At 52.0% G+C, this 57,671-nt stretch carries 54 protein-coding genes and 1 other RNA gene (2 of these 55 cut by a window edge); 16 read left to right on the top strand and 39 right to left on the bottom strand.

Annotation, left to right across the window (positions count from 1 at the left end):
- The 11 genes from nuoG to ACNA05_RS00300 form a co-directional block, all read right to left on the bottom strand.
- Positions 1-817, bottom strand: partial view of an NADH-quinone oxidoreductase subunit NuoG gene (nuoG, locus tag ACNA05_RS00250; RefSeq protein ID WP_415809361.1) — the 5' portion only. The gene continues 1,286 nt to the left of window position 1, outside the view; the window shows 817 of its 2,103 coding nt (coding positions 1-817); it begins with the start codon at positions 815-817; its stop codon lies off the left edge, out of view.
- A 3-nt stretch (positions 818-820) separates the two neighbouring features.
- A complete protein-coding gene (nuoF, locus tag ACNA05_RS00255) occupies positions 821-2,128 on the bottom strand; it encodes an NADH-quinone oxidoreductase subunit NuoF (protein ID WP_415809362.1) in 1,308 nt (435 codons plus the stop codon).
- Between the two features lie 2 nt (positions 2,129-2,130).
- Positions 2,131-3,360: an NADH-quinone oxidoreductase subunit NuoE gene (gene nuoE / locus ACNA05_RS00260; RefSeq protein ID WP_415809363.1), complete on the bottom strand. Its 1,230-nt coding sequence runs from the start codon at positions 3,358-3,360 to the stop codon at positions 2,131-2,133.
- Complete coding sequence (locus ACNA05_RS00265) at positions 3,357-4,553, bottom strand: NADH-quinone oxidoreductase subunit D (protein WP_415809364.1); 1,197 nt, start codon at positions 4,551-4,553, stop codon at positions 3,357-3,359. The genes nuoE and ACNA05_RS00265 overlap by 4 nt, the downstream gene beginning before the upstream one ends.
- The gene (locus ACNA05_RS00270; protein WP_415809365.1) at positions 4,550-5,149 is read right to left on the bottom strand and encodes an NADH-quinone oxidoreductase subunit C; all 600 of its coding nucleotides are present in this window, start codon (positions 5,147-5,149) and stop codon (positions 4,550-4,552) included. Before ACNA05_RS00270 ends, ACNA05_RS00265 begins: the two co-directional genes overlap by 4 nt.
- Before the next feature lie 2 nt (positions 5,150-5,151).
- Complete coding sequence (locus tag ACNA05_RS00275; RefSeq protein WP_415809366.1) at positions 5,152-5,724, bottom strand: NuoB/complex I 20 kDa subunit family protein; 573 nt, start codon at positions 5,722-5,724, stop codon at positions 5,152-5,154.
- Between the two features lie 9 nt (positions 5,725-5,733).
- Positions 5,734-6,099, bottom strand: a complete 366-nt coding sequence (ndhC, locus tag ACNA05_RS00280) for an NADH-quinone oxidoreductase subunit A (protein WP_415809367.1) — start codon at positions 6,097-6,099, stop codon at positions 5,734-5,736.
- A gap of 218 nt (positions 6,100-6,317) precedes the next feature.
- On the bottom strand, positions 6,318-7,016 hold the full coding sequence (locus ACNA05_RS00285) for an SDR family oxidoreductase (RefSeq protein ID WP_415809368.1): 699 nt from the start codon (positions 7,014-7,016) through the stop codon (positions 6,318-6,320).
- Positions 7,017-7,114: 98 nt separating this feature from the next.
- On the bottom strand, positions 7,115-11,629 hold the full coding sequence (gltB, locus tag ACNA05_RS00290) for a glutamate synthase large subunit (protein WP_415809370.1): 4,515 nt from the start codon (positions 11,627-11,629) through the stop codon (positions 7,115-7,117).
- On the bottom strand, positions 11,622-12,053 hold the full coding sequence (locus ACNA05_RS00295) for a GFA family protein (RefSeq protein WP_415809371.1): 432 nt from the start codon (positions 12,051-12,053) through the stop codon (positions 11,622-11,624). Before ACNA05_RS00295 ends, gltB begins: the two co-directional genes overlap by 8 nt.
- A gap of 4 nt (positions 12,054-12,057) precedes the next feature.
- Positions 12,058-13,491, bottom strand: coding sequence for an NAD(P)-dependent oxidoreductase (locus tag ACNA05_RS00300; RefSeq protein ID WP_415809372.1), 1,434 nt, complete (start codon positions 13,489-13,491; stop codon positions 12,058-12,060).
- Between the two features lie 289 nt (positions 13,492-13,780).
- Between ACNA05_RS00300 and ACNA05_RS00305 the strand changes: the two genes are divergently transcribed.
- Complete coding sequence (locus ACNA05_RS00305) at positions 13,781-14,596, top strand: undecaprenyl-diphosphate phosphatase (protein WP_415809373.1); 816 nt, start codon at positions 13,781-13,783, stop codon at positions 14,594-14,596.
- A 242-nt stretch (positions 14,597-14,838) separates the two neighbouring features.
- Entirely contained in the window at positions 14,839-15,882 is a 1,044-nt protein-coding gene (locus ACNA05_RS00310) for a serine hydrolase domain-containing protein (protein ID WP_415809374.1), read from the top strand.
- Here ACNA05_RS00310 and ACNA05_RS00315 read toward each other — a convergent pair.
- Both ACNA05_RS00315 and miaA read right to left on the bottom strand, forming a co-directional pair.
- The gene (locus tag ACNA05_RS00315) at positions 15,879-16,541 is read right to left on the bottom strand and encodes a TVP38/TMEM64 family protein (RefSeq protein WP_415809375.1); all 663 of its coding nucleotides are present in this window, start codon (positions 16,539-16,541) and stop codon (positions 15,879-15,881) included. The genes ACNA05_RS00310 and ACNA05_RS00315 overlap by 4 nt on opposite strands.
- Positions 16,538-17,476 carry a tRNA (adenosine(37)-N6)-dimethylallyltransferase MiaA gene (miaA, locus tag ACNA05_RS00320; protein WP_415809376.1) on the bottom strand — a complete coding sequence of 313 codons (939 nt, stop codon included), beginning with the start codon at positions 17,474-17,476 and terminating at the stop codon, positions 16,538-16,540. The genes ACNA05_RS00315 and miaA overlap by 4 nt, the downstream gene beginning before the upstream one ends.
- 15 nt (positions 17,477-17,491) lie before the next feature.
- Between miaA and serB the strand changes: the two genes are divergently transcribed.
- A complete protein-coding gene (serB, locus tag ACNA05_RS00325) occupies positions 17,492-18,376 on the top strand; it encodes a phosphoserine phosphatase SerB (RefSeq protein WP_415809377.1) in 885 nt (294 codons plus the stop codon).
- Between the two features lie 3 nt (positions 18,377-18,379).
- Here the strand turns inward: serB and ACNA05_RS00330 are convergent, their stop codons facing one another.
- The 5 genes from ACNA05_RS00330 to ACNA05_RS00350 form a co-directional block, all read right to left on the bottom strand.
- On the bottom strand, positions 18,380-19,789 hold the full coding sequence (locus ACNA05_RS00330; protein ID WP_415809378.1) for a Do family serine endopeptidase: 1,410 nt from the start codon (positions 19,787-19,789) through the stop codon (positions 18,380-18,382).
- A gap of 78 nt (positions 19,790-19,867) precedes the next feature.
- Complete coding sequence (locus ACNA05_RS00335; RefSeq protein ID WP_415809379.1) at positions 19,868-20,074, bottom strand: DUF2065 domain-containing protein; 207 nt, start codon at positions 20,072-20,074, stop codon at positions 19,868-19,870.
- A gap of 21 nt (positions 20,075-20,095) precedes the next feature.
- Positions 20,096-20,998: a protease modulator HflC gene (gene hflC / locus ACNA05_RS00340; protein ID WP_415809380.1), complete on the bottom strand. Its 903-nt coding sequence runs from the start codon at positions 20,996-20,998 to the stop codon at positions 20,096-20,098.
- Positions 20,998-22,140: an FtsH protease activity modulator HflK gene (gene hflK / locus ACNA05_RS00345; RefSeq protein ID WP_415809381.1), complete on the bottom strand. Its 1,143-nt coding sequence runs from the start codon at positions 22,138-22,140 to the stop codon at positions 20,998-21,000. The genes hflC and hflK overlap by 1 nt, the downstream gene beginning before the upstream one ends.
- A 58-nt stretch (positions 22,141-22,198) precedes the next feature.
- Positions 22,199-22,738, bottom strand: coding sequence for a dihydrofolate reductase (locus ACNA05_RS00350; RefSeq protein ID WP_415809382.1), 540 nt, complete (start codon positions 22,736-22,738; stop codon positions 22,199-22,201).
- A gap of 60 nt (positions 22,739-22,798) precedes the next feature.
- Between ACNA05_RS00350 and ACNA05_RS00355 the strand changes: the two genes are divergently transcribed.
- Positions 22,799-23,410, top strand: a complete 612-nt coding sequence (locus ACNA05_RS00355; protein WP_415809383.1) for a VUT family protein — start codon at positions 22,799-22,801, stop codon at positions 23,408-23,410.
- Positions 23,411-23,412: 2 nt separating this feature from the next.
- Here ACNA05_RS00355 and ACNA05_RS00360 read toward each other — a convergent pair whose 3' ends face one another.
- The 3 genes from ACNA05_RS00360 to ACNA05_RS00370 all read right to left on the bottom strand — a co-directional run bounded on the left by ACNA05_RS00360 (position 23,413) and on the right by ACNA05_RS00370 (position 26,149).
- Positions 23,413-24,792, bottom strand: a complete 1,380-nt coding sequence (locus ACNA05_RS00360) for an amidohydrolase (RefSeq protein WP_415809384.1) — start codon at positions 24,790-24,792, stop codon at positions 23,413-23,415.
- 121 nt (positions 24,793-24,913) lie between these two features.
- Positions 24,914-25,321, bottom strand: coding sequence for a hypothetical protein (locus ACNA05_RS00365; protein ID WP_415809385.1), 408 nt, complete (start codon positions 25,319-25,321; stop codon positions 24,914-24,916).
- 18 nt (positions 25,322-25,339) lie between these two features.
- Entirely contained in the window at positions 25,340-26,149 is an 810-nt protein-coding gene (locus tag ACNA05_RS00370) for a thymidylate synthase (protein WP_415809386.1), read from the bottom strand.
- 156 nt (positions 26,150-26,305) lie between these two features.
- Here ACNA05_RS00370 and ACNA05_RS00375 point away from each other — a divergent pair, with 156 nt between their 5' ends.
- Positions 26,306-26,629 (top strand): TM2 domain-containing protein, encoded by a 324-nt coding sequence (locus tag ACNA05_RS00375; protein WP_415809387.1) that lies wholly within the window; start codon positions 26,306-26,308, stop codon positions 26,627-26,629.
- Between the two features lie 38 nt (positions 26,630-26,667).
- Here the strand turns inward: ACNA05_RS00375 and ACNA05_RS00380 are convergent, their stop codons facing one another.
- From ACNA05_RS00380 to ACNA05_RS00390, 3 genes are read right to left on the bottom strand one after another with little or no spacing between them, the layout of a single operon-like run.
- Positions 26,668-27,792 (bottom strand): M14 family metallopeptidase, encoded by a 1,125-nt coding sequence (locus ACNA05_RS00380; RefSeq protein WP_415809388.1) that lies wholly within the window; start codon positions 27,790-27,792, stop codon positions 26,668-26,670.
- Between the two features lie 5 nt (positions 27,793-27,797).
- A complete protein-coding gene (locus tag ACNA05_RS00385; RefSeq protein ID WP_415809389.1) occupies positions 27,798-28,940 on the bottom strand; it encodes a hypothetical protein in 1,143 nt (380 codons plus the stop codon).
- A complete protein-coding gene (locus ACNA05_RS00390) occupies positions 28,940-29,989 on the bottom strand; it encodes a M20/M25/M40 family metallo-hydrolase (RefSeq protein WP_415809390.1) in 1,050 nt (349 codons plus the stop codon). Before ACNA05_RS00390 ends, ACNA05_RS00385 begins: the two co-directional genes overlap by 1 nt.
- A 224-nt stretch (positions 29,990-30,213) precedes the next feature.
- Between ACNA05_RS00390 and ACNA05_RS00395 the strand changes: the two genes are divergently transcribed.
- Both ACNA05_RS00395 and ssrA read left to right on the top strand, forming a co-directional pair.
- On the top strand, positions 30,214-30,531 hold the full coding sequence (locus ACNA05_RS00395; protein WP_415809391.1) for a DUF2853 family protein: 318 nt from the start codon (positions 30,214-30,216) through the stop codon (positions 30,529-30,531).
- Positions 30,532-30,593: 62 nt separating this feature from the next.
- Positions 30,594-30,953, top strand: a transfer-messenger RNA (tmRNA) gene (gene ssrA / locus ACNA05_RS00400).
- A gap of 18 nt (positions 30,954-30,971) precedes the next feature.
- On the opposite strand, the gene ACNA05_RS00405 is transcribed toward ssrA, so the two are convergent.
- The gene (locus ACNA05_RS00405; protein ID WP_415809392.1) at positions 30,972-32,363 is read right to left on the bottom strand and encodes a cytochrome P450; all 1,392 of its coding nucleotides are present in this window, start codon (positions 32,361-32,363) and stop codon (positions 30,972-30,974) included.
- A 110-nt stretch (positions 32,364-32,473) separates the two neighbouring features.
- Between ACNA05_RS00405 and ACNA05_RS00410 the strand changes: the two genes are divergently transcribed.
- From ACNA05_RS00410 to ACNA05_RS00445, 8 genes are all read left to right on the top strand, one after another.
- Positions 32,474-33,058, top strand: a complete 585-nt coding sequence (locus ACNA05_RS00410) for an SspB family protein (protein WP_415809393.1) — start codon at positions 32,474-32,476, stop codon at positions 33,056-33,058.
- 115 nt (positions 33,059-33,173) lie between these two features.
- The gene (fumC, locus tag ACNA05_RS00415) at positions 33,174-34,565 is read left to right on the top strand and encodes a class II fumarate hydratase (protein ID WP_415809394.1); all 1,392 of its coding nucleotides are present in this window, start codon (positions 33,174-33,176) and stop codon (positions 34,563-34,565) included.
- A gap of 1 nt (position 34,566) precedes the next feature.
- Positions 34,567-34,773 (top strand): DUF4169 family protein, encoded by a 207-nt coding sequence (locus ACNA05_RS00420; RefSeq protein ID WP_415809395.1) that lies wholly within the window; start codon positions 34,567-34,569, stop codon positions 34,771-34,773.
- A complete protein-coding gene (locus ACNA05_RS00425; protein WP_415809396.1) occupies positions 34,763-34,987 on the top strand; it encodes a ribbon-helix-helix domain-containing protein in 225 nt (74 codons plus the stop codon). Before ACNA05_RS00420 ends, ACNA05_RS00425 begins: the two co-directional genes overlap by 11 nt.
- 9 nt (positions 34,988-34,996) lie before the next feature.
- Complete coding sequence (locus tag ACNA05_RS00430) at positions 34,997-35,401, top strand: acyl-CoA thioesterase (RefSeq protein WP_415809397.1); 405 nt, start codon at positions 34,997-34,999, stop codon at positions 35,399-35,401.
- Positions 35,402-35,484: 83 nt separating this feature from the next.
- Positions 35,485-37,836, top strand: a complete 2,352-nt coding sequence (locus ACNA05_RS00435) for an ATP-dependent helicase (RefSeq protein WP_415809398.1) — start codon at positions 35,485-35,487, stop codon at positions 37,834-37,836.
- 1 nt (position 37,837) lies between these two features.
- Positions 37,838-39,214, top strand: coding sequence for a hypothetical protein (locus ACNA05_RS00440; RefSeq protein WP_415809399.1), 1,377 nt, complete (start codon positions 37,838-37,840; stop codon positions 39,212-39,214).
- Position 39,215: 1 nt separating this feature from the next.
- Positions 39,216-40,064: a 50S ribosomal protein L11 methyltransferase gene (locus tag ACNA05_RS00445; RefSeq protein WP_415809400.1), complete on the top strand. Its 849-nt coding sequence runs from the start codon at positions 39,216-39,218 to the stop codon at positions 40,062-40,064.
- Between the two features lie 68 nt (positions 40,065-40,132).
- Here the strand turns inward: ACNA05_RS00445 and ACNA05_RS00450 are convergent, their stop codons facing one another.
- Both ACNA05_RS00450 and ACNA05_RS00455 read right to left on the bottom strand, forming a co-directional pair.
- Positions 40,133-40,300 (bottom strand): hypothetical protein, encoded by a 168-nt coding sequence (locus ACNA05_RS00450; RefSeq protein WP_415809401.1) that lies wholly within the window; start codon positions 40,298-40,300, stop codon positions 40,133-40,135.
- A gap of 155 nt (positions 40,301-40,455) precedes the next feature.
- A complete protein-coding gene (locus ACNA05_RS00455; RefSeq protein WP_415809402.1) occupies positions 40,456-40,650 on the bottom strand; it encodes a hypothetical protein in 195 nt (64 codons plus the stop codon).
- 132 nt (positions 40,651-40,782) lie between these two features.
- Here ACNA05_RS00455 and ACNA05_RS00460 point away from each other — a divergent pair, with 132 nt between their 5' ends.
- The gene (locus tag ACNA05_RS00460; RefSeq protein ID WP_415809403.1) at positions 40,783-42,606 is read left to right on the top strand and encodes an aminopeptidase P family protein; all 1,824 of its coding nucleotides are present in this window, start codon (positions 40,783-40,785) and stop codon (positions 42,604-42,606) included.
- Here the strand turns inward: ACNA05_RS00460 and ACNA05_RS00465 are convergent.
- From ACNA05_RS00465 to murG, 12 genes are all read right to left on the bottom strand, one after another.
- Positions 42,603-43,832, bottom strand: a complete 1,230-nt coding sequence (locus ACNA05_RS00465) for an MFS transporter (RefSeq protein ID WP_415809404.1) — start codon at positions 43,830-43,832, stop codon at positions 42,603-42,605. The two genes, ACNA05_RS00460 and ACNA05_RS00465, sit on opposite strands and share 4 nt — an antisense overlap.
- A gap of 62 nt (positions 43,833-43,894) precedes the next feature.
- The gene (gene ligA, locus ACNA05_RS00470) at positions 43,895-45,967 is read right to left on the bottom strand and encodes an NAD-dependent DNA ligase LigA (RefSeq protein ID WP_415809405.1); all 2,073 of its coding nucleotides are present in this window, start codon (positions 45,965-45,967) and stop codon (positions 43,895-43,897) included.
- Positions 45,964-47,640 (bottom strand): DNA repair protein RecN, encoded by a 1,677-nt coding sequence (gene recN, locus ACNA05_RS00475; protein ID WP_415809406.1) that lies wholly within the window; start codon positions 47,638-47,640, stop codon positions 45,964-45,966. The genes ligA and recN overlap by 4 nt, the downstream gene beginning before the upstream one ends.
- 19 nt (positions 47,641-47,659) lie before the next feature.
- Complete coding sequence (locus ACNA05_RS00480) at positions 47,660-48,520, bottom strand: outer membrane protein assembly factor BamD (protein ID WP_415809407.1); 861 nt, start codon at positions 48,518-48,520, stop codon at positions 47,660-47,662.
- Positions 48,521-48,617: 97 nt separating this feature from the next.
- Positions 48,618-49,550: a UDP-3-O-acyl-N-acetylglucosamine deacetylase gene (gene lpxC / locus ACNA05_RS00485; RefSeq protein ID WP_415810095.1), complete on the bottom strand. Its 933-nt coding sequence runs from the start codon at positions 49,548-49,550 to the stop codon at positions 48,618-48,620.
- 165 nt (positions 49,551-49,715) lie between these two features.
- Positions 49,716-51,164, bottom strand: a complete 1,449-nt coding sequence (ftsZ, locus tag ACNA05_RS00490) for a cell division protein FtsZ (RefSeq protein WP_415809408.1) — start codon at positions 51,162-51,164, stop codon at positions 49,716-49,718.
- Positions 51,165-51,369: 205 nt separating this feature from the next.
- Entirely contained in the window at positions 51,370-52,641 is a 1,272-nt protein-coding gene (gene ftsA, locus ACNA05_RS00495; protein ID WP_415809409.1) for a cell division protein FtsA, read from the bottom strand.
- Between the two features lie 9 nt (positions 52,642-52,650).
- Complete coding sequence (locus ACNA05_RS00500; RefSeq protein ID WP_415809410.1) at positions 52,651-53,532, bottom strand: cell division protein FtsQ/DivIB; 882 nt, start codon at positions 53,530-53,532, stop codon at positions 52,651-52,653.
- Entirely contained in the window at positions 53,520-54,473 is a 954-nt protein-coding gene (locus ACNA05_RS00505; RefSeq protein ID WP_415809411.1) for a D-alanine--D-alanine ligase, read from the bottom strand. Before ACNA05_RS00505 ends, ACNA05_RS00500 begins: the two co-directional genes overlap by 13 nt.
- Positions 54,440-55,351, bottom strand: a complete 912-nt coding sequence (murB, locus tag ACNA05_RS00510; RefSeq protein WP_415809412.1) for a UDP-N-acetylmuramate dehydrogenase — start codon at positions 55,349-55,351, stop codon at positions 54,440-54,442. The genes ACNA05_RS00505 and murB overlap by 34 nt, the downstream gene beginning before the upstream one ends.
- Entirely contained in the window at positions 55,351-56,778 is a 1,428-nt protein-coding gene (gene murC / locus ACNA05_RS00515) for a UDP-N-acetylmuramate--L-alanine ligase (RefSeq protein ID WP_415809413.1), read from the bottom strand. Before murC ends, murB begins: the two co-directional genes overlap by 1 nt.
- A 40-nt stretch (positions 56,779-56,818) precedes the next feature.
- Positions 56,819-57,671: the 3' portion of an undecaprenyldiphospho-muramoylpentapeptide beta-N-acetylglucosaminyltransferase gene (gene murG, locus ACNA05_RS00520; RefSeq protein WP_415809414.1), read on the bottom strand. 239 nt of this gene lie beyond the right edge of the window; the window shows 853 of its 1,092 coding nt (coding positions 240-1,092); its start codon lies beyond the right edge, outside the window; it ends in the stop codon at positions 56,819-56,821.

A 57,671-nucleotide genomic window follows, 5' to 3' on the forward strand; every position in this document is an offset into this window, starting at 1 on the left:
GCGTTTTGTCTGAAATCCACTCTTCGTTCACATCATCATTAACGACCGGCAAAATACGCAGAACCGCGCCGCCGCGGCTGTCCACGCGAATGTTAGAGCCAACGGCGTCCATCACATCGACGGATTCAATCTTGTCGAGCTCCCATGGACGGGCATTGAAAGCATAAGGTTTAGACGTCAGCGCCCCAACCGGACACAAATCGATAACATTACCGGAAAGCTCAGACGTCAGGGACTGTTCCAAATAAGTCGTAATTTCGGCGTCTTCGCCGCGCGAAGCCATGCCGATTTCCTGAACGCCGCCGACCTCGGTGACAAAGCGGACGCAGCGCGTACACTGAATACAGCGGGTCATGATCGTATTGACTAGGGGGCCCATAAATTTGTCATCGACCGCGCGTTTATTCTCTTCAAATCTTGAACTATCGCGGCCATAGGCCATTGCTTGGTCTTGCAGATCGCACTCGCCGCCTTGGTCACAAATCGGGCAATCAAGCGGGTGGTTGATCAGCAGGAATTCCATCACGCCTTCGCGCGCTTTTTTCACGACTTCGGAATTCGTGCGGATGTTGGCAGGCGTACCGTCGCGGTTTGGGCGGAGGTCTTTGACCTGTAAGGCACAAGAGGCTTGCGGCTTAGGGGCGCCTTCCCATTCGACGAGACACATACGGCAGTTACCGGCCACAGACAGGCGCTCATGATAGCAGAAACGCGGAATTTCCGCGCCGCCATACTCTTCGCAGGCCTGCATCAGAGTGTATTCGCCCGGCACTTCATATTCAGTGCCGTCAATATTGATTTTGCGTAGGTCAGACATTCTCTACTCCGCCGCCTCTACAAAGACAGGTTTATTGACGCGGTAATTATCGATGCGCTCTTCAATTTCGTGGCGGAAGTGACGGATGAGGCCTTGAATGGGCCAAGCCGCCGCATCGCCGAGGGCGCAAATTGTATGGCCTTCGACCTGTTTCGTCACGTCCAGCAGCATATCAATTTCGGACGTTTCCGCCTCGCCGCGCACCATACGTTCCATGACGCGCCACATCCAGCCCGTGCCTTCACGGCACGGCGTACACTGACCGCAGCTCTCATGTTTGTAGAAATAGGAAATCCGCGCGATCGCTTTCACGACGTCGGTGGATTTATCCATAACAATCATCGCCGCCGTTCCGAGACCGGATTGATTTTCGCGTAGCGCGTCAAAATCCATCAGGACTGTATCACAAATCTCTTTCGGCAGGAGCGGAACAGACGATCCGCCCGGAATAACGCATTTCAAATTGTCCCATCCACCGCGCACGCCGCCAGCATAGGTTTCAATCAGCTTTTTCATCGGAATAGAGAGGGACTCTTCGACGTTACAAGGCTTGTTGACGTGACCTGAAATCGAGAAGACTTTCGTGCCTTTATTATTGTCGCGTCCAAATTGCGTCCACCAGTCAACGCCGCGGCGCAAAATCGTTGGAACAACAGCGATAGATTCGACATTATTTACCGTGGTCGGGCAGCCATAAAGACCTGCCCCCGCCGGGAATGGCGGCTTCAAACGCGGCTGACCTTTTTTGCCCTCAAGAGATTCGAGCAAAGCCGTCTCTTCGCCGCAAATATAGGCCCCTGCGCCGTGATGCATATAGATATCGAAATCCCAACCGGAGCCGCAGGCATTCTTGCCGACAAGTCCAGCCGCATAGGCTTCGTCAATCGCCGCCTGCAGGCGTTGACGTTCCTGAATATATTCACCGCGTACATAGATGTAGCACGCATGGGCCTGCATAGCGAAGGACGCCACGAGACAGCCTTCGATCAGCAAATGCGGCTCATGACGGAGCATATCACGGTCTTTACAAGAGCCTGGTTCTGACTCATCGGCGTTGACGACAAGGTAGTGGGGACGCACGCCAACTTCTTTGGGCATGAATGACCATTTCAGGCCTGTCGGGAAACCCGCGCCGCCGCGTCCACGAAGACCGGAAGATTTCACCTGATCGATAATCCAGTCGCGCCCCTGCGATAAAATCGCTTCGGTGCCCAGCCAAGCTCCGCGGTCGCGCGCGGCATCAAGGCTCCAATCCTGGAACCCGTAGAGGTTCGTGAAAATACGGTCTTTATCTTGAAGGAGATCTGCCATGGTTATGCCTTACCCTTCTTTGCAGCCGTCTTCTTTGCCGCTTCTTTTTTATCGGCTGGCTTTTTCTTAGCAACTTTCTTCTCGGCGGCCTTAAGGTCGCGATCCAAATCTTTTGCCTGCTTAACCCATCCGTCACGCTTAATTCGCCCTGGGAATTTCTGAACCGTCTCTTCTACCTGTTTGATATCGGCCGCTTTCCAAGCGCCGATCTGGCGATAGTAATAAACGCCCTTTTCATTCAGGTCGCGCTCGAAAGCCGGGCCAATACCTTTGATTTTTTTCAAATCATCCTTAGGGCCATCCGTTGGGCCGTCCTCATATAGAAGCTGAATGTCTTTTTTCTGTTTCGCTTTCGCTTCGGTCTCGTCTTTCGTCATCCGCTCTGGAGCAGATTTAGAGGCGCGAGCAGGCTTCCCGGCGAATGGCTCTTCATCAACCAGACCTTCGGATAAGTCTTTACCGACATTGTCACCGCGCTTTTTCGGATCCCGACTGGCTTTCAACTCCGGATCGACCCAACCGCCGCGTGTGGCACGTCTTTCTTTCGGGTCCCACTCATAATAATTGAGCTTTGCTTTCTTGTCGGCATTAGGGAGCTGAACCATCTTTGTTGTGTGATATGGCGCATGACCTTTCAAAGTCAGCGCCCCGCCTTCCGGCTCAGAGGTATGCCGACCGCTTTGCGATCCCGGCTTGGGCTCTTTTCCGGCGACCAGGTCATCCAGAACGCTCTCAAGCGACTCCGCTGTGAGGTCTTCGTAATAATGATCGCTCTCGGAATTAGAAATCTGAACCATTGGCGCGTTGGCGCAGGAGCCGAGACACTCGACTTCAAGCCAAGACAGCTTGCCGTCCTTTGACAGCGTATTTTGCGCGCCGATTTTACGCTTGAGCATATCTTTTAACTCGTCAGACCCCCGCAGCCAGCAAGGCGTCGTACCGCAAAGCTGAACGTAATGCGTTCCGACGGGTCTCAGGTTAAACATGGTGTAAAAGGTCGCGACTTCGTAAACACGGATATAGGCCATGCCGAGCATATCGCCAACGAGGCGCAGAGCCTTCTCTGGCAGCCAGCCGTCGCCGTCCTTCTGAACAATCCAGAGCGCCGGAATCAGAGCCGAACGCTGCCGCCCGTCAGGATATTTCGCCACCCACTTTTCGATTTCTTTCTTCGCCTTGGCGGAGATTGAAAACTCGTCAGGTTGTCTTATGGCAAGACGTCTTGCACTCATCGGTCAATCTCTCCGAACACGATGTCGAGCGACCCGAGGATCGCGGAAACATCGGCGAGCATATGCCCTTTATTTAGATAATCCATGGCGGCCAAATGCGGGAATCCCGGCGCCCGGATTTTACAGCGGTAAGGCTTATTCGATCCGTCAGAGACGAGATAGACGCCAAACTCGCCTTTTGGCGCTTCGACGGCGGTGTAGACTTCGCCCTTTGGCACGTGAAAACCTTCGGTATAAAGTTTAAAGTGATGGATGAGCGCTTCCATGCTCTGCTTCATCACAGCGCGGCGCGGCGGCACGACTTTATTGTCTTCGGTCATGACCGGACCGTTCGGCATTTTCTCGAGACATTGCTGCATGATCTTCACGGATTCATACATCTCGTCGACGCGGCAGAGATAACGGTCATAGCAATCGCCGTTTTTGCCGAGCGGAATTTTGAAGTCGAGCTCTGAATAAACTTCATAAGGCTGCGTGCGGCGCAGATCCCATGGAATGCCCGACCCGCGCACCATAATGCCAGAGAAGCCCCAATCATAGCAGTCCTGCTTGGACACCACACCGATATCGACGTTTCGCTGTTTGAAAATTCTGTTTTCGGTGAGCAGCGTTTCAATATCGTTGAGCTTTTGCGGGAACTGTTCACACCATACAGCCAAATCATTCAGCAAGGCCTCAGGCAAATCCTGGTGCACCCCGCCCGGCCGGAAGTAATTAGCGTGCATGCGGGAGCCGCAGGCGCGTTCATAGAACACCATAAGCTTTTCACGCTCCTCAAAGCCCCAGACCGGTGGCGTCAACGCGCCGACATCCATCGCCTGCGTTGTCACATTCAAAAGATGGGACAGGATACGTCCAATTTCGGAATATATGACGCGGATAAATTGCGCGCGGCGCGGCACACCAATATTGGTCAGCTTTTCAATGGCGAGGCAAAACGCGTGCTCCTGATTCATCGGCGCGACATAGTCGAGACGGTCAAAATACGGGATCGCTTGCAGATAGGTCTTGTGCTCGATCAGTTTTTCCGTACCGCGATGCAAAAGACCGATATGCGGGTCAACGCGCTCAACAATCTCGCCCTCAAGCTCAAGGACAAGACGCAACACGCCATGGGCCGCGGGATGCTGCGGGCCGAAATTAATGGTGAAGTTACGGTCATCACCTTCGAGGATGGCTTCTTGTTTACTCATGACTTAGCCTCCTCCGCTTTCTCATCGCCCGGAAGGATATATTTCGCGCCTTCCCACGGGCTCATGAAGTCGAAGCTGCGGTATTCTTGCGGAAGGTTGACCGGCTCATAGACCACGGATTTGCGTTCTTCGTCATAGCGAACCTCGACAAAGCCGGAGAGCGGGAAGTCTTTGCGCAAGGGATACCCTTCGAAACCGTAATCGGTCAGCAGACGTCGCATGTCAGGATGTTCGTCAAAAACGATGCCGTACATATCGAAAGCTTCGCGCTCATACCAATTGGCGTTTGGGAAAACCTCGGCCACGGAATGCACGGGAATTTCTTCGTCGGTCGTCACTTTAATACGAATGCGCGTATTATGCGCCATAGACATCATGTGATAGACCACATCAAAACGGCGTTCGCGAGCCGGATAGTCTACGCCGCAAATATCAATCAAAGACGTAAATTTGCAAATCGGATCATCGCGCAAAAAGGTGATAACCTTCACGATTTCGGCGCGACGCGCATTAATGGTCAGCTCTCCAAAGGAGATTTCCGCAGAATTTACGGCATCGTCCATTTGGTCGACGATATGGTCTCTCAGATCTTCCATGACTATCTCTGAATATTGCCTTCGCGGCGGATTTTTTTCTGCAACTGCAAGATACCGTAAACGAGCGCTTCGGCTGTCGGAGGACATCCGGGCACATAAACATCGACAGGCACGATACGATCACAGCCGCGCACGACCGCGTATGAATAGTGATAATAGCCACCGCCATTGGCGCAGGAGCCCATAGAGATCACATAGCGCGGGTTCGGCATCTGGTCATAAACCTTGCGAAGCGCAGGCGCCATTTTATTAGTGAGCGTTCCCGCCACGATCATCACATCGGACTGACGAGGGGACGCGCGCGGCGCAAAGCCAAATCGCTCCACATCATAACGCGGCATAGAAGCCTGCATCATTTCAACCGCGCAACACGCCAAACCAAACGTCATCCACATCAAAGAGCCGGTACGAGCCCAAGTGACGAGGTCGTCAGAAGCCGCCGTGATAAAACCCTTATCAGCAAGCTGATTGCTTAGCCCGTCGAAAAACGGGTCATGCTTTTTGGGGTCGTAAGCGGGCGAGCCCATGTCGCGGGCCGCTTCGCCGTAATTGTTTTCAGGGGTGAGGATAGCCATAGTCGTCTCCTATTCCCAATCCAGTGCGCCGCGTTGCCATGCATAAGCAAGGCCTGCCGCCAGTTCCGCGAGGAAAATCATCACCACTGCCCAGCCCCAGAAGTCCACCTGATCGAGCGTCACGGCGTATGGGAATAGAAAGGCAACCTCAATATCAAAAATAATGAACAGGATGGCGACGAGATAAAATCGTACGTCAAATTTCATCCGCGAATCGTCAAAAGCGTTAAACCCGCACTCATAAGTCGAGATTTTTTCCGCGTCAGGATTGGACGGCGCAAAAATTTTGGCCGCGCCCAGAAAGACAAGGCTGAGGGCCGTGGCAATCGCAAAAAGGATAATAACCGGTAGGTATTCCAGCAAAAACTCGTTCATGACAGCTCTTATTACTTGTCTTTAAATTCGACCTGAAAGCGAGACCTGAAAGTGTACGGGACTCACGATTACACAATGTCCACAATCGGGCGGAACCTAGAGATGCGGCCACCAGATTGCAACAGTCCTTTAACGTGAAAACCACAGCTTTTCCACTGCGACACTTACACTAAATATGCGAATAAGTCGCAATAAAAGAAAGGCTTAGAGAGCTCTTATCAATCGTCTTTTGAGACAGGTAGAATGAGCATATCCCCGACCTCAACTGTCTTAGGCTGGGAAACAGCATAGGTCACGGCTCGGGCGATATCGTCCGGGCGGAGGGCGTCGGGCTTCTCATCGTCGAAAAAGGCCGTGTCGACCATGCCGGGCTCAATCAGGGTCACTCTACAGCCTGACCCCTTTAACTCGCCCCGCAGATTATAGGCGAGCGCGTTGGCGGCATGTTTGGAGACGGAGTACATGGACCCGTCCAGATAGCGCCGTCCGGCGACGGAGCCAGTCACCACGACATGGCCTTCAGCCTTTTTGATATAGGGCAAAGCGGCCTGAACCGTCTTGGCGAGGCCCATGATATTTATATCGACAATCGCTTGCCAGCTGTCTTGAGGCGCCTCAGAAAACCCGCCGGGCTTGCCGCCCGTCCCTGCATTGGCAAAGACGGCATCGATTTGGCCGAAGGTGTCATTGGCGATTTCAAAACATTTTTGGACTTGGGCAGAATTGGTGACATCACAATCCAGCACCAGCGACTTTCCCTCTGGCAATTCGGAGGCAATCTTTTCAAGCTCATCAACAGACCGCGCGGCGAGCGCGACATTCCAGCCTTCGTTTCCGAGCCGAAGCGCTGTCGCTTTGCCGATCCCTGAGGATGCGCCTGTGATAAAAATGGTTTGTGTTTTATTCTGGTCGCTCATAATTTTCTCCTGTGGTTACATAGTGAACCAGAGAAAACCACGAATGTTCCGATACCTGCCGGATTTTGGGGAGCCCTGAAACAGAGCCCCCAATTATATCACTCCGCCGCGTCCACGACAGGCACATCCAGTCGCGTCAGCATTTCCTTAGGAATAACTTGCCAGAAATGATTCCGCTCAAGCTCCCATTCAGAGAGAAGCTTTTCCGAGAACTCTGACCCTGTCAGCTCTGCATGGCGGCGGATAAGATCTTTGCATTCCTCTTCGTAATGCTCGGAACCGAAACGTTGCCAGACAACACTATCCGGGTTCACAGCTTTTTCGAACCGTTCCTTCGCGTCATAAACATAGGCCATTCCGCCCGTCATGCCGGCGCCGAAATTATCCCCGACTGAGCCAAGAATTACCGCAATGCCGCCCGTCATATATTCACAGCCATTTGTGCCGCAGCCTTCGACCACAGTTATCGCGCCGGAGTTTCGGACGCAGAAACGCTCCCCGGCCCGCCCAGCGGCCATCAATAGACCTTTAGTTGCGCCGTAAAGGCAAGTATTCCCGATGATCGCGCTGCTATGCCAATCAATCGGCGTGTGGCCTTGCGGAGAGACGATAATTTCTGCCCCTGAAAGCCCCTTGCCGACATAGTCATTGGCGTCGCCGTCCAAAACAAGGCGCAAACCTTTCATGCCGAAGGCGCCGAGCGATTGCCCGGCGGAGCCGCGAAGCCGAACCGTAAGCTGTCCGTCTGAAACGCCTTCTGCGCCAAAGGTCTTGTAGAGATGCGAACTTGTCCGGGTCCCAACGGCGCGATGCGTATTCTCGACGCCGTAAGTGAGATAGGTTTTTTCGCCCCGCTCAAAAAACTGGCCTGCATCCGCAACAATCTGTTTGTCCAGAGAGTCCGGCACATCGACACGTTGCAGGCGCGTATCCTTTACGCGCTCATTATCAACGCGAGCCAGAATCGGGTTTAGATCCAGATCGTCGAGGTTTTCCGCGCCGCGGCTGACCTGAACCAACAGATCCGAACGGCCAATGACATCGTCCAGCGATTCAAATCCGAGCTCAGCCAGAATTTCGCGGACGTCTTCGGCAATGAACGTCATCAGATTAATAACCTTCTCCGGCGTTCCGGTGAACTTCTCACGAAGCGCCGGATCTTGAACGCAGACGCCAACCGGGCAGGTATTGGAATGGCACTGACGCACCATGATACAGCCCATAGCCACAAGCGAGAGGGTACCGATACCGTATTCTTCCGCGCCGAGCATTGCCGCAATCACAATGTCGCGGCCTGTTTTCAGCCCGCCATCTGTCCGGAGCGTGACGGAGTTTCTGAGATTATTTAGCGTCAGAACCTGATGCGCTTCGGAGAGACCGAGCTCCCACGGCATACCCGCATATTTGAGCGATGTATTGGGCGACGCGCCTGTCCCGCCATTGTGGCCCGCGATCAGGATAGTATCGGCCTTGGCCTTGGCGACCCCGGCGGCGATTGTCCCAACGCCGGAAGACGCGACAAGTTTGACGGCCACGCGCGCAGTCGGATTTATCTGTTTCAGATCGTAAATCAGCTGCGCCAAATCCTCGATGGAATAGATATCATGATGCGGCGGCGGTGAAATCAGGGTCACCCCCGGAGTCGCGTTTCGAAACTTTGCAATCATGTCAGTGACTTTAAACCCAGGAAGCTGACCGCCCTCCCCCGGCTTAGCGCCCTGGGCCACTTTGATTTCAATTTCATAACATTGGTTGAGATATTCCGCGTTCACACCGAAACGTCCGGAGGCAATCTGCTTGACCGCAGAGTTCGGATTATCGCCATTTGGCAGCGGATTATAGCGGGCGCGGTCTTCGCCGCCCTCACCTGAGACGGATTTCGCCCCAATCCGGTTCATCGCAATATTCAGCGTGCCATGCGCCTCGGGCGACAAGGCGCCAAGCGACATACCCGGCGTACAGAAACGCCGCCTGATTTCATTGACGCTTTGGACGCGGCGAATTGGCAAAGATTTGGAGGTTGTACGGAAATCCAGCAAATCCCGAATTTGGATCGGGTCCGCCGAGTTCACGGTCTCGGCATATTGCTTGTAGAGCTTATAATCTTCGCGTCCGACAGCTTCCTGGAGCATGTGGATCATATCCGCCTTATAGGCATGGCGCTCGCCTCGTGCGCGAACACGATAAAGACCCCCAACCGGTAGGCGCACGACGGCGCTGTCGTAAGCCTTCTCATGCACTTCAAGGATTTTAGCCTCGAGACCTGCCAGACCGATACCCGAAATCCGGCTTGTCATGCCCGGGAAATTAGCGCCGACCAGAGCGCGAGACAGACCCATGGCTTCGAAATTATTGCCGCCCCGATAGGATGAGATAACGGAAATCCCCATCTTAGAGATAATTTTTAGAAGGCCGCCTTCAATGGCCGCTTTATATTGCGCCACGGCTTCATCGGCGCTCATATCCAGCAATCCGCGTTTTACACGATCCATCAAGGAATCTTGCGCCATATAAGCATTTACGCAGGTTGCGCCGGCCCCGATCAGAACAGCAAAATAATGCGTATCGAGACATTCGGCAGAGCGAACGAGAATAGAGCACGAGGATCGCAACCCGTCATTCACCAGAGCCGTTTGAACCGCGCCGGTGCAGAGGATCATAGGCGCCGCAGCGCGGGTTTCATTCGTATTTTCGTCCGTCAGAACGATGTTTTCGACTCCGCGCGCCACCGCGTCTTTGGCTTCTTCGCGAATGCGCCGGAGCGTATCACGCAGAGCGCGCCCGCCGGATTCTTCGCCTTCTGGAACCGGGAAAGTACAGTCAATCAAGGTGATTTTATCACCCACCATTTTGGCGAAACGATCATACATGCCCGTGGTCAGCACAGGACTGTCGAGAACATACATCTCATTTGTCTGAGCGCCTGTCTCCGCTAGAATATTGCGCAGATTACGAAAACGGGTTTTGAGTCCCATCACTCGCGTTTCGCGTAAGGGGTCAATCGGTGGGTTCGTAACCTGCGAGAAATTCTGACGGAAATAATGCGACAGAGGTCTATAAATATCGGACAGAACAGCGAGAGGCGTATCATCGCCCATAGAGCCGATGGATTCTTTGCCGGTCTCGGCCATAGGACTCAGAATTAGCTCCTGATCTTCCAATGTCTGTCCACAGGAAAGCTGGCGACGGGCAAGCGATTCACCCGACAAGGCGGGCTCTGGCTCCGGCCCTGAAAGCTTCTCATCCAGATTAATAACTTTTTCGAGCCATTTTTTGTAAGGCCGCTTCTTGGCGAGCTCATTCATAATTTGAGAAGACGTATAAAATTTGCCTTCTTCCAAATCGACAGCGATCATGCGGCCGGGCTTGAGCGCGCCTTTACGGACAATATCCTTTTCCTCGATAGGGCACATACCGGCTTCTGACCCTACCGCCAATATGCCTTGATTTGAGATTGCATAACGCAAAGGACGCAAACCATTCCGGTCTAATCCGGCCATGACCCAGCGCCCATCATAGGCCGCCAGAGCCGCCGGGCCGTCCCAAGGTTCCATCACCGCATTGCAATATTCGTAAAGCGCCCGCCAGGAAGGCGGCATTAAATCGCCGCGCTTTGAATAGGCTTCGGGGACTAACAGCGTTTTCGCCATAGGCGCAGACCGCCCGGCCCTCACAAGCAGCTCAAACACGGAGTCCAGAGCGGCAGAATCAGAGCTTCCCTTTTGAATAATCGGTTTTACATCTTCGGCGCGGTCGCCAAAGGCGCTATTTGCCATTTTGATTTCATGGCTTTTCATATGGTTTGTATTGGATTTTAGCGTGTTGATTTCGCCGTTATGCGCGAGCATCCGAAACGGCTGGGCCAGCCACCATTGCGGGAATGTGTTGGTAGAATAACGTTGGTGATAAATCGCGGCGCGGGAGACAAAACGTTCGTCCTGCAAATCCGTGTAAAAATTATCAATATCCTGCGCGAGGAACATGCCTTTATAAATGACGGTTTGAACCGAGAGTGAGCAGATATAAAAACTCGGAATCGCTTCGGCGATAACGCGTTTTTCAATCCGGCGGCGCACGATATATAGCTCGCGTTCCAGTGCGTTGCCTTTACGGCCTTTCGGATCGCGGAAAAGAACCTGTTCAATAGCGGGCCGCGTGGCTTTGGCTTTCTCGCCGATAATGTCGATATTGATGGGGACCTGGCGCCATCCGTATATGTAAAATCCTTCTTTGAGAAGCTCGGATTCAACAATCGTTCGCGCCGATTCCTGCGCAATAAAGTCAGTGCGCGGGAGGAATATCATCCCGACGGCAATTTTGGCCGCGCTGGCTTTATGACCGGTATTTTCGACTTGCGCACGGAAAAATTCCTGCGGGATGTCCATGCGGATGCCGGCCCCGTCTCCGGTTTTCCCGTCCGCATCGACGGCCCCTCTATGCCAGACATTCTTAAGCGCTTGAATGGATTTCTCTACGACGTCTCGGCGGGGCGAGCCGTCAATAGAGGCCACCAATCCAACGCCGCAATTGGCGCGTTCATGCGCCGGGTCATAAGCGTTTGCCGCAATCAAAGCGTCGCGTTTTGTTTCGTAATCTTTTAGCCAATCAGACATGTTTCTGGCTTTCTATAAATTCGTTTAAGACCTGCGCGCCGGTTTTGTGCGGGGCGTCGTCGGGTAAGGTATAATAGTGAGGCGCTTCGTCGGTAAAAATATGAGAGGTTAGCTTGAGCCCTTGGGTTTCAGCGAGCGTCCCCACGGAAACGCTGAAATCCTTTTCTTCGCCCTGCATGCGCCAAAACAGAGTGGCGCCGCAGGTTTTACAGAACCCCCGGTCGCCGTGCTCAGACGCTTGATACCAAGTTAGGCCGTCCGTTTTCTTAAGTTTCACGCCTTCTGCTGTATGAAGTCCGATAAACGCACTCCCCCCATTTTGCTGACGACACATTGAGCAATGGCACGCATGAAGCTCGACGGGCGCGCCGCATACTCTGAAAGTGACTTCGCCGCACAGGCATTTTCCAGCTACTTCCTTCATCGCTTTATTCCGCCGCGACTTTGGTTTCAGCGCGTTCGAGCTCTCGCAAATATTTGTGCATATGCTCCGCTGCGTCCCGGCCCTCGCGAATGGCCCAGACAACAAGGGACGCCCCTCGAACAATATCTCCGGCCGCGTACACGCCCGGCAAATTAGTCTCAAAGGACAATGGATTAACCCGGACTGTGCCCCACCTTGTGGTCGTGAGTTCTTCCGACATAACTTTCATATCTTCGGGGGAGAAACCCAAAGCTTTGATGACAAGATCCGCCTCTACATCAAATTCGGCACCTTCAATCGCTTCCGGGCTTTGGCGTCCGGAGGCGTCTTTTTGGCCGAGACGCATACGGTCGGCGCGAACGGCGCTGGCGTTACCGCCTTCATCATGAATAGATTTCGGCGCAGCTAGCCATTCAAAACTCACGCCCTCTTCTTGGGCATTGGCTGTTTCGCGTCTTGACCCGGGCATATTGGCGTGATCCCGGCGGTAAAGGCAGGTTACGGACTTCGCGCCTTGGCGCACCGCCGTCCGGACGCAATCCATGGCCGTATCACCGCCGCCAATGACGACGACATTTCTGCCTTCTGCTGTCTCGCCGACAACCTCATCCCCCAGGCCGCGCTTGTTGGAATTGATTAGGAAGGGCAGAGCCGCGCTCACCCCTTCGGCGCCGCTCCCCGGACATTCGAGGTCGCGGGCTTTATAAACGCCAGTGGCAATCAAAACGGCTTGATGTTTTTCGCGGAGCTTGTCGAAGGTAATATCGACGCCGACATCGCAATTCATGACGAACTCAATTCCGCCCTCCTCCAAACGTTTCGTGCGTCTCTGGACAATTTTCTTCTCGAGTTTGAAATTCGGAATGCCGTAAATCAAAAGCCCGCCGGCCCGGTCATGGCGATCATAAACTGTGACCTGCCATCCCTGAAGGCGAAGTTGCTCTGCCGCCGCAAGTCCGGCTGGACCTGCACCGATAATGCCGACGCTCCCGGCGCGTTCCCGGAGGGGCTTGATAGGCTCAATCCACTCTTCCTCCCACGCCGTGTCCGTCAGATACCGCTCAACAGATCCAATTGTTACTGTGCCGTGGCCGGACTGCTCAATAACGCAAGAGCCTTCGCAGAGACGGTCTTGAGGACAAATCCGCCCACAAATTTCAGGCATGTTGTTCGTCGCACTGGACACTTCCCACGCTTCCTTCACGCGGCCTTCTGCCGTGAGTTTCAGCCAGTCGGGGATATTGTTTTCAAGGGGACAATGATTCTGGCAGAACGGGACGCCGCATTGAGAGCAGCGCGAGGCTTGCTCTTCAGCTTTCGCTTCAACGTAATCACCATAGATCTCCAAAAAGTCATCACGGCGCTCATTTGCAGCCCTTTTTTCAGGCATGTCCCGCTCAGTTTGGGTGAATTTCAACATTTTATTTGGCTTAGCCATAAGGCCCTCACTTAATATTCGCGCCTCCTCTACACCTTAACGTCTAAAAGAGCAAGATGCGACAATTTGTCAATTTTTGATATTTATTAAAAATAGAATGACTCTTATCCGCTTGTTTTTATTATACTTTACGATATTTATTGCTTAGCGTGTAAATTCCTTCAAAAACTACACGAAAGAAAACTTAGGACAAAATTCTACGTTTTACAGAGCTTCAATCTACTTTTGCAGGTGCCTGACACTACTCCGCCCTAATAAAGCCGTAACCTTCAGCGCATAGAGACAGACCATGTCATGGCTGCACCTCACAATACTGGCTATCATTCAAGGACTGACGGAGTTTTTACCCATTTCAAGTTCCGCACACCTGATTTTGCCCGCCAGAATCCTAGGGTGGCAGGATCAAGGGCCGCTCATTGATGTGATGGCGCATTTCGGCTCGCTCTTTGCCGTTATTCTGTATTTCCGCAAAGATGTGGGCTCAATATTTACAGGCTTGATTGATCTGCTGAAGCGTAGGCTTAATAGCGACTCAGTTTTGGCGCTAAATCTGATCATCGCAACTCCGCCAGCCCTACTCCTCGGCGCGATCCTACGCTTCGGCGGGTGGGACGACGCTATCCGCTCGCCTCTTATTATTGCGATCACAACGATCATATTTGGGGTATTGCTGTGGCTCTCCGACATCTGGGGAAAAGAAACGCGAACCACCGAAGATTTGACTTGGAAAGGCGCGTTCGGGCTGGGACTTGCTCAGGCCGTCGCCCTTATTCCGGGAACGTCACGTTCGGGCATCACCATGACAGCCGCTCGAGCGATGGGTCTGACCCGGGTTGAATCAGCCCGCTTTTCTATGTTGATGAGCCTCCCCATTATTGGTGTAGGCGGCCTATTTGCGCTTTATAGCCTAGCAGGGGCCGATGCCAATGAGTTATCTGGGGCGAGCCTGACGGACGGTCTCTGGGTTGCCGCACTCTCTTTTATAGCGGCTTTTGCTTGCATCTCCCTTTTCATGAAATGGATCAGCCGTATTGGAATGCTCCCCTTTATGCTTTACCGCATGGCTTTAGGCGCCGCGCTATTGCTTTGGATTTTTTGCGCCTAAGCCTTTATGAATTAAAAATAATTTATCATAGGCTAAGTTACTGAAAACCATTCTGGACAGCAGAGCACAAAGCATTCTAGCAAAGCTCAATGGTATCACGATTTGCTCTCCTCGGCCTTACCGCCCTCGTTTTCTCAACGCTTAGCTCAGCGAATCCCAGCGCCACGACGAAAACAAGTCAGCAATCGAATTTGATCCCCTCTATTGAGACTGAAATATTTGACCTTAGGGCTCAGGAGATCATGTCAAAACTCGAAATCGCTGGACTTGCCATGGCTATTGTCGAAGACGGCAAAATCACTTTTGCCAAAGGCTATGGTGAAACTACGAGTGGATCGGGCGATCTTGTCTCTGCAGATACTGTTTTCCGCTGGGCTTCTGTTTCAAAGGGCGTTGCCGCCCATGTTCTTGTCGACATGGCAAGAAAGGGAAAGTTGAAACTCGACACCCCTGCCTCTGATCTAGCCCCGACTCTGAAATTGCCGCCTTCTGACACCAAAGTGGATATTACCCACCTTCTCTCTCATCAAATCGGGATTGTCAGAAATGCTTATGACGACAAAATAGAGGGCGGAATGGGCGCAAAAGAAATCCGGTTTATGCTGGAGGGTCTACCCTACCAATGCGCGCCGACGACCTGCCATACCTATCAAAATGTGGCTTATGACGCCGCCTCTGAAATCGTGCAAACTCTAACGGGACTGCCTTATAAATCCGTGGTTCAAACAGAAGTTTTTGACCGCTTTGGCATGAGCACAGCCAGCGTCAGCTATGAAGGGCTCTTACAATCCAAATCTTGGGCGAAGCCGCACGGCCGTAAAAGAGAGTTAATAGACAGCGTTAAACCGACTTATTACCGCGTTCCGGCAGCGGCCGGCGTAAATTCTTCAATCAAGGATTTGGCTCGATGGATGGTCGCTCAAATGGAAGACGAGTTCCCCGGCGCGGTCTCTGAGTCTGAAAAACGGCAAGCCGCCTTACAAACCCCGCTCATTCGGACACGTCGCGAACAGCGCTATATTAACCGCCGTTTCGGCCAAATGACGAACGCCCATTATGGAATGGGCTTCCGGGTCTATAATTACAAAGGTCATAAAGTCGTCGGCCATCGCGGCGGGGTTGAAGGGTATCGCTCCCTTATACTTCTCGATCCAGAAAAGCGTTCAGGCATCGCTGTGATGTGGAACAGCCCCCACTACCAACCGACAGGACTGCAGTTCGAATTCATGGATCAGCTATACGGCCTGCCGAAACAGGACTGGCTAAAACTAGACGAGGAAAGCTAGGTCTTTTGCTTTTGCGTCCCAAAACGCTTTTGCAGCCAGAATGTCAGTCCAATGGCAGCAACGGCCAGCAAGATAAAGACGAGCGACATCATCCGTCCATCGAGCCCAGCGAAAACGCCTTTCGCCAAAAGCGCCACGACAAGAATTTTTGGGATAATCCCTAATGCTGTTCCAATAAAGAAAGACCGGATGGTAATTGACGAAACGCCTGCGGCCATATTGACGAGAATGAAAGGCCCCGTCGGGACAAGACGCACGACAAAGCTCCATAAAAGCCCGTTGCGTTTGATACGGTCCAAAACATTCCCAAGCCGGGGCCCGGTCAAACGGCTAAGCCTTTCGCGGCCCAAAAGATCCGCAAGCCAAAAGTTCAACATCGCGGAAACCAGCGTGGCTATCCAAGAATATATAGCCCCGGCGGTAGGTCCAAACGCGACAACTGAAACTGTAATTAGCGCCCATTGCGGAAGACCGAAAAAAGAGGCGACCGTGAATATCATGATAACGACCGGGAGCCCCCAGATAGAGCCCCGGAGACTTTGTAGACGCTCTTCATATAGGGTCAGGTCAATATCGAAAACAAATCGACCCAGAACGAATGTGGCGACAATCACGAGGGAAAGAATGACCGCAAATATCAGGGAGCGGCGACGGGTCATGAAGGTTCCCATAGATGAATATCTTTTTCTATCATATTGATATTCAATTCTTCTTTACGTTTCCAATCAGCGCATTGGTTCCGAAACCACGTCATTTGTCGTTTGGCAAAACGACGCGTGTCCCGCATTGCTAACTCTATGGAGCGATCATAATCCAGCTCCCCTTTTAAATGCCGTAAAAGATGCGACAGGCCAATCGCTTTTAACATTGGAGCTGATTGTTCAGGTCCATATTCTTCAAACACGGCCTTGGCTTCATCCAATCCGCCCTCTGCAACCATAACTTCAAATCGAGAATTTATCCGCTGATAAAGGGCTTCTCTCGGCGGCATTAACACGTAGCGTAGTGCATAGGCTGCCGGGATTTCGGGACGGGTATTTGACTGCCAATGGTGCAACGGACGACCTGTCTGTTTCACCACACTCAGAAGACGCGTCAGGCGTTGCGGGTCATCGCCTTGCAAGCGGACTGTGCCAATGGGATCGAGAGCTCTCGCCTCTGCCAAAACTGACGCAATTCCCTCAGCTTCAATTCGGTTGTCGATTTTACGAATAAGGTCGGGGTCGATTTCTGGAACGGCGGCTAGGCCCTCGAAAAGAGATTTAAAATAGAGCCCGGTCCCGCCGACCAGTATCGGAATTTTCCCTCGCGCGAGAACGTCCAACACAACAGGCATTGCCGTCCTCACCCACTGCCCGCCGGAATAATGCGTTTTCCCGCTAACATAGCCATATAGGTGATGCGGCGCAGCTTTCATATCCTCGTCACTGGGCCGCGCGGACAAAATACGGATATCGGAATAAACCTGCAGAGCGTCCGCGTTGATAATTTCGCCATCAACAGCTTTTGCGAGGCTAAGCGCTGCGCCGCTCTTGCCGCTGGCAGTCGGCCCTGCAATACACAGGACGGGTTTCATCGACCGAGACGATATCATTGGAGCATGCCCATTATGGCAAACGCGATAGACCAAATTCTAACACTTGTCCTGAAGAAAAAGGACGCATCGGCCCTAGAAAGTCTTCTTTCAGACTTGGAGTTGACGGCAATAACTCCTCTATCCGAAGGGAAGGCCGCCGAAGGCGTTCCGCCTGAGACCCTGACAAAGGACTCTATTGAGGCGGCTCTTACAGATGCGGGCGTGGAAGCAGATTACTGCCTGCAATCTAAAGCGGGCCGGAAAAAGAAACTTTTGATTTGCGATATGGATTCTACTCTTATCGGCCAAGAGTGCATTGACGAGTTGGCGGATTTTGCAGGATTTAAAGAGAAAGTCAGCGCCATCACCGAACGCGCCATGCGGGGTGAAATCGGCTTTGAGGGCGCTCTTACGGACCGTGTGGCCCTGTTGAAAGATCTCCCCCTCTCCGACCTACAGACCTGCTTTGAAGATCGCATCAGGATCAATGAAGGGGCCAAAACACTTTGCGCCACAATGAAAGCCAATGGGGCGGAAACAGTTGTCGTTTCTGGCGGTTTCACCTTCTTTTCTAGCCGCGTTGCCGAAGCGGTCGGGTTTGAGAACCACCACGCTAATATCTTATTGGATGATGATCAGGCACTCACAGGTCAGGTTCAACCTCCGATCTTGGGAAGAGAAGCGAAGCTGGAGCGATTGAAAGAATATTCGCAGGATTTGGGAGGGCCAGAGGCGGCTGTAGCGATTGGCGACGGCGCCAATGACCTCGCCATGATCACGGCCTCAGGACTTGGGATAGCTTATTACGCAAAGCCTGCGGTGGCCGCTGCGGCGCATTGCGCGATCAATCACTCTGACTTGCGGACAGCACTTTATTTTCAAGGCTATAAAGACAGCGAGTTTGTTGAAGCTGGCTAGATCTTACGACGTAACCGTCAAGGCATAGAAAATATAGTTCCCGCCCCGATTAATTAGGAACGTTACCGGAGCTTCAAATTCTTTTCCGGCCTCAATGGCTTCTTCAAAAGCTTTCGGAGAATCAACAGGTTCGAACCCAACTTCTTCGATAATGTCTCCAACGAGAATTTTACCGCTGGCTTCGGCATATCGGTCTACCTTCGCAACGCGCACGCCTTCGATACGATCATCAATACGATACTTGGCCCGCGTTTCATCGCTTAGAGCTTCGACGTAAATTCCGTTTACAGAACGTTCTGCATTATTTTCTTCTTCGGCGCGGCGCTCTTCTTCCTCTTTGGTGACTTGCTCTTCAAGTCTTTCAATGGTGACGCTGACCGTGCGCGTGCGGCGCTTGCGAATATAGCTTATTTCCAGAGCTTCGCCAATTTCAGCCTCAGCAATACGGCGGCTCAGCAAGCGGGAGTTTTCCAGCCGCTCTCCGGCAACGGCGGTAATCAAGTCTCCTTTTTTTAAGCCGGCCTTTTCGGCAGGTGAATCCTTCACAATTGAGGTTACAAGCGCTCCGTAAGTGTTATCCAATCCATAGGACCGAGCGAGTGTCGGGCTAACCTCTTGAGGTCTCACGCCCAAATACCCTCGGCGTGTCTCTCCGAATTCGATGAGTTGACTAACCACGGATTCTGCGAGTTCGGACGGCACCGAAAAACTGATGCCGACACTATAGCCGGTCGGCGACAGTATGGCCGTATTTACGCCAATAACATCGCCGTTCATGTCAAAGAGAGGGCCGCCGGAATTGCCCTGGTTAATGGCAACATCGGTCTGAATGAAATCATCATAGCTGCCATGAGAGATGTCGCGATTACGAGCCGAAATGATACCGGCCGCAACAGAGCCGGAATAGCCAAACGGGTTACCAATAGCGATCACCCACTCACCTACCTCGGCGGTGTCGGAATCCCCGAAAGTGACAAATGGAAGATCATTGCCCGTGTCTATTTTAAGCACCGCAATATCTGTGGCCGGGTCGCGGCCAATCAATTCAGCCTCATAGCTATCGCCGCTTGGAAACGTCACTTCGATGACGTCGGCATCTTCAATAACATGATTATTGGTGACAACATGGCCAATAGCGTCAATCACAAAGCCTGACCCGAGAGATTTTGACACCCGACCATCGCGGTCATTTCCACGTCCGAAGAAGTCATTGAAACGCTCAAGAGGAGAGCCCTCTGGGAACGCCGGAACATTCTCGGTATCGATCTGGATTGTCTGAGCGGTTGAGATGTTCACAACGGAAGGGCTCAACCGTTTTGTCAATTCCGTGAAGCCGTCAGGCGCGGGACGAGCCAGAGCGGCGCTAGACAGCGAAAAACAAAGACAAACTGAAAGTATAAGAGCTTTAAACATAGCTGAACATTAAACGCGCGGCGCATTTTGCCAAGGGGGTCTAAGGCCGCAGTAACAGCTAATTTCCTAACAATTGCGTCAGGAAAGCAAGCTTACCCCGAAAAGGAGCAGACAGACCCCGACAAAAACAGAGATAGCACCTGTAATATGGAGGTCTCTTTCGTCGGCTTGCTCTAAGAATTCTCTGTAGGCGCGCCGAAGTCCGCCGGGAAAAATAGCCCAGACAGCCCCCTCAAGGGCCAACGCACCGCCAAAGGCGATGAGCAATATGGCCGAAATGCTCATATTTTATCTGCGGTTTGGATATTAGCGGTTACTACGCGGACCTTGCTGGTTGTCCAGGTATCCAAGGAAGTCACTATCAGGGGAAAGAACATAGGTTGATTTTCTTCCGAGTCCCTTCTTGTAGGCTTCCATTGAGCGGTAAAAGGCGAAAAACTCTGGGTCAAGATTATACGCTTCGGCATAAATACGGTTACGCTCTTTATCCCCCTCACCTCGAATAATTTCGGCCTGTTTGCGCGCATTCGCCAACAGAATTTCGACGTCTTTATCCGCTTCAGCTTTGATGGTTCGCTTGGAACGCTCACCTTCACCCCGTTTCTCTGCGGATTGCTCTTGCCGGTCGGCTGACATTCTTTCAAAAACGCGCGCTGCGTTTTCCGGCGGCAAATCTGCTCGCTTGATACGGACATCTTCAATTTTCAGTCCAAAACGACCGGCAGTGGCACGGGCGTTAGCACGGTCTTCAATCGCATTCATAAGGTCGAAACGCTGACCGGAAATAATTTCGGAGCTTTCTACACTCCCCAGAATATCCCTGGAAAGTGAATCCAGAATATTGCTCAATTGGATCTCAGCGACATTTCGGGTATTAAAGGCTTCATAAAACCGTCTGACATCAGTGATGCGGTATCGAATAAACGCGTCTACAATGAGACGTTCCTGATCAGAGGCCAAAATTGGCTCACTATCAAGATCGAGCACGAGGTTTTTCCGGTCATAAAGCCGAACCTCTTCGATAAGCGGGATTTTAAACTTGAGACCAGCGTCTTCTTCAATGCCATAAGCATTTTCGGTGCGGACGGGGTCACCAAAACGAAGAACCAGAGCCTGCTTATCTTCACGAACGGTATAGAAACTGCTCATCACGATAACGACGAGAATTACCAGCGCGACGGCTAAACCAATAAACTTACTGTTTTGCATTAATTCGCTCCTGCCGGTTTACCGAGTTTATCAAGCGGAAGGTATGGCACTACGCCATTTCCGGCCTCATTATCGAGGATAATTTTATCGGCATCGCCGTAAATATCTTCGATGGTTTCCAAATACATACGTTGACGCGTCACGCGGGGCGCTTGGCTATACTCTTGATAAATCAGGCGGAAACGCTCTGCTTCACCTTCGGAGTTCGCAATCACTGAGTCGCGATAGCCTTCTGCCTCTTGGATAAGACGGGCCGCGGTACCTTCTGCTTCCAATACCTGAGTATTACGATAGGCACGGGCTTCGTTAACGGCGGTTTCCGCTTCTTGCTGCGCGTTCACAACATCCAAAAAGTCATCTTCGACTTCTGCGGGCGGGTCGGTTTTCTGGAACTGAACATCGTTCACCAAAACGCCTGCCTCATATTCATCAAGAAGCACTTGCAATTGTTCGGTCACGACACCGCGTAATTCTTGACGGCCTGTCGTGATAATGGGGTCAAGTTCATTATTACCGATAACTTCACGGACAACACTTTCAGCTGCAGATTTTACCAAATCATCCGGTTGGTCCACTTTAAACAAATAAGACTCCAGATCCTTGATAACCCACAAGACAGTAAAGTTGATATCGACGATATTTTCATCGCCGGTCAGCATTAGCGCCTCTGCCGTCGAGTTCACACCTACGCGTGTTTCGCGCTGAGACGTAACGTTCCTAACAATTTTGGTTTCGATAGGCGGAGGCAATTTAAAATGAAGGCCTGGCCCGGCTGTGCGCGTATAGTCGCCAAATCGAAGAACAACTGCGCGTTCGTTACCTTGCACGGTAAAAATTGATGTAAACAATAAAAGGACTACAGCTGCGGCAACAAAAATCCACTTAGGAATTGTAATGTCTCCGCCGCCGCCGCCGCCGGAAAATCTGCCGCGGCCGCCCCCAGAGCCGCCGCGTTTTACGCGCGATTTAAAGCCCTGAATGACATTATCGAGGTCGGCAGACCCTTCGCCCGGTTTAGGACGATCCCGATCCGGACGACCATTGCCGCCTTGCCCGCCCCATGGATTATTCCCTTTGCCCGAGCCTTTACCGCCGGAGCCTTTGGGTTTTCCCCAAGGGCTATTGTTTTTGTCATCTGCCACAAATCTCTCCGAAAAGTCTTTTCATATACTTGGCTGTCTTGAGCCGGCTTATCAAGGGCTATACGTGCGAAACTCTGTCCCAAATCTGGGCCACGAAATCATATTCATCCTTGGATGCCTTCAATCCCGTTTTTTCCTCCGTCAGCACCCATTTTTTCGTGTCCGGCGCCTCAAAAAACGCGTCTCCTTCAGGCTCTGCCAGAACCTGCGTGATATATTGGCGGTCTATATGAGGCATGAGCGTACGGTAGAGCTGCGCCCCGCCTATCACCATAACTTCACTTGCGCCGTTTAATCCGGCGAGCTCGTAGCCCCGCGCGACGAAAGCTTTCATATCTGAGAACACTTCTGCCTTGGGCGCTTCATAGCTTACATCCCGCGTCAGGACAAGATTTGGCCGGCCCGGAAGCGGGAATGGCAGGCTTTCCCATGTCTTGCGCCCCATTAAAACCGGTTTGCCCAGAGTGATGGATTTAAAGAGTTTCAAGTCAGTCGGTAAATACCATGGCAAATCGCCATTTAGGCCGATAACGCCGTTCTGCGCCCGCGCAACAATTAGAGAAAGTCTTGGGTTTGGAATCTCAGGATGAATGGACATAGAGGGCCGATACACGATAGAGCAAAAGAGGTATAGCGAAAGCGAAGGAAATCGGGCTGCATGACTAAAGAAAAGAAAATCGCTGCAGCCTCAACGATGCAAGAGACAGCTTGCGAAGAGTCCGAGAGCCGCAAACCCACCACGAGTCTCTTTTCGGTCAAATACACCCTTCTCTATGTTCTGCTGATTCCTTTCATCAATTGGAGTTTTACCTGGGCGCCAATGGTCAATTTACCGGGTTTGGCGGCGTGGGCCTTTAATCCCGTGACCATAGTCACCGGTCTCGTCCTCGTCGTGCGCGACTTCTCTCAGAGAGAAATCGGTCATGAGGTTTTGTTTGCTATGGCTCTGGCTTTGGGGCTGACCTATGTGACCAGCGGCGGCGCTTTGGCTCTAGCGAGCGGCGCGGCGTTCCTCATTTCGGAACTGGTGGATTATGCCATGTTCACTTTCACGAAATATAAGCTCTCGACCCGTGTCTTACTCTCTTCCGCTATAGCGGCGCCAATAGACACAACGGCTTTTCTATATGGCGCGAGCTTTATACGGGTAGATCAATTAACGGCTCCCAACATCATAATGAGTGTCGGGGGCAAAATGGTCGGCGCTATTATAATCTGGTGGCTCATCCGTCAGCGGATGGAGCGCGGACAAACGACGGAGCGCGTCTGATTTTATTCTTTAAAAAGCTCCATCGCCCCGGCCGTCATGGACTGAACGCCAAGCTTCAGGGAAGGTCCGGGAATAGGCGCAAATAAAGGCGAGTGATTGGCCGGAGGAAGCGGCGTCTTGTTTTCAACGGCCGCCGCGAAAGCTTCGGGGTCAGCGCCGCCTGTCCAGAATATAAGCGTCGGGATGTCTTCATCATGACGGTGATACCGCGAAAAATCCTCTCCACCCATGCTTGGCGGACGGCTTTCGACTTTATCTTCGCCTATTGACGCCGAGACAGCTTTCATAACGCGGTCTGTCATGTCCGGATCGTTATAAGTGGACGGTGTGTAGTCGCTCTTAATGATGACCTCCGGCAAATTGTCTTCTGCCAAGCCAGCCGAGCGGCCTTGCGCAACTGCGATACGCTTTATGCCTTCGAGCAATGTTTTGCGAACGTCATCATCATAAGACCGGACTGTCAGCAAAAGCTCTGCCTCGTCGGGGATAATATTGTGTTTATAGCCTGAGCGGAAAGAGCCCACAGTGACAACACCCGCTTGCAACGGATTCACTTCGCGGGACACTAATGTCTGAAGAGAGTTGACGATTTGCGCGCCGATTACAATCGGATCCTTACCCATATGAGGGGCTGAGCCGTGAGCGCCGATGCCTTTGATTTTAATATCAACCGAGTCGACATTGGCGAGCGCGTATCCCGACGTATAGGTCACTTTTCCGGCTGGATCCCAACCAGACGTATGGGTCGCCAGAACATAATCCGGCTTTGGAAACTTCTCCATCAAGCCGTCTTCCAGCATGGCCAAGGCGCCGTAGCCGATTTCTTCGGCGGGCTGCCCAATAAGCACAAGCGTGCCGGACCAATCGTCTTTATGTTCCACCAATTGCCGCGCCGCGCCGATCAAAATAGCCATATGACTGTCATGGGCGCAGGCGTGCATGACCGGGGCTTCTTTCCCCGTAAAATCCGTCGACACGACATTTGACGTGTACGGCACGCCTGTTTTTTCCTGCAGAGGCAAAGCATCCATATCGGCGCGCAACATGACCGTTGGTCCCTCACCGTTTTTCATAACGCCGACGAGACCATAGCCTCCTACGCCCGGTAAAACTTCGCCCACTTCCTTCATGACTTTTTGCTTCACCCACGCGTCGCCTAGCCCTTCAGTGACTTCAAACCCCAAGGACGTCAGCTCTTTGGCCATACGCGCCGCTGACTTCTCTTCCTTTAGGGAAAGTTCGGGGTTTTGGTGAAAATGCTTGTACAGATCGAGAACGTAGTCATGGTCTTCAGAAACGGTTGTCGTCAGATCCTGAGCAAAAACGCCCGGCGCCGCCGCCAAAGTCAAAAGCGCTGCTGCGCTGCAAAGAAGTGATTTCATGGTAGGTGTCCTCTCATATTTTCTTTTGACGGAGAGTGAGAGAAAAAAAGGGCTTTATCAAGCATGTTTTATTTACAAGGGAATCCACGGGACCTTATAAAATGAGTAAATGAGCCAAAGTTCATCTGCGTTTCAATAATCCGTGCGGGTCGTGCACACGCGCATCAACAAAGTTACATTCTTGATTGTCACATGTGTATTCGCGGTCTCTCATTCCACCAGTTGAACCTCCAGCACCACGAGATTGTAAATCTGAAGTCAGCTTGAGGTGGCCAGAACAACATTTTGGACAGCGCTCTCCATTTTCACAATCTTCGAGCTGAATTTTTAGTTTGTTAATTTCAAACTGCTTTTCCTGGATCCCAACTTTTGCTTCTGATAGAGCCATTTTAGCATCTGCTAGGGAACTATACAGCTCAGCAAATTTAGCTTTCATTTCAGCATTGCTCAAAGTTACGTCGAGTTCCCGCAAATCTTTTGTAATTTTTAGCGCTGCAGAAATAGCGCTTAAACCTGTCATAATTTCCATAGATTATCCCAATATTTGTTAAACCGCGACTTTTCCCGCAATATGCGGATGGGCTTCATAGCCAAGTATTTTCACGTCTTCATAGCTGAAGCCGTCAATTTCTGTGATATCGGGATTTAGTTTTAATCGAGGCAATGCTTTTGGCTCGCGGGAGAGCTGTTCTTTTACCTGGTTAAAATGGTTAGAATAAATATGGGCGTCGCCAAAAGTATGGACGAAATCCCCGACGTCCAGATCGCAGACCTGCGCCATCATGTGAACGAGTAAAGCGTAGCTGGCGATATTGAACGGAACGCCTAGAAATATGTCGGCGCTGCGCTGATAGAGCTGACAGCTTAGTTTCGCTTTTTCGTTTTCTTGCGGCGCAACATAAAACTGAAAGAGACAGTGACAGGGCGGCAGAGCCATGTCGTCCACATCCGCCGGATTCCAGGCACTCACAATATGGCGGCGTGAATTGGGGTTGGTTTTTATCGCTTCAACAACATTTTTGATTTGGTCGATGACCCGACCTTCAGGACCTTCCCAGCGGCGCCATTGCTTACCATAAACCGGGCCAAGATCTCCGTTTTCATCCGCCCATTCATCCCAGATACGGACGCCGTTATCTTTGAGATATTTGATATTCGTATCGCCCGCGAGAAACCAGATGAGCTCATGCACGATAGATTTCTTGTGCAGCTTTTTGGTTGTCACCATCGGAAACCCCTCGGCCAGATCAAACCGCATCTGATATCCAAACACGCCGCGCGTTCCCGTCCCCGTCCGGTCCATACGGTCCGTTCCGTTTTCCATGACGTGCGAAAGAAGGTCGAGATATTGCTGCATCCGTTCACTATAAACACTCAGAGCGATTCGGGCAGACCCCTGCGCCGCTTGTCCACATCTTTGAAAAAACGACACGTTTAAAAAAAGACAAGCGGCTCTTGCGCTGGCGTCTTATTCACCCCATATCTTTATTGTTAAACGATAAGGGAGAGAAAGATGAATCGTTATAGGTATGACCGGGAGCTGATAGACATGGCCGCCTCTTTATCAGAGGCAGACCGTTTCAAATTTATGGATATTGTTCAGAACGAAACGCAGAATCCTGTTGTGAATTTCGGCTGGAATATTTGGCTTGGTTTTCTCGGCATTGATCGCTTTCTCGTGGGCGACATTCTTGCCGGTATATTAAAGCTTTTGACGATGGGCGGATTTGGCCTTTGGGTCATCATAGATTGCTTTCTAATTGGCAACCGCACCCGCGAAGTGAATATGATGAAAATCCGCGATATTTATGAGTTCGTTAGAGCCCACCCGGCCTAGGCCCTTCCCGCCAGTTTATGGCGGGAAGGCTTTAAGACTTAAAGCTGGTCCAGCATCTCCGCCATAGCTTCGACGGCGGCGTTGCCCAATTCGGCGCAGCGCTCCGGTGACCAACCCACGGCCTTGTCCGGGCGGTCGGCATTGTCTTTAAACGGCATCTCAAGCGTCATAGACAAGCAATCATAGCGATGCGCTGTGAAATTCGTACACATCGTCAGATTGCCCTCGCCCGGTTTAGACGTGGGGTAGCCGTGCTCTGTCTGGAAATCAGGTGACGCTTTTTTATACGCGGTCAAGAAATCTTCGAGGTTTTTGGCTTGCTTATCTGTATAGCCGGGAATGCCTTCAGCGCCGGCAATAAAGTTGTAAGGCAGGTTTTCGTCGCCATGGACGTCCAAGCAAAGGCGCGGCGGGTTTTTATCCATCGCGGCAATCGTCGCCAGAACTTCAGGACAGCTTTCTTTAGTTGCAACGCCCCATTCACGGTTCAAGTTAGCGCCTTTAGCGTTCGTCCGAAGGTTACCATGAGTGCTTCCGTCCGGATTCATGTTCGGAACGATAAAGAGTTTGGCTTTTTTCAAGAGAGTTTTTGTCGCCTCATCTTTGGCCTCTATCAAACGGGAAATGAATCCATCCATCCACCATTCTGCCATGGTTTCGCCTGGGTGCTGGCGAGCAATAACCCAAATGGTCGTTTCGCCTTCGCCCATTTCGAGACAATCAAGAGTTTGACCTTCGACAGAGTGTCCGATGACCTTCATTGAAACGCCGTGATCGCCCGTATAATGCGCGATCCGGTCGTGGTGGCGCTCGGCGCTGTAAGGCGCAAAATAGGCGTAATAAATACTGTCCTGCTCGGGGGTATGCTCAATGATCAGCTGATCATTTTCGTATTTCGTGGTTTCGACCCGGAACCAGTTTTTGCGATCATAGCTCGCGCAAGCTTTGTAATCTTCCCAGCCGCTGGCAAAGGCAGAGTCTTTGGTGTTTTCCAGAACCATTCGGCAGTTTTGGCCTTTGGCGCCTGTCAGGCGATAATAAAACCATTGATAAAAATCCGAGGCATTATCCTTGCGGATAGCCAAGCGGATATCCCCGGCCTCTTCCGCTTTGCGAACATCTATGTTTCCGCCGTCAAAAGCGCTATTTATCATCAAGGTCATAATCTTTATTCCGTAAAATCTTCCGGCGCTTGCAACGCTGTTACAACTGCTTTTGCAACTCCTTCGGGTTCAATCCCGTTCCAGAACACGCGCCAGTCATCTTTCTTTTGCATTCCATCACAATTTTTCATGTACCAATCATTAAAAGGGTTTTTAAGCCTCGATCTCCAGTGAAAGACAGAAATATCTTGCGTGAAGCAGTCCCATAGGTCGCGCGCTAGCCCCTCACCTTGCGCTTCTTTGCTGACCCAAAATTTTGACAGATAGGTCAGGCCGTCCTGTTCTGTGAATATGGCGCCGCCTTTATAATTCTTTTCAACGAAAACCTTCGAGATAGGGCCTGCAAAAAATTCAGTCTGCAAAGTCTTGCCAAAAGCCGTGTTAATGGATTGCGCCAGCCTCTGCGTATCCAGTTTTTTATAATTCGTTGCGCTGATAATTTCGGCTTGTCTCTTTATCAGCGTGCCGGACCCTTTCGTTGTGAAGAGCTCTGGCAAAAGATTGAGCGGCGACGCAATGATATAAGCGCGCTGCCCGGGCTGCGCCTCGTCCAAATCCTGAACGAAACTCAAAAACCGATGTTGTCCCGGCGTAAGGTTACGCCCGTTAACAATCAAATCTGCCACATTGCTCATGCTTAGGTTTCGAACGCGCTCCCCATCAATTCCAAGTCCGCCCGAGGGCTGAAGAAAAATGACTTTATTCGGATTGATTTCATTGACCAGGCGAACGAGGTTCATGTCTCCGCGTCTTTCCGTCATTTCGAGGATCGGGATGAGCCCCGATTGCGTTTTAGATCTTATTTCAGGAATTAGAGCGTAAGTCGCGGTGTTCAGTTTGGACGTTCGAACCGAGGTTTGTTCTAATTCTTTTGCAACGCGTTGTGATTGAAATGTGACGGTTGTTCTGTCCTCATCGAACGCTCCAACCAGCAAAATCGGCGTAAGCCCCAGATTGGCAAGTAATTTGAGATTGCCGATAAGTGTTTCAAGCAAAGGGTTTTTCAAACAGCGCGGATCAATGACAATGAGCGCAAACTTTTCAGGCTCTTGTTGAGAAAAGAGCTCCGCATAAAATTGCGCTTCGCGGTTCGCTCCAATCGCTGACAGGCTGGAGAGGACAGTTTCTCTGACGCTTGTCCGGCTCATTATGCCAATCCTTTCGACAAAGCGGCTTCATATAGTTTCGTCGCTGTTTCGAGTTGTGCGTAGCTGACCCATTCTTCGGGTTGGTGGGCTTGCTCTATATAGCCGGGGCCGAAAACGACGGCATTTATTCCCGCAGCGGACACCATGGCGGCCTCTGTCCAATAGGGCAAATCGACAAAATCATGAGAGGCGAAAAGAAATTTGAAAGCCTCTATATCTTTTGTCGCGAACGGTTCGAAAGCGACCAGAGTTTCACAGTTCGCTCCACGCTGAGCCGCGATGTCATGCAAGTCCGCCTCTCGCTTGCTGACGTCATCACCCGGCGGCGGCCGCATAGAAAATTGCAGGCTCGCGGATGTGGGGATGACGTTATACGCGCCATCAGAATTTACACCGCCAATATTGGTGCAAAGGCCCTGATAGGGCGGCGTGCCAAAATCCAGATGGTTTTCGCCGTATTTCCCTATCGCATCGGCAAGTCGGGCAGCCTTTAAGAGAGGTGCGTCTATTTCATCGGCCAGAGAGCTGTGCCCGCCCGGCCCTGAAAACTCTGCCTTCAAGGCAAGCATTCCTCTATGGCGTTTGCCGACCTGGCAGCCCGTTGGCTCACACACAATTGCGGCTTCAACGCCGTCCAAATGACCCGCTTTGATAACTTCCGGCATGATCTCACTGCCTTGCTCCTCGTCGCCTGAGAGTAAAACGGCGACATTTTGCGGTTTGACCCGGGTCAGAGCCGAGAGGATGCAAGCGGCTGCGCCTTTAATATCGCAGGCGCCCAGACCTATGACTCGATCCTCTTCTCTTCGGAGAATAAGCGGGTCGGCAAGCCAGCCCTTCCCGCTCGGCACGGTATCAATGTGAACATTCAGAACAAGTTTTGGCTCTCCCCACACAGCCAGGACATAAGCACTGTCGGGCTTTCCATGCTTCCGAGGGACTCTTTGGGTTACCAGCTTATCAGGGTTAAATTGGCCGAGCTGCTGAGCAAGCCAATCGACACATGCCGGCTCGTCCCCCGTTCCGTTCCGAGTATCAAATCCAACCAACTCCGTCAGAATGGAGAGCGTTGTTTTCAGATTCTTGTGCGCAACGTTTGGAATGACTAACTTCCTTCCCCGAAATCATCGCCCCCAAACGCTTATGTAATCCAAACTTAAGGAACGCAATGGAAGTCCTGTGAAGGACGTAATAAAAATGCCAAATTTTTCCACTTGCAGGGCCGTTAACTTTTCATTTACCATAAATATCATCACTCAAGGAGGACGACCCGATGGCCAAAGCAGCAGATTATATAGACGATGTGAAGCGATACGACGCAGGCGCAGAAGAAGCTCACGTTCAAAAAATTGTCAATTATTGCGGAATTGCGTTGCAAAACCGGGACTCCTCTTTGGTCTCCTGTTCAGATGAAACTGAAAAAAACCGAGTCCGTGACGGCTTTGCGAAAAAGAAGCTTGGCATGGAAGCTGGCCCGGCAAGCCAGGCGATTGACTCCGTTTGCGATACGATGAAAGGCGACAATCAAAAGTCTCGCGTTACATTTCTCTATCTTTTGGCGAAAAGCGCCGGAAAACTGGGCGATTTATAAAGCCTGAAAATTGTGACTATAAGGAAACCGCGTTTTCGACGCGGTTTTTTTATTTTAGAATACATATTGGAACTTTAACGCTTCGTGCCTATATTGTGTGTGTCGGCTTGCCGACTATGAGGATAAACGCGCTCATAATAGACGGACTGGACCCGGGGGCGGTACCCGGCGGCTCCACCATAAACCTTTACCCCGGTGAAGGCTTTTGATGGGGCCGAAATAGGATCGACAGACGTTCAAAAGGGTTAGCTTTCTTCCGTATGGGTACCGTTAAATGCCTATTTATTATAATTGCTAATGACAATTATTCTGAGGAATTTGCCCTAGCTGCGTAAGCAGTTCGGACATTCCGACTTTAACTCCTAGCCCTTCAGACGGTTAGGCGGGCTTCGGGAGGTAGCTGGCAACAGAAACCTCCCACTTTTATTCAGCATAGCCCTTCACGTTCTCTTGATTAACCGCGCAGGTATGCCGCCTTCTGGCCTGAGCGTAACCGTCATCAGCGGCCTCGGGTAACAATCCCCCGGCAGTTCAATTTCGTAATCCCGCACTAAGGTTGCAAGCGCCATAACGGCCTCCATCGTCGCAAAGGCCGCGCCGACGCATATTCTCGGCCCCGCGCCAAAGGGCATAAAAGCAGACCCTTTGGATTTCAAAGATGGATTGCGAAGGAAACGGTCAGGGTCAAAGGTGAGCGGATTGTCCCAAAGCCGTTCGGTTCGGTGCATCACATAGTTGCAGAGCAAAAACGTGTCCCCGGCCTCAATCTTTCGCCCGTGTATTTCCGTTTCTTCATGGCATTCACGATTGAGCATCGGCGCAGGCGGATAAAGCCGCATGGTTTCGTCGATCACCGCCTGGGTAAAGGTCAGCTTCTCTATATGGTCGAATAGGACGTCTCCTTCTCCGCAGACGGACAAGACCTCGTCTCGGATGCGCCGGGCGGTTTCTGCGTGACTGCCCACTAAAAAGAGCGCCCAAGTCAAGGTCAGCGCCGTGGTTTCATGCCCCGCGATAAAGAAGCCGATTATATTATCGCCCTGCTCTCTCGCCGATAGCCCCTCGCCCGTTTTCGGATCTTTAGCCGCAATAAGGAGGCTGATAAGATCATCTTCGACCGGGTGCTTTGTTCGCTCCGCCAAGAGCCCGTCTGCCGCCCGTTTCAATCGCCTCAGCGCGGCGGAGCCTTTAGGGGTTATTGGACGCGGCACCCATCTTGGCCACGGTATCAAATCGTCAGGGCGAAGCGTTCCGGCACTCGTGACAACATTACGTGTCGCAAATTTGAGACGGTCTTTATCGAGTCCCTTCGGATCGCCGAGCAGGGCTCTCGCCAAAACGTCAAAGGTGAGTTCCGCCATAGCGGCATTCAAATCCAGCTCCGGCTCCGCATTCACTTTCTTGCAAAAACTGTGAAGGACTTCAGTTATCAGCGGGGCCAAGTCCTCCATGTGGCGTTTGCGAAACAGCGGCGCGACGCTTTTGCGCTGTCGTTTCCATTGCTCGCCATGGACGGAAAGCAACCCTTCTTTTGTCGCGGGGCCCAAAATGCGGGCATCAATAGCTGTTTTCGTGAATTTATTCGCCTCTTTGGCTAAAACTGCCATCATGCCTTCGGGATCGGAAATGACATGGAGTTTCTTGCCAAAATTGGGCACACTCACAATTGGCTGATTATACACCATAGGGCCAAACCCTTCGATTGGATTACGCAAGAACGTCCAAGTTCTTTTAAAAAACCCTTCGCGGCCCGAGAGCGGTTTGGCATGAGGCGGGACGAAACGCCCTCGCCCGTCATATCGGGCAGAGATATCAGAATGACTGTTGGCCATGGTATAACTACGTTTCAACAGGATGTATGGGCACTGTAAAGAGATAAGAAAGTTTCAGTCGACGGCGAAACGTCAGTTGATATTTTACGGTAGAAGTCTAGGGTATGAATATGAGTCAAGACCTGATGAATTATGATCAGATGACACAGCTCGCTTTGCGGGGTGTGGTACGGGACGCTATTCGGCGCGTTATTCGCGAAGACGGCCTGCCCGGAGCGCATCATTTTTACATCACCTTTCTGACCCGTTACCCAGGTGTTGAGATCGATGAGGGTCTGGCGAGTAAATACCCCGAAGAGATCACGATAGTTCTGGAACACCAGTTCTGGGATCTGAACGCCTATTCGGACGAGTTCGAAGTCACGCTGAAATTTGGCGGCATTCCGAAATATCTGAAAGTGCCTTATCACGCCATTTCTCGCTTCCATGATCCAAGCGTAGGTTTTGCTCTGCAATTCGATCCACCCGTCGAGCTTGATCCCGCGGCAAATGCTGTTGGCAAATTACGCCCTGTCCCTGATGAAGGCGACGCGGAGGCGACCACCAAGTTGGAAGACGCGTTAAAAGAGACACCGGCCGCCAAAAACAAATCCAAAAAATCATCGGATAAAGCCGACGCTGAAAAAGATAAGAGCGACAAAGAAGGCGAAGACGAAGCTAATGTTGTCAGCTTGGATGCTTTCCGTAAGAAATAATGATTTCTTTGTTCCTGGCCTTGAGCCGGAACCTCCTTACAATTATGGAACCTATCACTGGCACACCCAGGATTAAATCCGGGAAAAGTTCCCCTATAGATTTTTGAGGCAAAAAATGACTGACATGAGAACTGAAACAGACAGTTTCGGGCCCCTTGAAGTTCCTTCAGACAAATATTACGGCGCACAAACGGCCCGTTCGCTGATCAATTTCCCAATTGGAATTGAGACGATGGCGCCGGCCATTATCCGCGCGCTCGGCGTCATCAAACGCTCCGCCGCCCTCGCCAATAAGTCTCTTGATAATTTGGACGACAAACGCGCCAAGGCCATTGTTGAGGCGGCCTCCGATGTCGCCGAAGGCAAACTCAATGACAATTTCCCGCTTTCGGTTTGGCAAACAGGGTCAGGCACTCAGTCCAATATGAATTCAAATGAGGTTATCTCTAACCGCGCGATTGAAATCATGGGCGGCGAAATTGGCTCCAAAGACCCGGTTCACCCAAATGATCACGTCAACCGCAGCCAGTCTTCCAACGACACCTTCCCCACAGCTATGCACATCGCCGCCGCTGAGGAAATTCATCATAAGCTCCTTCCCGCTCTGCAGCAGCTTCGTAATGCGCTGAACGATAAAGCCAATGAGTTTAAAGATATCATCAAAATTGGCCGAACTCACACCCAGGACGCGACGCCGATTACATTGGGACAGGAATTTTCCGGCTATGTGGCCCAAATTGATCTGGGTATAAAGCGCGTCGAAAACGGGCTTAAAGAACTTTACCCTCTTGCACAGGGGGGAACGGCTGTTGGAACTGGTCTCAATGCAAAACCTGGCTTTGCTAAGGCTTTTGCCGAAGAAGTGGCGAATTACACGAAGCTCCCTTTCATAACGGCTGAAAATAAATTCGAAGCTTTGGCCGCACACGACGCCTTCGTCTCGGCTCATGGAGCTTTGAACACTGTCGCCGCCTCATTGTTCAAGATTGCCAACGACATCCGTTTCCTCGGCTCTGGCCCTCGTTCTGGACTCGGAGAATTATCTCTACCGGAAAATGAACCGGGGTCTTCCATCATGCCGGGTAAAGTTAACCCAACGCAGTGCGAAGCTCTCACCATGGTCTGCACGCAAGTTATGGGCAACCAAACGACAATGAGCATTGCCGGCTCTCAGGGGCACTTTGAACTCAATGTCTATAAGCCAGTGATGGCCTATAATATGCTACAATCCATCCAGCTTCTCTCTGATGCATCCGTCAGTTTTGCGGATAAATGCGTCGTCGGTATTGAGGCGAATGAAGACCGTATCGAAGACCTGTTGGGTCGTTCGCTTATGCTCGTGACCGCCCTCGCCCCGACGATCGGCTATGACAATGCGACCAAAGTCGCCAAGACGGCTCATAAGAACGGCACGACCCTGCGCGAAGAAGCGGTCAATCTCGGATTTGTCACAGAGGAAGAATTCGACAAAGTTGTCCGTCCTGAGCTGATGATCAAGCCGCGTTGATATGTCAGACAATGTCATAAAATTTGGCAAGGCAGCGAAAGCCGTTAAGCGCTCTAAAAAAGAGAAACAAGCAGCCGAGAACCGAGCGCGCTTTGGTCAGAAAAAAGATCAGAAGACCCTGAAAGCAAAGCTGACGGAAAAGCTCCAGAGCAAGCTAGACGCGCATAAAATCGAAAAATCCGTTAAAAAGGATAAGGATGAGTCTTAAAAAGCGCTCTGTTTCGCTTTACGGGCATCAGACCTCCCTCGCCCTAGAGGAAGAGTTCTGGGCCGTCATTGACGCTCATCTTAAAAATAGCGGGCAGAGCTTTGCCCGTTTCATCCGGGAGTTGGATGACAAACGACTGGAAGAGACGTCCAATCAAAATCTTGCCTCTTATTTGCGCGTCTGGGTTTTAAAATCGGTTATGACTGAGCAATGACTTGCATATATGCCGGGAATTAAGGAATGTCTGACCATGGCTCTGATTTACCGCACTCGAAAAGTCGTCAAACCGGGAGACCTTAACTCCCGAAATACGCTTTTCGGCGGACGTCTTTTGGAATGGATTGACGAAGAATGCGGTGTTTACGCTGCCTGCCAGATGGAAACCCAAACACTCGTCACAAAATCTATGTCAGAGCTGAACTTTCTCGCACCGGCCCGGCAAGGAGATGTGATTGAAATTGGGGCGGAGACCGTCGCCGTGGGCCGGTCCACTATAACCGTGCGCTGTCATGTTCGGATAAAAACCACTCAGCAGGAAATCGTCTCGATTGACGAAATTGTTTTTGTGAATGTTGATGATGACGGAAGGCCTGTCCGCCACGGCAAGTATAAAAGAAAATCACAATAACTCCACGGCTGACCCCCTACTCGCTATGACATCGGGACAGTTCGCCCATAGCCAAAGTGAATTGTTGCCCCTATGTTCCGCCCATGTCTGCCGCTGATTCCTTCCAACCCGCCCCGCCCCGGCCCACCGGACGCTCAATTTCCGAGCAGGCTATGCCTGTACGCCAATTTGGGAATGCTGAAAAAGCGGATTACCTCGACGGCCTAAACCCAGAACAAAAAGAAGCGGTGCTCGCTCTGGACGGCCCCTTACTTGTTCTCGCCGGCGCTGGAACGGGGAAAACGCGGGTTTTGACCTGTCGCCTGGCCCATATTCTGACGACGGGCCGCGCTTACCCCAGTCAGATCCTATCCGTGACTTTTACCAATAAAGCGGCGCGGGAAATGCGCCACCGCGTCGGGAAGTTACTCGGAGAGCAGGTGGAGGGCCTGCCTTGGCTCGGTACCTTCCACTCTATCGCCGCCAAAATCCTGCGTATTCACGCCGAATTGGTCGGCCTCAAATCCGGATTTACGATACTGGATACGGATGATCAGATACGTCTTTTAAAACAAGTTATCAAAGCGGCCGATATTGATGAGAAACGCTGGACGGCCCGGTACCTCGTCGCTTTGATTGATAGTTGGAAGAATAAAGGCCTGACCCCGGAAAAAATAAATTCCAAACAGAGCTATAAATTCGCCGACGGCAAAGGGGCCGAACTCTACAAAACATACCAAGAGCGATTGAGAGTTTTGAACGCCTGTGATTTCGGCGACTTACTTCTGCACAACCTGACCCTGTTCACGGAAAATCCTGAAATTCTAACAAAGTATCATCAGAAATTTCGATACCTTCTCGTGGATGAGTATCAGGACACCAATGTCTGCCAATATCTCTGGCTTCGTCTTTTGGCCCAGGGTTCAGAGAATATTTGCGTCGTCGGAGATGACGACCAGTCTATCTATGGTTGGCGCGGGGCCGAAGTCGATAATATCCTGCGGTTTGAGAAAGACTTTCCTGGCGCTAAAGTGGTCAAACTGGAGCGTAATTACCGCTCAACAGAGCATATTCTCGGAGCGGCCTCGGGCCTTATTGCGTCTAATCAGGACCGCTTGGGCAAAACGCTCTGGACCGAAGATGAGGGCGGGCACAAAGTCAGCGTGACAGGCGTCTGGGACGCCCCCGCCGAAGCCCGTATCATTTCGGGTGAAATCGAAAATTGGCGGTCACAGAACCGTCCGTATAACGATGTTGCCATTTTGGTACGCGCCTCCCGCCAAATGCGAAGCTTCGAAGAACGCTTTATTCAGCTCGGCCTGCCTTACCGCGTCATTGGCGGGCCACGCTTTTTCGAACGCGCCGAAATCCGCGACGCTCATGCTTATTTGCGCGTGTTGAAGTCCGACACGGACGACCTTGCGTTTGAGCGCATCGTCAATACCCCAAAACGCGGCATTGGGGCGACCACAATTCAAAAGCTTCAGACCGCTGCCCGGTCTATGGGGATTAGCCTCGAAGCGACCACACGCGAGCTTACGAAAACGGATGAGATTAGAGGCAAAGCTCGCACAGCCCTTCGCGCCTTTATTTTGGACATAGATCGTTGGCGCCAAGAAGCCAGAGATATTCGCCATACCGAAATGGCTGAGAAAATCTTGGATGAAAGCGGCTACACACAAATGTGGCGCGATAGTAAAGACGCGAAGTCCGCTGGGCGACTCGAAAATTTGAAAGAACTCATTCAAGCGATGGACGAGTTTGAAACGCTTGACGCCTATCTCGAACATGTGAGCCTAGTTTTGGATGTCGACCGAGGGCCACAAGAAGACGAAATCTCTTTGATGACACTACATTCTGCCAAAGGTCTTGAATTTCCGCTCGTCTTCCTCCCCGGATGGGAAGAAGGCGTCTTTCCGAGCCAAAAAAGCATGGATGAAAACGGCCTCGCAGGTCTCGAAGAGGAACGCCGCCTGGCCTATGTCGGGATAACGCGTGCGCGGGAAAAGGCCAAAATCTACTTTGCCGCCAACCGACAAGTTTACGGGTCGTGGCAATCCAGCGTCCCATCACGCTTTATCGACGAACTCCCGGTTCAACATGTCGAGGCCGAAAGTGAGCAGAGCCAGCAGCACGGAAGCGCGGTGGCCCGACAGATTGCCAGCGACTTTTCCTCTAGCTTTGAGCGCGCCAAGAGCGACCGGGATTCGCCGGGTTGGCAGCGCTATCAGGCTAATAAGAATAAAAACTTTGGCCGTGCCCCGAAGGAAATTGAAGGCCATGCAATACGCAGACCCGCCAAAAAACCAACCAGCGCGTTCAAGGTCGGCGACCGAATCTTCCACCAAAAATTTGGCTATGGACGTATTGCCTCTGCTGACGGTAATAAACTCATGGTCGCCTTCGAAAAAGCGGGCGAGAAGAAGGTTTTAGACGGATTCGTAGAACGGGCTTAAAATGAATTTTTTAAAATCAGGACTAATGTGGCTTTCATTGGCGGCCATGGGTGTGAGCGGCTGTGCCTCCACGGATACACGGGTCTTAAGCATCAATTCCCTGACATCAGAGAACTATAATGATGGTACCTTTCGAGGCCTCGAAGCGCTCGCCACGGGTTATGACAATAAACCCGGAAATCGCGTCAATATCATTTACCTGCACGGCATTGGCTGGATTGAAAACCCGGATGACAAACCCTTGGCAAATGAATTCATCAAAGGTTTGGCCAATGCTTATAATCTTGAGCTGGATGATAAAGCCGTTAGCAGCCTTTGCGGCCGGGACACGACCGAGGAAGAAACCAAACTTAACAATCACATATATATCAAAGAAGAAACGCCAAGGCGTTACCATACGGCTCTGCCAGGGATCGACCTCTCCCTGGATGATTTGGTCTGCCTTGACCGGCAGGTTTTGAATGTCAGCGATGACTTGGAATATGTGATTTATCGGGTCTTCTGGGATGAAATTTTCTGGCAAAGTCTTCAGGAGCCGCATGTTGGATTTGATGATCACCTGAAAGAAGACGGCGTCGCCGCTCTGCGCCGGAAATATAATAGCTATTTGAAGGATAAGCTCATCAATTTCGGCTTTTCCGACGCCGTATTATATCTCGGCCCAGTCGGAGAAGAAATCCGAGAGGCTATTTACGGGGCGATGTGCAGCGCCAATCTTGATGCCGGTGGATATGAATTTAAGGAACAGGGCAAGCGCGTCACCGCTGAAGAGATTTGCCAGATTGCGAATGAGACCTCAGTCGAAACGGATCAATTTGTTTTCGTAACGGAGAGCCTGGGCAGCAAAATTGCCTTTGATATCATGCGAAATGTCATGACCGATGAAAAAGATACTGTTCACGACGCGATGATTGAAAACACCGAATTCATTATGCTTGCCAATCAAGTTGCTTTGTTAAACCTATCCGATTTGAGCAGTGAGAAACCCAAGGTCCCGCCATATATGGCGCCAGAAGAGCGACCGACGATTGTAGCCTTTTCCGAAGTAAATGATTTTCTAAGCTATGAGCTTGTTCCCTATTACCGGAGCTTGATGGACAATGGCGAACGTCACAGCGTCTTTGTAGGAAACGACAAACGTGATATTTCCGACGATATTGTTTCCATGGTGGGTTTCAACATGATTGATATGCGGGTCGAGTTTGCCAATCCTCTCATCCCATTGGTCAAAGGTTTGGTGGATCCGCTGAGAGCCCATAATGGCCACTCCGCCCAACCGGAATTAATGAGGTATATGGTTTGCGGCGCTCAAAACGGGCAATTGCGGACAGCAGGTTGTATCGCAGACCTTGTTGGCCCTCCCCTGAAGAAAAAATGATATGTCACTTTGGAAATTAGAGCTTTTAACCGACGAAGAAACAGCGTTTGAGATTGCCGAGACATTAGGTTTTTTGGATAAAAGTGAAGCGCAGTCCGTTTCTCTTTTCGACCAAGGCGAGCAAAAACTTGTCGAAGCTATTTATCTTACAGAGACTGAGGCTTTAACCGCGCAGGCGAGTTGCGGCGGAGAAGTCTCAGCCATCATCGATAAAGACTGGGTTAGCGAAGTTCAGTCCGGCCTTCCGGCCGTCAGGGCGGGGCGCTTCTTCGTTTATGGATCCCATGAAAAGGATAATATTCCCGCCGAGATAAAACACCCCATCCTGATAGACGCGGGCATGGCGTTTGGGACAGGCCATCACGGCACGACCAAAGGCTGTCTCGTTATTTTTGATAAGTTACTCTTAGAGGGTTTCACCCCTGCCGGTGTTCTAGATTTAGGGTGCGGGGCCGGGGTCTTGGCTATTGCTGCGGCGAAAGTCCTGCCCGAGGCGGACATACTCGCCAGTGATATTGATCAGGACGCCGTGGACGTCACCCTCGAAAACGCAAGATTGAACGAAGCCGGAGAAAAACTGAACGTGGTTCAAGCGGACGGTTTTGAAACGCCCTCTCTGCTAAATAAACAATTCAACCTCATCTTCGCCAATATACTAGCCGGTCCGTTGATGGGGCTTGCGCCGGATATATACAAAGCCGCCGCCGCAAACGGGAAAGTGATTTTGTCCGGAATTTTGAACGAGCAGGCAAAATCCGTTTCAAATGCTTTCGAGGCGGCAGGCTTCATTATAGAACCCGGGACAACGCTGGACGAGTGGACGTCTCTTCTCGCTGTCAAGAAATCTTAAAAAAAAAAGAGCCCCGGTCTAGGGGGAGACCGGAGCTCTTATAAATCGCTAGTTCTCTAGTCCTATGACTAGAGAGCGCGATTAGCGCGGCGATCGCGGCGCGCATTGCGGCGTCCGATCAGGCTTCCTGTTGTGCCTTGTGTCTGTGGACGACGGGCTTGAGCCCCTTCGAACGTCGGACGGAATGTCCGCGTATCAAGGCTCATAAATTCTGTTCCGTTAAACTCAGTAGTCATTGTCTTACCTCTAATTCGCAGTAACGTCTTCGTTCTGCTTGAGGAGGTATATAAATATTTTTCTAAATCTGAGAACAGACAGTGTCGCCCAAGCTGATATGCAGAATTGCAAGGCTGGTTAATGACTTCTTACCCGCATATGCGTGGCAAGTCCTTTAAGCGCGTTTACGAGGCTCCTCTCTGTAAAAAGGGCTTTCCGGAGGATAGGAGAATTCGAGAATATCGGCGGCAGGCTCGATTTCGGTCTCTTCGGAATCAAGCTCCGAACCCGATTCCAGTATGACGGTATCTTCCGCTTGAGCATTTGAGCGGAAGAAATTGATGTTAAGGTTAAACAGTTTTTGTGACACCTTAGACTCCATTAACTCCTTCAAACGATTGGCTTGATGGATTACGTTATAGCACAGAACGCGAAGAAATGCGACCTGTTCCCCCATAACACGTATTTCACATATTATTTTTGACGGAATGGACACAGAAACATGAACGATATTACCCTCTTCCAAAACTTCGAAGTTAAAGGCGGTCCGGACTATGGCCGCAAGAATCTCCCCATCCTTCAGGCGGCATTGAAAAAGCAAAAACTAGACGGTTTTATTGTCCCGCATGAAGATGAATATCAGAACGAATACCTCCCCGCCTCGACGGACCGCCTGCAATGGCTTAGCGGATTTACGGGCTCTGCCGGCGCCGCGGTTGTCATGCAAGACAAAGCCGCCATGTTCGTTGACGGACGCTACGTTATTCAGATTAAGCAACAGGTAGACAAAGACCTTTTCGACTATGAACGTCTCGAAGACGGCGTCGCCAAATGGCTACGGAGCAATGTAAAAGCCGGACAGGTTATTGGATATGACCCCAAGCTCCACAGTCCGTCAGCACTGGCGCAGCTAGTCGAAGCGATTGAGCTTGCAGGCGGCACCGCAAAAGCCATGGAACCCAACCCGATTGATGTCGCTTGGACGGACCGCCCGCCTATGCCGCTAACGCCCATCACCATTCAGCCCGAAAATCTCGCCGGGAAATCTCATGCTAAAAAGCGCGAGGAGATTGCTGAAATCCTTCAGGAGAAGAATGCCGATTACGCCTTGATTACAGCGCCCGCCTCGATCGCGTGGCTGTTAAATATTCGCGGCGGGGATGTACAGTGTACTCCCCTGCCCCTTTCGACAGCTATTATCCGCAAGGACGGTCATGTGGACCTCTTCGTTCGGTCAGAAAAAATCTCCTCCGAAATTAGTCAGCATCTTCGCAATGAAGTCGCTATCCAAGGCGAGGGCGATTTGGAGACCGCGCTGCAAGGTCTATCCGGTAAAACCGTCTTAATGGATCCAAACTCCGCCTCAGCTTGGCATTTCGAGACGGCCTCAAGCTCCGGCGCCAATGTCAAAAAGGCAATGGATGTTGTCGCCCTGCCCAAAGCCACTAAAACACAGGCCGAGCTGGAAGGCTCTGCAACGGCGCATAAACGCGACGCCGTGGCGATCATAAAATTCCTGCATTGGCTCGATACCGAAGCCCAGTCCGGTGAATATGACGAGATTTCAGCCGCGACAAAGCTTGAGATGTTCCGCCACGAAAATGACGGCCTCAAGGATTTAAGCTTTGAAACCATTTCCGGCGCGGGAGCAAATGGCGCGCTTTGTCATTACCGGGTCAGTGTTTCAACGGTCTTGCCGCTTAAACCAAATTCGCTCTATCTGGTTGATAGCGGCGGTCAATATCAAGACGGCACGACGGACATAACCCGCACCGTCCCCATTGGCAAACCAACAGATGAAATGCGCGATCGTTTCACCCGCGTCCTGCAAGGTCATATCGCGCTGGCGACAATTCGTTTCCCCGAAGGCACGACAGGCCCGGCCCTGGACGGTTTTGCCCGAGCGCCTCTCTGGCAGGTAGGTCTCGATTATGATCACGGCACAGGCCACGGCGTCGGGTCGTTCCTGGGCGTTCACGAGGGCCCGCAGCGCATCTCCAAGGCCTCAAACACAATCGCGCTTCAACCCGGTATGATCGTTTCGAACGAGCCCGGATATTATAAGACCGGCGAATACGGAATTCGTATTGAGAACCTGCAATTTGTCTTGCCGCCGGAGGAGATTGCGGGAGGTGAACGGCCCATGATGGGATTTAAAACGCTCACTATGGCACCTATCCATCGCGACCTAATCGATCTGGATCTGCTCAATAAGGCAGAGCGGCAATATGTCGACGAGTATCACGCCGAAATTCTCAAAGAAATCGGACCGAAATTTGAGGGCGAGATCAAAAGCTGGCTCGAAAAAGCCTGCGCCCCGCTCTAACTCTTCTCCAGCTCCAAGGTTTTTCGCTTCTGGAAGGCCTTGGAGATGAACACCATCATGATGCAGGCGCAGACGCAATAAACACCCATTGCCGTAATCTGTTTGGGATAAGAGACACCGATATCTATCAGCCACCCGGTCAGTCCGGGGCCGGCGGCGGTACAAAATACCATCATCGACACAATTATGGCGCGGATGGAGCCTAGATGTTTGGTGCCGTAAAGCTCTGGCCAAATTGTTCCCATCAGCGTGGAAGAGAAACCGTAAGAAATTCCCATTAAAGACATAAAGGCAAAGGCTGACCACTGCGCCTCAAATCCGCCCAACACAAAACAGGACAGCGATAAGGGGATAAGAAAACTTGGCAAAAGCCTTATCGCTGAAAATCGGTCAACCAAAGCGCCCGATATCAGCGTAAAAATAATGGTAGAGACGGCCATCAGTGAAAAGGCCGAGGCAAAGGCGGGCATGGACCATTCCCGCAATTCCACCAAATAGACTTGATGGAAAAACACGGTCGTGCCGATAAAAGCCGGAGCCAGCATGCCTAAAAGTACAATCCAGAAAAGCGGATCACGTATGACTTCCGGGCGGGTCCAATCGCGGCCATCCGTGACGAGGGGTATTGGATCATCGGCCCGAGGTTCTCTGTTTTTAGAAACCAGAACAGCGATGATAGGCAGGGCAAATACGAGCAGCGCAATCGCCGCCAAGAGCCAGCTATAGCGCCAGCCCACCCAACTGACCGTAACGACAAAGAGCACGGGCAGAACCGCTTCTCCGGCATTATGACCGAGGGTTACTAAAGAGACGGCTCGCCCGCGACTTGCCGTAAACCACCGCGCCGCCGCCGTGAGAGCGTTTTGGGTCATCATCCCCTGTCCAAAAAGCCGCAATAAATAGATGACAAAAACCAAGGTAATAATATGGGAGGAAAAGGTCATCCCAATGGCTCCAAGGGCTAGGAGCGGTACAATCATCAAAGTCACTTTCGCCGGAGTAAAATAATCGACGATTTTCCCGACCCATGGGAGCGACAAAGCACTTCCTAATGTGGCGATCATATAGATCAACCCGAAGTCACCATGGCTCAGATCATACTCAGCGCGGATTTCCCCCGCCGAAAGGGAAATGAAAAACGTCTGCCCGAAAGAGGAAAAAAAGGTGAGTAAAAACCCGCCCACAACCCAACGGGCATTCTCTTTAAAGAATCTAAGTATTGGCATAACTAGGCTTTGCAGTGAGAGCCGTTTAAAGGCAAGGGTCGCACTTTGTAAAAGCACGGGGCTCACTCAATGAGGGAAAGCCATTCATCTTCCGTCAGGACGTTCACCCCAAGCCCTTGTGCCTTTGTCAATTTGGATCCGGCCCCCGGACCCGCGACAAGGTAATCGGTTTTGGCCGATATTGATCCGCTCACTTTCGCACCGAGGCTTTGCGCTTTGGCTTTGGCTTCATCGCGGGAAAAGCGTTCGAGCTTTCCGGTGAAGACAACCGTTTTGCCTGACACCACACTGTCTGCGGCAATCTCTTCGACGGGTTCAATCGTTATGTGCTCAAGCAAGCTCTCAACAACGGAGCGGTTTTCGGGTGCGGTCATAAACTGGCTAAAGGCCGTCGCGGCGGCTTCGCCGACGCCATCAATGTGAAGGATGGATTGGAATGCCGCGCTCTCTCTTTCCGCCAAGTCACCCCATTGTGCCTTCAGGTTTTCCAAATTCTGAAAATGGCGAGCCATTAACCGCGCATTGCCCTGCCCGATATGACGAATACCTAGAGCATACAGAAAACGTGCAAATCCGATCGTTCGCCGCGCGTCTATAGCATTGAAAAGATTATCTATACTCGTCTGACCGAACCCTTCGAGTTTCTCGAGTTCGGAACGTTTTTCCTGCAAAACAAAAATATCTGCGGGCTCGCGCACCAGACCCAATTCAAAAAAGAGGGCAATCTGTTTTTCGCCGAGACCGTCAATATCGAAAGCGCGGCGGGACACGAAATGCTTAAGCCCCTCTTTGGCCTGGGCGGGACAGGCTAGCCCATTCGTGCAGCGGCGAACAACATCTTGCCGTCCGGTTTTTTCGTCAATGTCGCGAACGGCTTCCGCGCCGCAAATTGGGCAATTCGTCGGTAAAGTGTAAGGCTCGCCGCCGCCGTCTTTGATGACTTGCAAGACTTGCGGAATGACGTCCCCTGCCCTTTGAATTTCAACCGTATCGCCCGGTTTTACGCCTAAGCGCTCAATCTCGTCTTCATTATGCAGGGTCGCATTGGAAACGACCACGCCGCCCACCGTGATGGGCGTTAGGCGCGCCACGGGTGTTAATGCGCCAGTTCGACCAACTTGCACGTCAATCGTCTCCAAAACCGTCACGGCTTTTTCGGCGGGGAATTTATGCGCGATCGCCCATCGGGGAGCCCGGCTGACAAAGCCAAGGCGTTCTTGCAGCGCGAGGTCGTTCACTTTGTAAACGACCCCGTCAATGTCATAGCCAAGTGCCGCGCGCTTTTCTTCGATTTCGTGGTAATGCGCGACCATCTCTTTCGCGCTGTCATGAACGCGCATATCGGGATTGGTCGAAAACCCCCATTCCGCCATTTTTTCCACCGCGCCCATCTGCGTGTCGGCGAGCGGCTCGCTAACCTCCCCCCAGGTATAGGCGAAGAACCTCAATGGACGCGACGCCGTAATGCTCGGGTCAATCTGTCGGAGCGACCCGGCAGCCGCGTTGCGCGGGTTTTTATATTCCGGTTTTCCAGCCTCCAGCTGGGCCGCGTTCATCTCTTCGAACGCGTCATGTTCGATATAGACTTCACCGCGTATCTCGAGAATGTCCGGCCACCCCTTACCGCTCAATTCATGCGGCACGTCTTGTTTCAGCGTCATCAAATTCCGTGTGACGTCTTCCCCGGTCTGCCCGTCTCCGCGCGTCGCACCAGAGACCAGCCTGCCCTTTTCATAGCGAAGTGACGCTGACAGCCCGTCAATCTTAGGCTCTGCCGTGAAGGTCAAATCCGCATTAGGTGACAGGCTCAGAAACCGTTTTACCCGCGCGACAAAATCCCGGACATCCCCATCATTAAACGCGTTGTCCAATGACAGCATCGGAACACTATGTTTGATCTTATCAAAACGGCCAGACGGCTTCGCACCTACTTTTTGTGTCGGGCTATTCTTGGCAATCAGATGCGGAAACGCGCTTTCCAGATCCGTCAGCTCTTTACGTAGAGCGTCGTAATCGGCATCTGACAATAGCGGATTATCCTCACCGTAATATTGCTCATCCGCGGCGCGGATTTCCATGCTCAAGTTTTTGATGCGTATTTTTGCATCCGCCTCTGTCACGGCCCGGTCGTTCATGACGCCATTAATTGCCGGGCAGCGGCGCGGGCTTCTTGTGTAATGCTTTCCCCAGCGAGCATCCGTGCAATCTCTTCTTCACGGGCTTCGTCGGCCACGGCGTGAACCTGTGTAGTCGTGGTTGACCCGGTCGAGGACTTTTCAATCCGGAACTGATTGTCCGCCGCGGCGGCGACTTGAGGACTATGCGTCACGACGAAGACCTGCGCGGTTTTCGCCAGACGCGATAATCTTTTCCCGACCGCATTGGCCACTGCGCCGCCCACACCTTGGTCGACTTCATCAAAGACCATGACGGCTTCATTCTTTCCGGCCAGAGCCACTTTGATGGCCAAAGCGAAGCGCGCCATCTCTCCGCCAGAAGCAATCTTGTCTAGCGGCCCCAGGGCCGTTCCGGGGTTCGTCGAGACAACAAAACGAACTAAGTCAACGCCCATGGCGCTTTCAGGCGCGGAATCAATTCGCGTTTCGAATGTCGCGCGCTCCATCTTCAAGGGCGGCAGTTCTTGCGCGACGGCTTCGTCGAGCGCTTTGGCTGCGCTGATGCGGGATTGAGTGAGTTTTTTAGCCGCTGCATCGTACACATCTTTGGCTTTACTCGCCTCTTTCTCCGCCTTGGCAATGTCCTTTGCAACGCTGTCTAAGGCTTCGAGCTCTACGTCAAACTGTGCGCGTTTCTCGATGAGGCCAGGAATATCGCAGCCATATTTACGCGCCGCGCCGCGAAGCGCGAAAAGGCGTTTTTCAACGGCGTCCAAACGGCCCGGCTCAACGTCAAAACTTTGCGCTGCCACGCTGACCGCGTTTCGCGCTTCCTGTGTTTCAAGAAGAGCTCGTTCCAGAGCTTCTGCGGCCAGTTGAAGAGATTTCGCGGCCGGCAACTCACTATCGCCAAACTTACTGTTTACTCGCTCGATACCTGACAACGCCATAGACAGACGTTCTTCAAATTCGCCGTCTTCACCAAGCGTGTCTTGCGCCGCAGTCAATTCTGTTAGCGCGCCCTCGGCGCCCTGCAAAAACCGCCGTTCCTCAGCGAGAGTGTCCTCTTCGCCAGGGCGGACGTCCAGCCTATCCAGCTCGTTCATCGCGTGCTCGAGAAACTCTTGATCCTCGCTGGCTTTACTTTGCCGATCCCGTAACGCCTTAAGAGTCTTTTGCGTCTCTTGACGCGATTGATACGCCGTTGCCACTTCCTGTAGCTCAGATTTGTGACCGCCGAAGAGGTCTAGAAGCAGAATATGGGTGGTCGGATCCAACAGACCGCGCCCGTCATGCTGACCGTGAACTTCTAAAAGCAGCTTCCCCACTTCAGAGAGCAGTTTCACACTGGCGGGAGAGTCATTGATATAAGCTTTGGATCGGCCATCGGATTGGATGATTCGACGAAGGGTCAGGTCCTCACCTGCCACGATCTCAATATCCTGTTCTGTTAGGTGGGCAATGACAGGGTGGGAGTTTGAGAGTATGAAAGACGCCGTGCATTCCGCCTTATCCGCTCCGGAGCGGATAAGGCCCCTGTCCGAGCGCGCGCCTGTTGCCATGCCAAGCGCGTCTAGGATTATGGATTTACCCGCCCCGGTTTCACCCGTAAGCGCGGTTAATCCGTCGCCAAACTCAAGGCTCAGCTGCTCTATAAGGACGACATTGCGGACAAATAACCCACTTAACATATCAGCCTAAATCATTCCGTTAGAACAAGCGTTCTTTCAAACGCTGCCAATAGCCGTCGCGGCGGTTTTTCTTACGTTCTTCTTCAAGGTTGACCTCATAGCCTTGAAGCAATTCATAAGAATCTTGGTACCAAGCGCTATCGGGATAGTTATACCCCAATACAGACCCCACCAGTTTAGCCTCATTAATGATTCCCAAAGACACATAGGCTTCGACGAGGCGGTGAAGCGCTTCTTCGGTCTGCGATGTTGTTTCGTAGTTTTTAACGACATTCTTAAATCGTCCAATAGCGGCCAAGTGTTGGTTTTCCTTAAGGTAATAACGCCCAATGGCCATTTCTTTGCCGGCCAAATGGTCATGCGTCAGCTCAAGCTTTAGCCGTGCATCACGGGCATAGTCACTTTCGGGGAAACGGCGAACAACTTGTTGCAACGCGGCTTCGGCGCTAACCGTCGTAGCCTGATCACGCCCCACATCATAGATCTGGTCGTAATAATTGATCGCAATAAGATAATACGCATATGGCGTACTGTCATTGCCGGGATGAAGGCTGATAAAACGTTGAGCTGTCGCGACGCTCTGTTCGTAATCGGTGGTCCGGTAATAGGCATAGGCGCTCATCAGCATGGCGCGGCGGGCCCATCTGGAGAAGGGGTGTTGGCGTTCAACTTCCTGAAAATAAAGATTTGCCCCGTCCCAGTCATTCTTTTGAACGCGGTCTAAAGCCTGATTGTAGATTAGCTCCGCTGGCCGTTCGATATAGGCCAGCTTTTCTTTGTCGCTTTTGCCGCCAAAAATCGAACAACCCGAAATCATCAGGGCCAAGACGGCGACGCCTCCTAAGCGAATGATACGAGCGTAAATTGTGTTAAAAGCCATAGAGCCTATCCGTTTGCGGATATGATTCTAAACATATCCCTTAAAATACATTGGGTCTCTTAAAGGATGGTTTGCGCGGCGGAAAGTGAGAAATCTGTTATGCGCTAACGCTTTGCAGTCTGGAAGGGCTGTCTATCTCCGGTAAAAGCTCTTCTCCGTTCATGGAAACGAAGCGCCAAGCCCCCTGCGTTCCGTAGAGGGCCATCAATAAGTCATGGTTTAACCCATGTCCTGAGGCATGCGTTTCCACTCGGCCGAGGATCGGGCCGCCCAGATACAAGTCCCCCAAAAGATCGAGCGCCTTATGCCGGACGAACTCATCAGCAAAGCGTAAGCCTTCGGGGTTAAGAATCTTATCGCCGTCGACAATAATCGCATTTTCCAAAGATCCGCCCTTTGAAAGGCCCGCAGCCTGCAAAGCCGCAACTTCGTGAAGGCGCGCAAATGTCCGTGCAGACGCTAAGCGGTCACGAAAAGCCCTGACATCCGGTACAATTTCAACTTTCTGTTGGCCAATAGCCTCATCTTCAAAATCAATCGAAACACTTAACTCAAGGCGCGTGGCCGGGACAATGCGGGCAAACGCCTTCCCTTTACGAACTTCAACTGGCCGCAAGACTTCGACATAGCGGCGGGGCGCTTCCTGACGTTTCAGTCCAACACGTTCTATCAATTTTAAGAAGGGTTCCGCAGAGCCGTCCAAAGCCGGTAGCTCTCTGCCATCCAACTCCATAATCAGATTGTCGATACCAGACGCCGCGAGCGCCGCCAGTAAATGTTCTATCGTCGAAACTTCCACGCCCGCAGCGTTTTCGAGCGTCGTGCAATTTTTCACATCAGACACAGCATCAGGTTCAACCAAAATGCGATTGTCCCGGTCGGTTATGTCCGTGCGCACGAAAACAAGCCCTGTTCCGACAGGCGCAGGTCTCATTGCCAAGCGAGTATGGTTGCCCCCATGCAGTTCAATACCTGCACACACTGTGGCGGAATTCAGGGTCGTTTGGCGTCTGACATTTGTCATATTCATTAAACTCATATTGCCCCAATGATTAAATGAGCTATTCGTTGCGGTCCGACAACAAACCTGTTGTTACAGCGTGTTACAACCAATAAAAAAGCCCGTGATAACACGGGCTTATTTTAATAATTTTAAACTGCCTTAAACAGTTATCGCTGTATCATCGCAGCTGTATTATCGGCTCTGACGGCGAAGAAAACTTGGAATTTGGAGCTCATCTTCCATGTCATCGCTGAACAAATCTCCGACAGGTGCTTTGGTTGTTTGAGTTTGAATCGTCGGCGAAGGTGTTTTCTTCCGTCGGCCAAACAATCCTCCCAAAGCCGTCTTTTTCAATGACGGACCGGTAGACTCAGGAATAGGTTGCGGCTCTACCGGTGCGACAGGCTCCTCTGCCTGAGCCGCAGGGGCATCTACTTTTGGCGGATAGGGCCGAGGCGCTACATAAGGCGGCGGGGTTGCAGCTTTTGGTTTGGAAAACTCCTGTTCCACTTCCTTTTGCATATTTGCCACTGGATTATAATCGGCAAACCGCTCTTCTACGTCTTGAGCGACGGCGGGTTCAGCGGGTTTTTCAGCTTTCGGTAATTCAACCACATTGGCTTCTTCACGAGCAACCCGGTTCCCGAACGGGGCCGGAGGCGCTTCCGCGCGAGCTTCTGAATCAACACCGGTGGCGACGACAGACACACGGATGATACCATCCAAATCATCATCGAGTGCTGAACCAACAATGATATTGGCGTCTTCGTCCACTTGCTCACGGATAAGGCTTGCGGCTTCGTCGACTTCATACAGGGTCAAATCGCTTCCGCCTGTGATATTGATCAGAACGCCTTTAGCGCCTTTCAATGACACATCATCCAAGAGCGGATTGTTAATAGCGGCTTCGGCGGCTTCGACAGCGCGTCGTTCGCCCGTCGCTTCGCCTGTGCCCATCATGGCCTTGCCCATTTCATCCATAACGGTGCGAACATCGTTAAAGTCGAGATTAATCAAGCCTGGAACGACCATCAAATCGGTTACGCCTCGAACGCCGCTATGGAGAACTTCGTCCGCCATAGCAAAGGCGTCTGACATCGTTGTGTTCTCTGTCGCAACTCGGAATAGATTCTGGTTCGGAATCGTAATCATTGTGTCGACAGACGCATAAAGGTTTTCAATCCCCTGTTCGGCCAATTTCATGCGGCGGGAGCCTTCAAACATGAACGGCTTCGTGACGATACCGACCGTCAGGATGCCGCGTTCGCGCGCCGCGCGGGCAATAACTGGCGCCGCGCCTGTGCCTGTTCCGCCGCCCATGCCGGCTGCGACGAACAACATGTGACATCCATCCAGATGCTCCATAATTTCTGTGAGGCTGTCTTCGGCAGATTCTTCGCCAATTTCAGGGCGCATTCCAGCCCCTAGACCTTGTGTAACGCCGGTGCCCATCTGAACGCGGCGATCCGCTCGCGACAAGGCCAGAGCCTGCGCGTCCGTATTCGCGACAACAAATTCGACACCGTCGAGTCCCGAGGCGATCATATTGTTTACAGCGTTTCCGCCGGCTCCGCCCACGCCGATAACGACAATGCGGGGTTTAAGTTCGACGGCTTTAGGCAGAGAGAGACTGATTGGCATGATAGGTCCCGTTTATGGTCAATGTTTGGTTAAAAAGAAGATGGGCCGAAACCGTTAAAGGGTGATTAACCAAACTATTAATTTTAACCTTTTGACGGGGTTTTCCTGTAAATAATCGCTGTTAGGAATTTAGTCTTATGCGTAGCGAAACTTTAGAAAACGAGACCAGGCCCAGATTTAAAGCTATTTAAACTGCCTTAATTTACTAGAAGTTCTCCCGAAGCCATTGAAAAGATCGACCAATCGGATGACCTGAATAACGTCTTTCCCGATACCGACGACCCGACAAATCCGGCGGCCCGGAAATCGCTTCTCCGGGGTTTTCATAGGCCTGTTTCAGCAAGCCAGTTGCGACAGCGAAATCCGATTCCGTGAGGCTCTGATCAAGGCCGAAAATGCCGTGAGGCTGCCCAATTCTGACGCGCTTATTAAAGATTAGCTCCGCCAATTCCCTGACCCCATTGAGCTGCGCCGCGCCGCCCGTCAAGACAATTTGGCGTCCTGCAAAATTGTCCATTCCGGCATTATGTAAGCGCTCATTTAAAATCTCAAACGTTTCCTCAATTCGGGATCGAACGATCGCAGTGACATGGGCGCGAGGATGATGTTGCAAGCGATCCTGCGCGCCGACCGGCGGACACGGCACCATAGCCGAATCATCATCCGCGCCGTGCAAAGCCGAGCCATATATTGTTTTGATTCGTTCTGCGGCTTCGGGCGGTGTGGAAAGGCCTCTCGCAATATCCTTTGTGACGTTGCGACCCCCTACTCCCATCGCATCCACATGCACGAGAACATTATCCCGGAACACAGCCACGGACGTGACGCCCGCCCCCATATCTATAACAGTGACGCCCAGATCGCGCTCATCCTCGGTCAAAACAGACAAGGCCGAAGCATAGGGCGAAGCTGTTACTGACCGGATTTCGAGATGGCAGCGTTCAATACAATGCGCCAAATTGCGCAAAGGCCCCATGCCGCCCAAGACAAAGTGCATATCGACCCCGAGGCTTTTGCCGAACATACCGCGCGGATCATCAATTCCGACCTCGCCGTCCACGCTCCACTGCATGGGTATCGCATGAAGGATGGCATAATCCGGCTGGGACAGTTCAGACAGGCTGCTATTCATGACGCGCTTCAGATCGCGGTCCGCAACCTCTCCGCTGGCAAACTCTGTTTGCACCCGCATATGTTGGGAGCGAAGAGAGCGTAGAGCCACATTCACATTGACGCCGTGCACAGTTACGCCTGCCGCACGTTCCGCTTTCTCGACCGCGGAGCGGATGCCCGCTTCAGCGGCTTCTAGGTCAATCACCGCTCCGTGCTTCACTCCGGAGCTAACACCGAAGCCCTTTCCGATCAGACGTACGCCCATTCCGGGCTCTTCTTTGCCAATCAAGCAAACAACTTTGCTCGACCCGATATCGAGAACCGCGAAGGTCTCCGCCTGTTTCTGTTTAGGGCGTCCGAACATAGGGAATATCTAGGCCTGTTTGGAATCCGTCGGCCGGACAGTAATTCTGTCAGGCAAACGTAAGTCGATTTCGCTGACCGTACGGTCCAATATCTGGGACCGTGCTTGAAGGTCAGCTAGATGCGCCAAGGCTTCTTTCACATTAGTAGCCGGAAGCTTTACCTTAACGTCTCCGTCAATCATCAAATCCCAACGGCTCTCAGAAACAAAAACAGCTGAACTTGTTCTGCGGCGCAGGGCTGGCCAGAGCGCGAGCGTATTTTCAAGAGCTTCCGCCTCGGCGGAAGCGCCTTTCCCGACGACTTGCAATAAATTTTTCGGAATGACGGTCTCGCTTGTAACCGGCGCGATTATTTCTCCTGTCGCGTTCACTAAAGAAAACTGACCTTTATTCTGCCATAGCGCATAGGGTTGATTTTCGACCAACTGCACGACGATACGATTGGGCCAAAGACGCCGCACCACTGCTCGGTCCACCCAAGGCAGGCTTTCGGTGCGCCGCTGCGCGGCTTCTAAATCAACACCAAAAAAGTAATCCCCGGGACGAATGCTAACGGCCCGAAGGACATCCTGTTCATTCAAACGGCCTTCGCCCATGACATCAACACGCGACACAACAAACCCCATCGCCATCAAACGGTGTTGCTTATAAAGCTTACCATTTTCAATGAGCTGCGGCCAAAACCCGCCCATCCAGAGCGCCAAGGCCGTGACCGCCATAAAAACGGCCAGCACGCCGCCGCAAAAGCGAATAAAACTCTTTTTGGAGTGCTGTGCGGCTCTGACTTTGGCAGCGCCCCAGACTTGAGCTTTGCGTAATCCGGGCTTTAACGGAGAGACCCTCTGTAAGGGTCCCTTCGAATAAGACGAATTGCGTTTCATCTGGGCCATGTAGCGTCCTCAACCAACCAGCGGCAAAGCTGTTCAAAATCTATTCCGACATAGGCCGCCTGTTCGGGGGCCAAAGACGTCGGAGTCATTCCGGGTTGAGTATTGAGTTCAAGCATTACGATTTTGTTTACTATGTCGCCTGAAGCTGCATTTTTTTCATTAAATCTGAAATCAGAGCGCGTTACGCCTCGGCAGCCGAGCGCTTTATGTGCCTCGACCGCCCATTTTAGGCAAAGCTGGGTGGCTTCATGTGGAATATCGGCCGGAACGATATGCACTGATCCGCCCTTGGCGTATTTGGCCTCATAGTCATACCAGTCTGTCTGAGGGATAATTTCCGTGACGGCCAAAGCCCGCTCACCCATCACTGTGACGGTCAATTCGCGTCCCGGGATAAAAGCTTCGACGATAACCTCTTCGCCCATCTCTTTATCTTCAGCGATTGCCGCGGACATATTCGAACTATCATTCTGGACAATGTAAACAGACTTAGAAGACCCCTGCCCGTTGGGTTTGACCACATAAGGAGGATTCATAGGGTGGGACTTGGACACCTCAACACGGTCGAACAATCCGCCCTCCGCAACTGTAATGCCAACAGCCCGTAGGACATGTTTGGCTCGGTGCTTATCCATCGCCAACGCAGAGGCCATGACGCCAGAGTGAGTATAGGGTTTGCCATACATATCCAGCACCCCTTGAACGCGGCCATCCTCGCCCCAATCGCCGTGAAGGGCGTTGAAAATAATATCCGGATCAGCGTTCTCGAGCTGAGTCCACAGGTCACGGGTCACATCAATTTCGGTTACGTCATACCCACAAGACCGAAGAGCCTTGGCGCATTCTTCACCCGAGACGAGAGAAACTTCGCGTTCAGACGAAATCCCGCCTTTTAAGACCGCAACTTTCACGACGCCGTTCCAATTCGTTTGATTTCCCACTCAAGGTCAACACCTTCACTGGCGCGAACTTTATCCCGAATAGTTTCGCCAAGGTTTTCCAAATCCGCGGCTGTTGCGTCGCCAGTGTTAATCATGAAGTTGCAATGCTTTTCGCTCATTTGCGCGCCGCCCACGCGAAAGCCACGTCCGCCTGCGGCGTCGATAACTTGCCAGGCCCCTCGCCCGCCTGACTGTTCAGGGTCCGGGTTTTTGAAAGTTGAGCCACCCGTTTTTTCGCGAATGGGTTGGCTCTCCTCGCGTCGAGAGGTAATGTCATTAATGCGCGCAATAATATCTTCGGGGACGTCTTTCCGGCCCTGAAAGACAGCTTGGGTAAAAATCAAATCATCAGGCGCGTCACTGCCGCGATAACGATAATTGAACTCACTCAACGGCATAAGCTGACGGCGACCCCGACGGTCAATGGCGACCGCCTCGACCAAAACGTCCTTTGTCTCGCCCCCATAACACCCCGCATTCATGCGTAGCGCGCCGCCGATTGTACCGGGAATACCAGCGTAAAATTCCAACCCGGATACCCCGGCTTTAGCCGCTTCTTTCGCCACCTTATTGTCCAAAGCCGCCGCCCCGGCGATCAATTGATTGCCGTCCGCCGTGATCTTGGCAAAAGTCGGGCCGAGTCGAATAACAACGCCTTTTACACCACCGTCGCGGATTAGCGTATTGGACGCAACGCCCAAAACCTGAACCGGAATATCGTCTGGCGTGGAGGAGAGAAAATGCGCGAGATCCGCCTCGTCCTTCGGCATGAAAAACACTTCTGCCGGGCCGCCGACCCGCAGCCAACTATAGGGGGCGAGCGAAACATCCGCTTTGAGCGACCCTCTGACCGACGGGAGGCGTTCAAGCAGCGACATCAAGCGCTCTCCAAATCCTTGGCCAGGTCTGCCGCCCAATAGGTGATGTCACCTGCCCCGAGGCACACGATAACATCGCCGTTTTTAAGATGCGGCTTCAAATCTGCGGCTAGGCTCTTTTTCGCCGTTAGCGAAACGTTTTTATGCCCGTGGGAGGTCAGGCTTTTGGCCAAATCAGGCCCGCTTACGCCGTCAATGGGATCTTCTCCGGCGGCATAAACATCCGTCACAAAGACGCGGTCCGCATCGTTGAAACAGGTCGAAAACTCTTCGAAGTGATGAGACAGACGGGAATAACGGTGGGGCTGTACAACGGCGTGAACCCTCCCCTTTGTCACCTGACGCGCCGCTTGGAGAACAGCTGAGATTTCGACCGGGTGATGGCCGTAATCATCAATAATGGTTATGCCTTCCCACTCCCCGACTTTGGTAAAGCGGCGTTTTACCCCGCCGAAACTTTCGAGACCGGCGCGAACTTGCGCCTCGTTCAAGCCAAGTTCTCTCGCGACTGCAATGGCGGACAGGACGTTTTGCGTGTTATGCTTTCCGGCCATAGGCAGGAACAAGTCTTGCCAAGTTTCTTCCTCGTCGCCCGTTGTAAAGACAACATCAAAGCGCGACCCCGTTGGTTCCAAATGGAGATTTTCAGCTCGGACATCCGCTTGCGGGTTAAATCCATAAGTAATGACGCGGCGGTCGGAGACTTTACTGACCAGAGCTTGCACTTCGGCGTGGTCGATACACAAAACTGAAAAGCCATAAAAAGGCAGATTTTCGACGAAAGTATGAAAGGCCTTTCGAAGCGTTTCGAAATCGCCGTAATGTTCCATATGCTCTGGATCAATATTGGTGATGATCGCCACAGTCGGGAAAAGCTTCAGAAAGGAGCCGTCGCTCTCATCCGCCTCGACCACCATCCAGTCGCCAAGTCCGAGCTTCGCATTTGAGCCGTAAGCATTGATAATTCCGCCATTGATAACCGTTGGATCTAGCCCGCCGCCCTCTAAAAGAGCTGCAATCATTGTGGTCGTCGTAGTTTTGCCGTGTGTGCCGCCCACGGCAATGGCCCATTTCAGACGCATCAACTCGGCGAGCATTTCAGCGCGCCGCACCACTGGGATCGACTTCGCTCGGGCCTCGATCAATTCGGGATTATCTTTTTTAATCGCAGAGGACAGGACAATGGCGCCTGCGCCTTCAACCTGACCTTCCTTTTGACCGATGAAAATGTTTGCGCCGAGCTTGCGAAGTCGTTCGGTGTTAGCGCTCTCGCGCATGTCTGATCCCTGAACCTGGTATCCCAGATTCAAAAGCACCTCGGCAATACCGCTCATTCCGATACCGCCTATACCAACAAAATGTATCGGGCCGACATCAAAGGGCACTTTCGTGGCAAGGGATTGTTGTTTTAAATCGGGTTGGGGCATGGTCTGCCTCTTCTTTTCGCCTCCGGCTAAGCCGGGTCTGTCATTGATCGGCGAAGGCAGACACCATCGCCGCGAGATCGGTTGCGGCATGTGGCTTACCGACGGATCGGGCGGCGTCTGCTGCGGTTTTAAGCCAGGTCGAATCACTGAGCCGTTCCTCCAAGATAGATTTTACACGCTCTGGCGTAAACTCGGATTCGGGCAGAATATCGGCAGCGCCGAGGCGCTGAAGTGACTTTGCATTGGCCGTTTGATGGTCATCCATCGCGATAGCAAGCGGAACCAGCAGGCTGGGCTTTCCCATGACCGCAATTTCGGACACAGACCCCGCCCCGGCGCGGCCTATAATATAGTGCGCGTCCGCCAGATGGGTCTCAATATCAGAGAAGAAAGTTTCGCAAGTGGCGCTCACGCCGGCCTCTTTATAGGTGGTTCGAGCAAGGTCTTGGTAGTCCGGAAGTGTTTGCTGAGTGACGTGAAGTTCCCTGCGGAGGCTTTCGGGCAGGCTGGCAATTGCTTTCGGCATGACCTCGCTGATAATCCTCGCCCCAAGACTTCCGCCGACAATTAAAAGGTTTATCTGGTCCGTGGGAGGCTCATAAGATTTGGGGACCGCCTTGATAACTTGTTCACGGAGGGGATTACCAATGGAACGGTGAACGGCTTCCTCGGGAAGTTTCTGCAGATCCTCAAACCCAGACGCGACACATAAGGCCTTTTTAGCAAAAACCCGATTAACCCGACCCAAAAAGGCATTCTGTTCATGGATAAGCGTAGGAATGCCCATCCTCTGGGCGGCGCGCATCGCGGGAAAGGCGGGGTAGCCGCCAAACCCGACGACGATGTCTGGTTTCCACTGACGGATAAACCGCCTCGCCTGCATCACGCCTTGG

It is taken from the genome of Litorimonas haliclonae, assembly GCF_965138505.1.
Classification (GTDB): domain Bacteria; phylum Pseudomonadota; class Alphaproteobacteria; order Caulobacterales; family Maricaulaceae; genus Litorimonas; species Litorimonas haliclonae.

Bases quoted from the DNA above. Each gene is read 5' to 3' on its own strand.
- nuoF (WP_415809362.1), bottom strand. From the start codon at position 2,128: ATGGCAGATCTCCTTCAAGATAAAGACCGTATTTTCACGAACCTCTAC.
- nuoE (WP_415809363.1), bottom strand. From the start codon at position 3,360: ATGAGTGCAAGACGTCTTGCCATAAGACAACCTGACGAGTTTTCAATC.
- ACNA05_RS00265 (WP_415809364.1), bottom strand. From the start codon at position 4,553: ATGAGTAAACAAGAAGCCATCCTCGAAGGTGATGACCGTAACTTCACC.
- ACNA05_RS00270 (WP_415809365.1), bottom strand. From the start codon at position 5,149: ATGGAAGATCTGAGAGACCATATCGTCGACCAAATGGACGATGCCGTA.
- ACNA05_RS00275 (WP_415809366.1), bottom strand. From the start codon at position 5,724: ATGGCTATCCTCACCCCTGAAAACAATTACGGCGAAGCGGCCCGCGAC.
- ndhC (WP_415809367.1), bottom strand. From the start codon at position 6,099: ATGAACGAGTTTTTGCTGGAATACCTACCGGTTATTATCCTTTTTGCG.
- ACNA05_RS00285 (WP_415809368.1), bottom strand. From the start codon at position 7,016: ATGAGCGACCAGAATAAAACACAAACCATTTTTATCACAGGCGCATCC.
- gltB (WP_415809370.1), bottom strand. From the start codon at position 11,629: ATGTCTGATTGGCTAAAAGATTACGAAACAAAACGCGACGCTTTGATT.
- ACNA05_RS00295 (WP_415809371.1), bottom strand. From the start codon at position 12,053: ATGAAGGAAGTAGCTGGAAAATGCCTGTGCGGCGAAGTCACTTTCAGA.
- ACNA05_RS00300 (WP_415809372.1), bottom strand. From the start codon at position 13,491: ATGGCTAAGCCAAATAAAATGTTGAAATTCACCCAAACTGAGCGGGAC.
- ACNA05_RS00305 (WP_415809373.1), top strand. From the start codon at position 13,781: ATGTCATGGCTGCACCTCACAATACTGGCTATCATTCAAGGACTGACG.
- ACNA05_RS00310 (WP_415809374.1), top strand. From the start codon at position 14,839: ATGTCAAAACTCGAAATCGCTGGACTTGCCATGGCTATTGTCGAAGAC.
- ACNA05_RS00315 (WP_415809375.1), bottom strand. From the start codon at position 16,541: ATGACCCGTCGCCGCTCCCTGATATTTGCGGTCATTCTTTCCCTCGTG.
- miaA (WP_415809376.1), bottom strand. From the start codon at position 17,476: ATGATATCGTCTCGGTCGATGAAACCCGTCCTGTGTATTGCAGGGCCG.
- serB (WP_415809377.1), top strand. From the start codon at position 17,492: ATGGCAAACGCGATAGACCAAATTCTAACACTTGTCCTGAAGAAAAAG.
- ACNA05_RS00330 (WP_415809378.1), bottom strand. From the start codon at position 19,789: ATGTTTAAAGCTCTTATACTTTCAGTTTGTCTTTGTTTTTCGCTGTCT.
- ACNA05_RS00335 (WP_415809379.1), bottom strand. From the start codon at position 20,074: ATGAGCATTTCGGCCATATTGCTCATCGCCTTTGGCGGTGCGTTGGCC.
- hflC (WP_415809380.1), bottom strand. From the start codon at position 20,998: ATGCAAAACAGTAAGTTTATTGGTTTAGCCGTCGCGCTGGTAATTCTC.
- ACNA05_RS00350 (WP_415809382.1), bottom strand. From the start codon at position 22,738: ATGTCCATTCATCCTGAGATTCCAAACCCAAGACTTTCTCTAATTGTT.
- ACNA05_RS00355 (WP_415809383.1), top strand. From the start codon at position 22,799: ATGACTAAAGAAAAGAAAATCGCTGCAGCCTCAACGATGCAAGAGACA.
- ACNA05_RS00360 (WP_415809384.1), bottom strand. From the start codon at position 24,792: ATGAAATCACTTCTTTGCAGCGCAGCAGCGCTTTTGACTTTGGCGGCG.
- ACNA05_RS00365 (WP_415809385.1), bottom strand. From the start codon at position 25,321: ATGGAAATTATGACAGGTTTAAGCGCTATTTCTGCAGCGCTAAAAATT.
- ACNA05_RS00370 (WP_415809386.1), bottom strand. From the start codon at position 26,149: ATGCAGCAATATCTCGACCTTCTTTCGCACGTCATGGAAAACGGAACG.
- ACNA05_RS00375 (WP_415809387.1), top strand. From the start codon at position 26,306: ATGAATCGTTATAGGTATGACCGGGAGCTGATAGACATGGCCGCCTCT.
- ACNA05_RS00380 (WP_415809388.1), bottom strand. From the start codon at position 27,792: ATGACCTTGATGATAAATAGCGCTTTTGACGGCGGAAACATAGATGTT.
- ACNA05_RS00385 (WP_415809389.1), bottom strand. From the start codon at position 28,940: ATGAGCCGGACAAGCGTCAGAGAAACTGTCCTCTCCAGCCTGTCAGCG.
- ACNA05_RS00395 (WP_415809391.1), top strand. From the start codon at position 30,214: ATGGCCAAAGCAGCAGATTATATAGACGATGTGAAGCGATACGACGCA.
- ACNA05_RS00405 (WP_415809392.1), bottom strand. From the start codon at position 32,363: ATGGCCAACAGTCATTCTGATATCTCTGCCCGATATGACGGGCGAGGG.
- ACNA05_RS00410 (WP_415809393.1), top strand. From the start codon at position 32,474: ATGAGTCAAGACCTGATGAATTATGATCAGATGACACAGCTCGCTTTG.
- fumC (WP_415809394.1), top strand. From the start codon at position 33,174: ATGACTGACATGAGAACTGAAACAGACAGTTTCGGGCCCCTTGAAGTT.
- ACNA05_RS00420 (WP_415809395.1), top strand. From the start codon at position 34,567: ATGTCAGACAATGTCATAAAATTTGGCAAGGCAGCGAAAGCCGTTAAG.
- ACNA05_RS00425 (WP_415809396.1), top strand. From the start codon at position 34,763: ATGAGTCTTAAAAAGCGCTCTGTTTCGCTTTACGGGCATCAGACCTCC.
- ACNA05_RS00430 (WP_415809397.1), top strand. From the start codon at position 34,997: ATGCCGGGAATTAAGGAATGTCTGACCATGGCTCTGATTTACCGCACT.
- ACNA05_RS00435 (WP_415809398.1), top strand. From the start codon at position 35,485: ATGTCTGCCGCTGATTCCTTCCAACCCGCCCCGCCCCGGCCCACCGGA.
- ACNA05_RS00440 (WP_415809399.1), top strand. From the start codon at position 37,838: ATGAATTTTTTAAAATCAGGACTAATGTGGCTTTCATTGGCGGCCATG.
- ACNA05_RS00445 (WP_415809400.1), top strand. From the start codon at position 39,216: ATGTCACTTTGGAAATTAGAGCTTTTAACCGACGAAGAAACAGCGTTT.
- ACNA05_RS00450 (WP_415809401.1), bottom strand. From the start codon at position 40,300: ATGACTACTGAGTTTAACGGAACAGAATTTATGAGCCTTGATACGCGG.
- ACNA05_RS00460 (WP_415809403.1), top strand. From the start codon at position 40,783: ATGAACGATATTACCCTCTTCCAAAACTTCGAAGTTAAAGGCGGTCCG.
- ACNA05_RS00465 (WP_415809404.1), bottom strand. From the start codon at position 43,832: ATGCCAATACTTAGATTCTTTAAAGAGAATGCCCGTTGGGTTGTGGGC.
- ligA (WP_415809405.1), bottom strand. From the start codon at position 45,967: ATGAACGACCGGGCCGTGACAGAGGCGGATGCAAAAATACGCATCAAA.
- recN (WP_415809406.1), bottom strand. From the start codon at position 47,640: ATGTTAAGTGGGTTATTTGTCCGCAATGTCGTCCTTATAGAGCAGCTG.
- ACNA05_RS00480 (WP_415809407.1), bottom strand. From the start codon at position 48,520: ATGGCTTTTAACACAATTTACGCTCGTATCATTCGCTTAGGAGGCGTC.
- lpxC (WP_415810095.1), bottom strand. From the start codon at position 49,550: ATGAATATGACAAATGTCAGACGCCAAACGACCCTGAATTCCGCCACA.
- ftsZ (WP_415809408.1), bottom strand. From the start codon at position 51,164: ATGCCAATCAGTCTCTCTCTGCCTAAAGCCGTCGAACTTAAACCCCGC.
- ftsA (WP_415809409.1), bottom strand. From the start codon at position 52,641: ATGTTCGGACGCCCTAAACAGAAACAGGCGGAGACCTTCGCGGTTCTC.
- ACNA05_RS00500 (WP_415809410.1), bottom strand. From the start codon at position 53,532: ATGGCCCAGATGAAACGCAATTCGTCTTATTCGAAGGGACCCTTACAG.
- murB (WP_415809412.1), bottom strand. From the start codon at position 55,351: ATGTCGCTGCTTGAACGCCTCCCGTCGGTCAGAGGGTCGCTCAAAGCG.
- murC (WP_415809413.1), bottom strand. From the start codon at position 56,778: ATGCCCCAACCCGATTTAAAACAACAATCCCTTGCCACGAAAGTGCCC.